This window comes from Streptomyces sp. NPDC101110 (genome assembly GCF_044759525.1).
Taxonomy (GTDB): domain Bacteria; phylum Actinomycetota; class Actinomycetes; order Streptomycetales; family Streptomycetaceae; genus Streptomyces.
The window spans coordinates 113,017-168,141 of the sequence record NZ_JBIVZM010000010.1 but is presented as its reverse complement, the minus strand read 5'-3'; the positions used below and the strand labels follow the sequence as shown (position 1 = coordinate 168,141).

The window sequence follows — 55,125 nt, the reverse complement described above, 5'->3', positions numbered from 1 at the left end:
CGCCAGCTCCGTCCGTGTCGCTCGAGCATTTCGTCCGCCTCGACGGGCCCCCAGGTACCGGCCGGGTACTGGGCGGGCTTGCCGTTCTTGTCCCAGTACTCCTCGATCGGGTCGAGGATCTTCCAGGACAGCTCGACCTCCTCGGTGCGCGGGAAGAGGTTCGAGTCACCGAGCAGAACGTCCAGGATCAGACGCTCGTACGCCTCCGGGCTGGACTCGGTGAAGGACTCGCCGTAGGCGAAGTCCATCGACACGTCCCGGATCTCCATCGACGTGCCCGGCACCTTCGAGCCGAAGCGGACGGTGACGCCCTCGTCCGGCTGGACGCGGATGACGATCGCGTTGGAGCCGAGCTCCTCGGTGGCGGTCGAGTCGAAGGGGGAGTGCGGGGCCCGCTGGAAGACGACCGCGATCTCCGTCACCCGGCGGCCCAGCCGCTTGCCGGTGCGCAGGTAGAAGGGGACGCCCGCCCAGCGGCGGTTGTCGATCTCCAGCTTGATCGCGGCGTACGTGTCGGTCTTCGAGGAGGCGTCGATACCGTCCTCGTCGAGATAGCCGATCACCTTCGCGCCGCCCTGCCAGCCGGCCGCGTACTGGGCGCGCACGGTGTCGCGGCCCAGGTCCTGCGGCAGCCGTACGGCGCCGAGCACCTTCGTCTTCTCCGCGGCCAGCGCGTCCGCGTCGAAGGAGGCGGGCTCCTCCATCGCGGTCAGCGCCATCAGCTGGAGCAGGTGGTTCTGGATGACGTCACGGGCGGCACCGATGCCGTCGTAGTACCCGGCCCGGCCGCCGATGCCGATGTCCTCGGCCATGGTGATCTGCACATGGTCCACGAAGGACCGGTTCCAGATCGGCTCGAACATCGTGTTCGCGAAGCGCAGCGCCAGGATGTTCTGGACGGTCTCCTTGCCCAGGTAGTGGTCGATACGGAAGACCTGGTCCGGGGCGAAGACCTCGTGGACGACCTTGTTGAGCTCCTCGGCCGACTCCAGATTGTGGCCGAACGGCTTCTCGATGACCGCGCGCCGCCAGGAACCGCTCGACTGGTCGGCCAGCTGGTGCTTCTTCAGCTGCTGGATGACCACGGGGAAGGCCGACGGCGGGACCGACAGGTAGAAGGCGAAGTTGCCGCCCGTGCCCTGCGCCTTGTCCAGCTCGTCGATCGTGGAGCGCAGCCGCTCGAACGCGTCGTCGTCGTCGAACGTGCCCTGCACGAAGCGCATGCCCTGAATGAGCTGCTGCCAGACCTCCTCGCGGAAGGGTGTGCGGGCGTGCTCCTTCACCGCGTCGTGGACCTCCTGGGCGAAGTCCTCGTGCGCCCACTCACGACGGGCGAAGCCCACCAGGGAGAAGCCCGGCGGCAGCAGACCCCGGTTGGCGAGGTCGTACACGGCGGGCATGAGCTTCTTGCGGGACAGGTCGCCCGTGACGCCGAAGATGACCAGGCCCGACGGCCCCGCGATACGCGGGAGCCGTCGGTCCGCGGGGTCACGCAGCGGGTTGCTGCTCGACACCTGTTCAGCCCTCCGAAGGCGCGAGGCGCTGAAGCTCGGCCTCGGTCGACTTCAGCAGGTCGTTCCAGGACGCCTCGAACTTCTCGACGCCCTCTTCCTCCAGCAGCTGGACCACGTCGTCGTACTTGATCCCGAGCTTCTCGACCGCGTCGAGGTCGGCGCGGGCCTGCTCGTACGTGCCGGCGACGGCGTTGCCGCGGATCTCGCCCTGCTCCTCGGTGGCGAACAGGGTCGCCTCGGGCATGGTGTTCACCGTGTTGGGCGCGACCAGCTCGTCGACGTACAGGGTGGGCTTGTACGCCTTGTCCTTGACGCCGGTGGATGCCCACAGCGGACGCTGCTTGTTGGCGCCGGCCTTCTCCAGGGCGCTCCAGCGGTCGGAGGAGAAGACCTCCTCGTACGCCTGGTAGGCCAGCCGGGCGTTGGCCACGCCGGCCTTGCCGCGCGCCGCCTTGGCCTCGTCGGTGCCCAGGGCGTCGATCCGCTTGTCGATCTCGGTGTCCACGCGGGACACGAAGAACGAGGCCACGGAGTGGATCTGCGACAGGTCCAGGCCACGCTCCTTGGCCTTCTCCAGACCGGTCAGGAACGCGTCCATCACCAGGCGGTAGCGCTCCAGCGAGAAGATCAGCGTGACGTTGACGCTGATGCCCAGGCCGATGGTCTCGGCGATGGCCGGGATGCCCGCCTCGGTCGCCGGGATCTTGATGAGGGTGTTGGGCCGGTCCACCAGCCAGGCGAGCTGCTTGGCCTCGGCGACCGTGGCCCGCGTGTTGTGCGCCAGGCGCGGGTCGACCTCGATCGAGACCCGGCCGTCCTGGCCGCCGGTGGCGTCGAACACCGGGCGCAGGATGTCGGCGGCGTCACGGACGTCCGCCGTCGTGATCATGCGGATGGCCTCTTCGACGGTGACCTTGCGGGCGGCGAGGTCGGTCAGCTGCGTGTCGTAGCCGTCGCCCTGCGAGATCGCCTTCTGGAAGATCGAGGGGTTGGTGGTGACGCCCACGACGTGCTGCTGGTCGATCAGCTCGGCGAGGTTGCCGGACGTGATCCGCTTGCGCGACAGGTCGTCCAGCCAGATCGCCACGCCTTCCTCGGAGAGGCGCTTGAGTGCGTCTGTCATGGAAATTCCATCTCCTACGTGTCGTATATGAGCGTCAGCGCTGAGCTGCGGCGATCGATTCCCGCGCGGCGGCGGCCACGTTCTCGGGAGTGAAACCGAACTCGCGGAAGAGCACCTTGCCGTCGGCCGAAGCACCGAAGTGCTCCAGGGAAACGATGCGGCCGGCGTCCCCCACGTACTTGTGCCAGGTGAGCCCGATCCCGGCCTCCACCGCGACACGGGCCCGTACGGACGGCGGCAGGACGCTGTCCCGGTACCCCTGGTCCTGCTGCTCGAACCACTCCACCGACGGCATGGACACGACGCGCGTGGGCACGCCGGCGCCCTGGAGCTGCTCGCGCGCCTCGACGGCGACGTGCACCTCGGAGCCGGTGGCGATCAGGATGACCTCGGGCTCGCCGCCCTCGGCCTCGAACAGGACGTAACCGCCCTTCGCGGCGTCCTCGTTGGGCGCGTACGTCGGCACACCCTGACGCGTCAGCGCCAGACCGTGCGGCTGCCCCTTGCCGAACTCCTTCGTCCAGCGCGCGAGGATCTCGCGCCAGGCGATCGCGGTCTCGTTGGCGTCCGCCGGGCGCACCAGGTTCAGGCCCGGGATCGCGCGCAGCGACGCGAGGTGCTCGACCGGCTGGTGCGTCGGGCCGTCCTCACCGAGGCCGATGGAGTCGTGCGTCCACACGTACGTCACCGGCAGGTGCATCAGCGCCGACAGCCGCACCGCGTTGCGCATGTAGTCGGAGAACACCAGGAAGGTTCCGCCGTAGATCCGGGTGTTGCCGTGCAGCGCGATGCCGTTCATCTCGGCGGCCATCGCGTGCTCGCGGATGCCGAAGTGGATCGTGCGGCCGTAGGGGTCCGCCTCCGGCAGCGGGTTGTCCGCCGGGAGGAAGGAGCTGGTCTTGTCGATCGTGGTGTTGTTGGAACCGGCCAGGTCGGCCGAGCCGCCCCACAGCTCGGGGATGACCCCGCCGAGGGCCTGCAGCACCTTGCCGGACGCGGCGCGCGTGGCGACACCCTTGCCGACCTCGAAGACCGGGATCTTCTCCTCCCAGCCCTGGGGCAGCTCACCCTTGGCGATCCGGTCGTACTCCGCGGCGCGCTCGGGGTTGTTGTCCCGCCACTGCTGGTACGCCTTCTCCCACACCGCGCGGGCCGCCTGGCCCCGCTCCAGCGCCTTGCGGGTGTGCGTGATGACCTCGTCGGAGACCTCGAAGGTCTGCTCCGGGTCGAAGCCGAGCACGCGCTTGGTCGCGGCCACCTCGTCGTCACCCAGCGCCGAGCCGTGTGCCGCCTCGGTGTTCTGCGCGTTCGGGGCGGGCCAGGCGATGATCGAGCGCATCGCGATGAACGACGGCCGGTCGGTGACCGCCTTGGCCGCCTCGATCGCGTCGTAGAGCGCGTTCGGGTCCAGGTCGCCGTCCGGCTTCGGCGCCACCCGCTGCACGTGCCAGCCGTACGCCTCGTACCGCTTCACGGTGTCCTCGGAGACGGCCGTCTCCGTGTCGCCCTCGATCGAGATGTGGTTGTCGTCCCACAGCAGGATGAGGTTGCCGAGCTTCTGGTGGCCCGCCATCGAGGACGCCTCGGCGGAGATGCCCTCCTGGAGGCAGCCGTCACCGGCGATGCAGTAGACGAAGTGGTCGAACGGAGACTCGCCCTCGGCGGCCTCCGGGTCGAACAGGCCGCGCTCGTAGCGGGCGGCCATCGCCATGCCCACCGCGTTGGCGACGCCCTGGCCGAGCGGCCCGGTCGTCGTCTCCACACCGGTCGTGTGCCCGTACTCGGGGTGACCGGGGGTCTTGGAGCCCCAGGTGCGGAAGGACTTCAGGTCGTCCAGCTCCAGGCCGAAGCCGGCCAGGTACAGCTGGGTGTAGAGGGTCAGGGACGAGTGGCCGGCGGACAGCACGAAGCGGTCCCGTCCGACCCAGTCGGCGTCGGCCGGGTCGTGGCGCATCACCTTCTGGAAGAGGGTGTAGGCGGCAGGCGCCAGGCTCATCGCCGTACCCGGATGGCCGTTACCGACCTTCTGTACGGCATCGGCGGCCAGGACACGCGCGGTGTCGACGGACCGCTGGTCCAACTCGGTCCACTCGAGGTCTGTGGTGGTCGGCTTGGTGCTCACCCTGGGTCAGGGCTCCTCTCCACATGTCGGATGCCGGTGTATCGGGGCGCCCACCGGCCGCAGTCGAGCCTACCCCCGTGGGACGTGCGTTTTTTCGAGTCACTCCAGAGTGACGGGGCTGATCCCGATCCGCCTCCTGACTGGGCCGTACCGCATTCGACAGGTGAATACGGAGCCGCTCATCCGGGTGCTCAATCGAGCTTCCGGGCGCCCTTTCGAAGGCGTCCGGCACGACGAGGGTCCGGGTGCTCAATCGAGCTTCCGGGCGCCCTTCCGGAGGCGCTCGACAACACGAGCCGACCCCCGCGAATGTCCGAGTCTGGGCAACGTCTAAAGTGGCGTGGTACGCGCGAGCCTTTACCGGGACTTCACAGCGGTGAGGCTTGCTGGGATGTCTCTGTAGGGGTGTGCGTGACGGCCGTTGAATCCCGTCCAGCGGGGATGACCGGGGCGGACCAGAGCCCGGCCCACCGGCCGCTCGGGGCCCGTGTCATGGCATTCGTGGCTCTCACCAAGCCGCGGATCATCGAGCTGCTGCTGATCACGACGGTGCCGGTGATGTTCCTGGCGCAGCAGGGCGTGCCCGACCTGACACTGGTGCTGCTGACGTGCCTCGGCGGCTACATGTCCGCGGGCGGCGCCAACGCGCTCAACATGTACATCGACCGCGACATCGACGCGCTGATGGACCGCACCTCGCAGCGGCCGCTGGTCACCGGCATGGTCAGCCCGCGCGAGTGCCTGGCCTTCGGCATCACGCTGGCCGTCGCCTCGACGCTGCTGTTCGGCCTCACCGTCAACTGGCTGAGCGCGTGGCTCGCCCTCGGCGCGCTCCTGTTCTACGTCGTCGTCTACACGATGATCCTCAAGCGCCGCACCTCGCAGAACATCGTGTGGGGCGGCATCGCCGGCTGTCTGCCGGTGCTGATCGGCTGGTCCTCGGTCACGAACTCCATGTCCTGGGCGCCCGTCATCCTCTTCATGGTGATGTTCTTCTGGACGCCGCCGCACTACTGGCCGCTGTCCATGAAGGTCAAGGAGGACTACGCGCGCGTGGGTGTGCCCATGCTCCCGGTGGTCGCCTCCAACAAGGTGGTCGCCAAGCAGATCGTGATCTACAGCTGGGTCATGGTCGGCGTCTCGCTCCTGCTCACCCCCCTCGGCTACACCGGCTGGTTCTACACCTCGGTGGCCCTGCTGGCGGGCGGTTTCTGGCTCTGGGAGGCGCACGGCCTGCAGAACCGCGCGAAGGCGGAGGTGACGGGCGCGAAGCTGAAGGAGATGCGCCTGTTCCACTGGTCGATCACCTATGTGTCGCTGCTCTTCGTCGCGGTCGCGGTCGACCCCTTCCTGCGCTGACACACGGACACCGGCGCACGAACACCGACACACGGACGTACGTCACAGAACCCTGCCCTCGCCAGTCGATCTACTGGTGAGTAGCATCCTGGTCATGGCAGACACGCAGCAGGTTGACCCGAAGGCCGAGCGCAAGGTGGCCCGGCTGGCCAAGCAGATCTCCTCCTTCTCCAAGGCCCACGGCGGCGCCGAGGGCCAGGTCGCCTACCTCGGCGAGCGCGGCGCCCGCATCGTCCTGGTCGGCGAGGACGGCAACTGGGGCGACCTGGTCGCCCCCTCCTACGAGATCGCCGAGCAGGCGGTGGACAAGTCGGGCATCACCCGCCACGAGTCCTTCGACGGCGACTTCGCGGCGAAGGTCAAGACGGGCCGCTACGAGTGGAGCCGCATGGCCGGTATCCAGGTGGGCGGCCCCAAGAACGACTGACCTTCCAGGGGCGCGGGGAACTGCGCGAGCGGCCACAGACGGCCCGCACCCGCCGCACGACATCGGGCCCCGCCCCGAGACCGCGACCTCACACCCGGTTCACCCGTTAGGACCCTTGAGAGCAAACAGGGTCCACACCGGGAGGCCCGGATGATCGAAACGCCGTCACTGGTGGACCAGTACTGCCACGGAGTGCTCCGCACGGAGCTGGGCCTCGGCACCTTCGAGGCCCACCTCGGCCACACCGAGGGCCCACCCGCCCCCGGCACCACCCTCTTCGACACCCAGACCGGCTTCGCCGTGCGGCGTTGGTGCCCGCCCCTGCTCGGCCTCGAACCTCACTGCGCACCCGCCCGCTACCTGGCCCGACGCCGGGAACTGGGCGTGCAGGAGTCGGGCCGCCGCCTCCTGCGCGGCAGCGGCATCACCACGTACCTGGTCGACACCGGCCTGCCCGGAGACCTGACGCAGCCCGGCGAACTGGCCGGCGCGGGTGCCGCGCAGGCCCGCGAGATCGTGCGCCTGGAACTCCTCGCCGAGCAGGTCGCAGACACCTCCGGAAGCGTCGAGTCCTTCCTCGCGAACCTCGCCGAGTCGGTGCACGCGGCCGCCGCCCATGCCGTCGCCTTCACCTCGGTCGCCGGCGTACGGCACGGCCTCGCGCTGGCTCCGGAGCCGCCCGGGCCGGGGGAGGTGCGCGGCGCGGCCGGCCGCTGGCTCGCCGGGCGCGGCGTCGGCGGTGAGCTGAGCGACCCGGTGCTGTTACGGCATCTGCTGTGGAGCGCGGTCGCCTCGGGGCTGCCGCTCCAGCTGCACGCGGGGCTGGGCGCACCGGGGCCGCGTATCGACCGTACGGACCCGGTGCTGCTGACGGACTTCGTACGGGCCACCGCCGGTCTCGGCACGGACCTGGTCCTGCTGCACGGCTACCCGGACCACCGGCAGGCCGCCCATCTCGCCGGTGTCTTCCCGCACGTCCACGTGGACTGCGGTGCCGCCCTGGTCCGCACGGGTGCCGGGGCCGCGACCGTCCTCGCGGAGATCCTGGAACTGGCCCCCTTCGGCAAGATCCTCTTCTCCACCGGCGCGCGAGGGCTGCCCGAACTGCACGTGGTGGGCGCCCGCCTGTTCCGCGAGGCCCTGGGCCGGGTGCTGGGCACCTGGGTCGCCGAGGGCTCCTGGTCACTGGCCGACGCGCAGCGGGTGGCGGGCATGCTGGCGTCGGGGAACGCGCATCGGGTGTACGGACTCGACCAGGGCCTGTCGTGCGCCGATGTGCGTGCCATGCCCCGCGACGTCGGCATGATCCAAGCGACAGGCCCTGGCTAGGCCTTGGTCAGGGTCGACTCGGCGCTGGGGCCGGGCAGGCCGGCCACGGCCTCCGGCCGTTCCCGCAGCGACAGCACCACGCGCAGCACCCAGATCCACATCACGGCCGATCCCAGCATGTGCGCACCGACCAGGATCTCGGGCAGGTCCGTGAAGTACTGGACGTACCCGATGACGCCCTGCGCGAGCAGGATCAGGAACAGCTCCCGGGTGCGGTGCAGCGGGTTCCTCGGCGCGTCGACCGCCTTCAGGACGAACCAGAGGGCGAAGGTCAGCGTCACCACGATCCAGGCCAGCACGGCGTGCAGCTTGCTGACCGTCTCCCAGTCGACCGGCATCCGTTCGACCTCGCTGGAGTCGCCCGCGTGCGGGCCCGCGCCGGTGACGACCGTGCCGACCAGGATGAGCAGGACGGCCGCCGCGACCAGGAACCACACCAGCTGCTGCACGGCCTTGCCGACCAGCGGGCGCGGCGCGGCGTCGCCCTCCCGCGCGCGCTGCCACATCACCGTGGCCACCGCGATGAGCGCGGACGTCGCCACGAAGTGGGCCGCCACCGTGTACGGGTTGAGACCGACCAGCACCACGATGCCGCCGAGGATCGCGTTGCTCATCACGATCCAGAACTGCGCCCAGCCAAGCCGCACGAGACCCCGCCGGTACGGCTTCTGCGAGCGCGCGGCGATGATCGCCCAGCCGACGGCGGCACACAGCACGTACGTCAGCATGCGGTTGCCGAACTCGATCGCGCCGTGGAAGCCCATCGCGCTCGTGGCGGTGAGCGAGTCGTCGGTGCACTTGGGCCAGGTCGGGCAGCCCAGGCCCGAGCCGGTCAGCCGTACGGCGCCGCCGGTGACGACGATGATCACCGACATCAGCAGTGCGGAAAGGGCCGCGCGCCGGACCGTCCGGGGTTCCGGGGTCCAGCGCTCGGCGATGAAGGCGAGCGGGTTGCGCAGGGCGGCCTTGGCGTCGGCGCGGGTCACGTGTGGCACGCGAACCATCGTAGGCCGCCGCTTGTGCATGCGTTCACGAGGGTCCGTCACATGGCGCCGTCCCTACTCCCAGCGGAAGAACTTCCCGGCCGCCGCCAGGCCCAGGACCGCCCACACGGCCAGGATCCCCAGGTCGCCCCAGGGCATCCCGGCCCCGTGCTGGAGCACGTCCCGCAGACCGTCGGACAACGCCGAGATCGGCAGCAGGCCCAGCACGTCCTGCGCGCCGGAGGGGAACCTGTCGAGCGGCACGACGACCCCGCCGCCCACCAGGAGCAGCAGGAACACCAGGTTGGCCGCAGCCAGCGTCGCCTCGGCCTTCAGCGTCCCGGCCATCAGCAGGCCCAGGCCCGAGAAGGCCGCCGTGCCGAAAACCAGGAGCAGCAGGACGGCGACCGGGTTGCCCTGCGGGGACCAGCCGAGGGCGAAGGCGATCACCGTGAGCAGGATCACCTGGAGCACCTCGGTGACCAGGACCGACACCGTCTTCGCCGTCATCAGGCCCCAGCGGGGCAGGGGAGAGGAGGCGAGCCGCTTCAGCACGCCGTAGCGGCGCTCGAAGCCGGTGGCGATGGCCTGGCCGGTGAACGCGGTCGACAGCACCGCGAGCGCGAGGATGCCGGGCGCCAGGAAGTCGACCGCCTTCCCGGCGCCGGTGTCGACGATGTCCACGGTGCTGAACAGCACCAGCAGCAAGGTCGGGATGACGACGGTCAGCAGCAGCTGCTCGCCGTTGCGCAGCAGCATCTTCGTCTCGAGTGCGGCCTGCGCCGCGATCATGCGGGGGAGGGGCGCCGCGCCGGGCTTCGGCGTGTACGTCCCGGTGCCGGTGGCGGTCACGAGCGCAGCTCCTTGCCGGTGAGCTCCAAGAAGACGTCCTCCAGGGTGTGCCGCTCGACGGAGATCTTCTCCGGCATCACGCCGTGCTGGGCACACCAGGAGGTGACCGTCGCGAGCAGCTGGGGGTCGACCTTGCCGGCGACCCGGTAGGAGCCGGGCGTCAGCTCGGCGGCCGAGCAGTCGGCGGGCAGGGCCTTCAGCAGCGAGCCCACGTCGAGGCCCGGCCGGCCCGTGAAGCGGAGTGTGTTCTCGGCGCCGCCGCGGCACAGCTCCTCGGGGGAGCCCTGGGCGATGACCCGGCCGGAGTCGATGATCGCCACGTCGTCCGCGAGCTGCTCGGCCTCGTCCATGTAATGGGTGGTGAGCACCACCGAGACACCGTCGGCGCGCAGGTCCCGCACGAGGTCCCAGGTGGCGTGGCGGGCCTGCGGGTCGAGTCCGGCGGTCGGCTCGTCGAGGAAGACCAGTTCCGGCCGCCCGACCACGGCCATGGCCAGCGCCAGCCGCTGCTGCTGCCCGCCGGACAGCCGCCGGTACGTCGTACGGCCGCAGGAGCCGAGGCCCAGGCGCTCGATCAGCGCGTCCACGTCCAGGGGGTGCGCGTGCAGTTTCGCCACGTGGCGCAGCATCTCGTCGGCCCGGGAGCCCGAGTAGACGCCGCCGGACTGGAGCATCACGCCGATGCGGGGCCGCAGCTCCCCGGACTGTCTCACCGGGTCGAGGCCCAGAACGCGCACCGTGCCGGAGTCCGGCTTCCGGTACCCCTCGCAGGTCTCGACCGTGGTCGTCTTGCCCGCCCCGTTGGGGCCGAGCACGGCGGTCACGCCCGTCCGGGCCACCAGGTCGAGCCCGTCCACCGCGGTCTTCGTGCCGTACCGCTTCACCAGGGCCTGGACCTGGATCACGGGCTCACTTCGCATGGGTCCAGAGTCTAGGTAGGCCGGCCGGGGCTCAGACCGGCGGGTGGAGGAATTCCTCATCACGGGGCCGGTGGACCGCCAGCCACCGCTCGGCGTAGGCCACCGCGTCCGCCACCGGGAACAGCCGCACCTCGGCGGCACCGGCCTTTCCGCGGACGACGGGGCGGTCCCGTTCGAAGTCGTAGCCCAGCTCGTCGAAACGGTCCGAGCTGATGGACACCTCGGTCACGGTCTCCCAACCCTCCGGCCCCGGCCGGCCGACGGCGACGCGCGGGGACGGAATCCGGTACTCGGCGAGGTGGAAGCTCGTGCAGGAGGCGTAGCCGGCGCCGAGCAGCAGTACCCGGGCACCCATCGCCTCCAGTCTCGCCAGCGGGCTGCGCTCACCGAGCCTGCAGTCGGGCGCGTGCCCGTCGAGGACCTCCGCCGCGCGGGGACCGAGCGCCGCGAAGGAGGTCTGCGGATGCGCGCTGCGCAGCGCGCCGGGCCAGGTGCGCACGGTCTCCGGGACGGCGCCGACCCCGCGGCTGGGCGTGATCCGCGGGTCGTAGGCGGGCATGGTGGCGCGGATGGCCGCCCACCACTCCCGGGGCACGGGCGGGTTGCTCCACAGGGCGGGGTCGGACAGGTCGCCGGTCTGGGTGGGGACCACGAGCGTGCCCTCGGGACCGAGCGCGTCGAGCAGTCCCTGCACGACCGCGACGGCGCCGCCGTTGACCCAGCCGAGGGCGCTGAGGGAGGAGTGCACGAGGAGGGTCTCGCCCGGGCGCACGCCCAGCTCTTCGAGCTGTGCCCGAAGCGTCTCGCGGGTGACAAGAGGGCCGGTCGGAGGGGGTGTGGGCATGGTTGTGGAGTGTCCCCGATACGACTGCCGCCTGCCACCCGTTTGATCGATCAGAGATCATTTCCGCAGGTCAGCTTAGGTTTACCTAAGTGACGTAGGGCACCGTCGGGTGCCGCAGGCGCGCTTGCCCGCTCCGGAAGAATTACGCAACAATGGCGTTGTGAAAAACGTCGGCGAGGCACCCCACGAGGAGCTGGCGACCGGTGAGCGGTCCACCCGCAACCGTGTCGCCAGGTCCATCCTGGACCACGGCCCCTCGACCGTCGCCGAGCTCGCCGAGCGGCTGGGCCTCACCCAGGCGGCCGTGCGCCGGCACCTCGACGCCCTCACGGGCGACGGTGTCGTGGAAGCGCGCGAGCAGCGCGTGTACGGCGCGCGGACCCGCGGCCGGCCGGCCAAGGTGTTCGCCCTGACCGACTGCGGCCGGGACGCCTTCGACCAGTCGTACGACACGCTCGCCGCGGACGCCCTGCGCTGGATCGCCGACCGCGAGGGCGGCAACGAGGCGATCGCCGCGTTCGCCCGCGCCAGGATCGCCGCGCAGGCCGGTGCCTACCGCCGGGCGGTCGAGGGCGCCACGCCCGAGAAGCGGACCGAAGCGCTGGCCAAGGCCCTGAGTGCCGACGGGTACGCTGCTACGGCGCGCAGCGCGCCCCACCCGCAGCAGGGTGAGCAGCTCTGCCAGCACCACTGCCCGGTCGCGCACGTCGCCGAGCAGTTCCCGCAACTGTGCGAGGCGGAGACGGAATTTTTCGCCGAGCTGCTCGGTACACACGTACAGCGGCTCGCCACCATCGCGCACGGCGACGGCGTCTGCACGACGTTCATCCCCAAGATTTCCCACAACGCATCTGCAAGCACGGCCGGGAGGAACCCCGCATGACTCTCCCCACGGAGACTGCCCACCCCGAGCTGGAGGGCCTGGGCAAGTACGAGTACGGCTGGGCCGACTCCGACACGGCCGGCGCCTCTGCCAAGCGCGGCATCAACGAGGACGTCGTCCGGGACATCTCCGACAAGAAGAGCGAGCCGGAGTGGATGACCAAGCTCCGCCTCAAGGGCCTGCGCCTGTTCGAGAAGAAGCCCATGCCGAACTGGGGCTCGGACCTCTCCGGCATCGACTTCGACAACATCAAGTACTTCGTGCGCTCCACGGAGAAGCAGGCGGAGTCCTGGGAGGACCTGCCCGAGGACATCAAGAACACGTACGACAAGCTCGGCATCCCCGAGGCGGAGAAGCAGCGCCTCGTCGCCGGTGTCGCCGCGCAGTACGAGTCCGAGGTCGTCTACCACCAGATCCGCGAGGATCTGGAGGAGCAGGGCGTCATCTTCCTCGACACCGACACCGCGCTGAAGGAGCACCCGGAGCTCTTCAAGGAGTACTTCGGGACCGTCATCCCCGCCGGTGACAACAAGTTCGCGGCCCTGAACACCGCCGTGTGGTCGGGCGGCTCCTTCATCTACGTGCCGAAGGGCGTGCACGTGGAGATCCCGCTCCAGGCCTACTTCCGCATCAACACGGAGAACATGGGCCAGTTCGAGCGGACCCTGATCATCGTCGACGAGGGTGCCTACGTGCACTACGTCGAGGGCTGCACCGCCCCGATCTACAAGTCGGACTCGCTGCACTCCGCGGTCGTCGAGATCATCGTCAAGAAGAACGCCCGCTGCCGCTACACGACCATCCAGAACTGGTCGAACAACGTCTACAACCTGGTCACCAAGCGCGCCGTCGCCTACGAGGGCGCGACCATGGAGTGGATCGACGGCAACATCGGCTCCAAGGTGACGATGAAGTACCCGGCCGTCTACCTGATGGGCGAGCACGCCAAGGGCGAGACCCTGTCCATCGCCTTCGCGGGCGAGGGCCAGCACCAGGACGCCGGCGCGAAGATGGTCCACATGGCGCCGAACACGTCGTCCAACATCGTCTCGAAGTCCGTCGCGCGCGGCGGTGGCCGCACCTCCTACCGCGGTCTGATCGAGATCGGCGAGGGCGCCCCGGGCTCCAAGTCCAACGTGCTGTGCGACGCGCTCCTGGTCGACACCATCTCCCGCTCGGACACCTACCCCTACGTGGACGTCCGCGAGGACGACGTGTCCATGGGCCACGAGGCGACCGTCTCCAAGGTCTCCGAGGACCAGCTCTTCTACCTGATGAGCCGCGGCCTGAGCGAGGACGAGGCCATGGCGATGATCGTGCGCGGCTTCGTCGAGCCCATCGCCAAGGAGCTCCCCATGGAGTACGCGCTGGAGCTCAACCGGCTGATCGAGCTGCAGATGGAAGGTGCGGTCGGTTAATCCCACCGCAGTCCATCAAGCCCCTTACGGAACGGAAAGCGAGCACTACGACAGCCATGGCTGAGGCCCAGAACATCCCCGTGGGATCCACCACCGCGGGCTCGATCGCGGTCGCCGCGGAGTCGACCGTCGCCACGCGCATGAGCGCGCCCCCCTCCTTCGACGTCGCGGACTTCCCCGTCCCGCACGGCCGTGAGGAGGAGTGGCGGTTCACCCCGCTGGAGCGCCTGCGCGGTCTGCACGACGGCACCGCCGTCGCGAACGGCAACGGCGTGAAGGTCGACGTCCAGGCCCCCGAGGGCGTCACCGTCGAGGCCGTCGGCCGCGACGACGCGCGACTCGGCAAGGCCGGCACCCCGGTGGACCGCGTCGCCGCCCAGGCCTACTCGGCGTTCGAGAAGGCCTCGGTCGTGACCGTCCCCAAGGAGACCGTCCTCACCGAGCCCATCCGCATCTCGGTGCACGGCGAGGGCGGCACCCGCTTCGGTCACCAGGTGATCGAGCTGGGCGCCTTCGCCGAGGCCGTCGTGGTCATCGACCACACCGGTGACGCGGTGCTCGCCGCCAACGTCGACTACGTCCTGGGCGACGGAGCCAAGCTCACCGTCGTCTCCGTCCAGGACTGGGACGAGAAGGCCGTCCACGTCGCCCAGCACAACGCACTCGTCGGCCGCGACGCCTCCTTCAAGTCGGTCGTCGTCACCTTCGGCGGCGACGTGGTCCGGCTTCACCCGCGCGTGCAGTACGCCGGCCCCGGCGGCGAGGCCGAACTGTTCGGCCTGTACTTCACCGACCAGGGCCAGCACCAGGAGCACCGCCTCCTGGTCGACCACAACGCCCCGCACTGCAAGTCCAACGTCGTCTACAAGGGCGCGCTCCAGGGCGACGACGCGCACGCCGTGTGGATCGGTGACGTGCTCATCGAGGCCAAGGCCGAGGGCACCGACACCTACGAGATGAACCGCAACCTCGTCCTCACCGACGGTGCCCGGGTCGACTCCGTGCCGAACCTGGAGATCGAGACCGGCGAGATCGTCGGCGCCGGCCACGCCTCGGCGACCGGCCGCTTCGACGACGAGCAGCTCTTCTACCTCATGGCCCGCGGCATCCCGGAGCACGAGGCCCGGCGCCTCGTGGTCCGCGGCTTCTTCGCCGAGCTGGTCCAGCAGATCGGCCTCCCCGACATCGAGGAGCGTCTGATCGCCAGGATCGAGGAGGAGCTGGAGGCGGCGGTCGCATGACCTTCGTACGCGCCTGTGGACTGGGCGAGCTGGAGGCGGACACCCCGAAACGGGTGGAACTCGACGGCACGCCCCTGTCCATCGTGCAGACCGAGGGCGAGGTGTTCGCGATCCACGACATCTGCTCGCACGCGAACGTCTCCCTCGCGGAAGGCGAGGTCGACGACTGCCACATCGAGTGCTGGCTGCACGGCTCGCGCTTCGACCTCCGCTCCGGCAAGCCCGACGCCCTCCCGGCGACGCGTCCCGTCCCCGTATACCCCGTAAAGATCGAAGGGGACGACGTGCTCGTCTCCCTCACCCAGGAGTCCTGAGGCACCCATGGCAACGCTTGAAATCCGAGACCTGCACGTCACCGTCGAGGCCGACAACGCCACGAAGGAGATCCTCAAGGGCGTCGACCTCACCGTGAAGCAGGGCGAGACGCACGCCATCATGGGCCCCAACGGCTCCGGCAAGTCGACCCTCGCCTACTCCCTCGCGGGTCACCCGAAGTACACGATCACCGGCGGCACCGTCACCCTCGACGGCGAGGACGTCCTGGAGATGTCCGTCGACGAGCGCGCCCGCGCCGGCCTGTTCCTCGCCATGCAGTACCCGGTCGAGGTCCCGGGTGTCTCCGTGTCGAACTTCCTGCGCACCTCCGCCACCGCCGTCCGCGGCGAGGCCCCCAAGCTGCGCACCTGGGTGAAGGAGGTCAAGGAGGCCATGGAGCGCCTCAACATGGACCCCTCCTTCGCCGAGCGCAACGTCAACGAGGGCTTCTCCGGCGGTGAGAAGAAGCGCCACGAGATCCTCCAGCTGGAGCTCCTCAAGCCCAAGATGGCGATCCTCGACGAGACCGACTCCGGCCTCGACGTCGACGCCCTGCGCGTCGTCTCCGAGGGCGTCAACCGCGTCCGCGAGACGGGCGAGGTCGGCACCCTGCTGATCACCCACTACACGCGCATCCTCCGCTACATCAAGCCCGACCACGTGCACGTCTTCTCCGGCGGCCGGATCGTCGAGTCCGGCGGCGCCGAGCTCGCCGACAAGCTGGAGAACGAGGGCTACGAGGCGTATGCGAAGCTCGACGGAGTCGACACGAAGGGTGGCGCATCCGCGTGACACAGCTGCCGGGCCTCCTCGACACCGAGGCGATCCGCAAGGACTTCCCCATCCTGGACCGCCAGGTCCACGACGGTCAGAAGCTCGTGTACCTGGACAACGCGGCGACCAGCCAGAAGCCGCGCCAGGTGCTGGACGCCCTGAGCGAGTACTACGAGCGCTACAACGCCAACGTCCACCGCGGTGTGCATGTGCTCGCCGAGGAGGCCACGGCGCTGTACGAGGGCGCGCGCGACAAGGTCGCGGAGTTCGTCAACGCGCCCAGCCGTGACGAGGTGATCTTCACCAAGAACGCCTCGGAGTCGCTCAACCTCGTGGCGAACATGCTGGGCTGGGCCGACGAGCCCTACCGCGTGGACTCCGAGACCGAGATCGTCATCACGGAGATGGAGCACCACTCCAACATCGTGCCGTGGCAGCTGCTCGCGCAGCGCACGGGCGCGAAGCTGAAGTGGTTCGGCCTCACCGACGACGGCCGCCTCGACCTGTCGAACATCGACCAGATCATCACCGAGAAGACGAAGATCGTCTCCTTCGTGCTGGTCTCCAACATCCTCGGCACCCAGAACCCGGTCGAGGCGATCGTGCGCCGCGCCCAGGAGGTCGGTGCGCTGGTGTGTGTCGACGCCTCCCAGGCCGCGCCGCACATGCCGCTGGACGTGCAGGCCCTGCAGGCCGACTTCGTGGCCTTCACCGGCCACAAGATGTGCGGCCCGACCGGCATCGGCGTCCTCTGGGGCCGCCAGGAGCTGCTGGAGGACCTGCCCCCGTTCCTCGGCGGCGGCGAGATGATCGAGACGGTGTCGATGCACTCCTCGACCTACGCCCCGGCGCCCCACAAGTTCGAGGCGGGAACGCCCCCGATCGCCCAGGCGGTCGGGCTCGGCGCGGCGATCGACTACCTCAACTCGATCGGCATGGACAAGATCCTCGCCCACGAGCACGCACTCACCGAGTACGCGGTCAAGCGGCTGCTGGAGGTCCCCGACCTGCGCATCATCGGCCCCACCACGGCCGAGGAGCGCGGCGCGGCGATCTCCTTCACCCTCGGGGACATCCACCCGCACGACGTGGGCCAGGTCCTCGACGAGCAGGGCATCGCGGTCCGGGTCGGCCACCACTGCGCGCGGCCGGTCTGCCTGCGCTACGGAATTCCTGCGACCACGCGAGCGTCGTTCTATCTGTACTCCACGCCGGCCGAGATCGACGCACTGGTCGACGGCTTGGAGCACGTACGGAACTTCTTCGGCTGAGGGGCGTGCTAGACGGTGAAACTGGACTCCATGTACCAGGAAGTCATCCTGGACCACTACAAGAACCCGCACGGGCGGGGCTTGCGGGATGGCGACGCCGAGGTGCACCACGTCAACCCGACGTGCGGTGACGAGATCACGCTGCGCGTGAAGTACGACGGCACCACGATCGAGGACGTCTCGTACGAGGGCCAGGGCTGTTCGATCAGCCAGGCGAGCGCGTCCGTACTGAACGACCTCCTCGTCGGCAAGGACCTCTCCGACGCGCGGAGGATCCAGGAGACCTTCCTGGAGCTGATGCAGTCCAAGGGGAAGCTCGAACCCGACGACGCGATGGAGGAGATCCTGGAGGACGCGGTCGCGTTCGCCGGGGTGTCCAAGTACCCGGCCCGGGTGAAGTGCGCCCTGCTGAGCTGGATGGCCTGGAAGGACGCGACGGCCCAGGTGCTGGGCGGAGCCGACGCCGAGAAGGAGACGACGGCATGAGCGAGACCGTTGAGATGAAGCCGGCCTCGGAGGAAGAGGTCCGTGAGGCGCTGTACGACGTGGTCGACCCCGAGCTGGGCATCGACGTCGTCAACCTCGGCCTGATCTACGGCATCCACATCGACGACGCGAACATCGCGACGCTCGACATGACCCTGACGTCGGCGGCCTGCCCGCTGACGGACGTCATCGAGGACCAGGCGAAGTCCGCCACGGACGGCCTCGTGAGCGAACTGCGCATCAACTGGGTCTGGATGCCCCCGTGGGGCCCCGACAAGATCACTGACGACGGCCGCGAGCAGCTGCGGGCGCTCGGGTTCAACGTCTGAGACCCGCTGGACGCGACTGAGGGCGGCACCCTGTCCGGGTGCCGCCCTCACGCATGCTCAGCCCAGCCCGGACACGATCTGGAACGACGCGTCCGAGTAGTACTGGTGACCGTTCTCGAAGGGGTCGAGGCGGAGCTGGAAGTTGCGGTGGCGCAGGAAGCGGCCCGGGTAGTTGACCGACTCCAGCGTGAGCGTTCCCGAGCGGGACCAGACCCGGGGGCAGAAGGTGGCGTCCTGGCGGAACAGGGACGAGCCGTCGTTGCCGTCGGCGACCAGGACGAAGCTGCGGTGGCGGAGGTAGCGGCCGTCCGCGGTGGTGAAGGAGTAGCAGGAGGGGTCGGCGAGGCCGGCTACGCGCTGGAAGGTGGCGTCCTCGCGCTGCTCGGAGCCCGAGCCGATCCGGTCGAGGCGCACATAGCCGTCGCGCACCCGCCAGTAGCGGTCGGGGAAGTTGACCGCGCGTATGGATATGCCGGGGGCGGCGGGGGGCTTGGGGCGCTTCGGCGGGGCCGTGGAACCCTTCGGCGGCTTCGGGGCCTTCGACTGGGGCTTCGTCGCGCTCGGTGAGGCCGTGGGAGTGCTGGTGGTGGGCGTGGGGGACGGCTCGGCGCGGTCCGCGCCGGGCTTCGCGGTGCCGCCCTTGGAGGGGGTCGCGAAGGAGATCAGGCCGCCCGGGGCCGAACTGCTCAGCGTGTTCGGCTCGGCCGCCCGGTGGTCCGGCTCCTTGGACTCGCTGTTCATCACGGTGACGGCCGTGACGCAGGCGGTGATCGTGGCCAGGGCCAGCGCACCCGCCAGCCAGAGGCGTCGGGTGCCCGGTGCCCGCGTGGTGTCCGGTGCCCAGCCGCTCTCCCAGGGATGGCCCTGAGGCGGCCGGGACTTGTCTGCTGCCATGCGCTGTTCCTCCGGCGGGGCACCCTTGACGGCGGCGCAGTTGTGGTGACCCGGTGTTTGATCGGTGACACCGTAGTGGACGTCCGGGGCGCCTGTGACGCGTTTGATGAGAGCGGTTTCTCTCCGTTGCGAGAGCGGTTTCCCGTCGTGATCAAGGCGCCGTTGTGTACGGGTGTACAGATGGTGTGTACGCTCGTACATATGGGATATCTGCTGCTGGCCGGGGCCATTGCCGCCGAAGTCGGTGCGACCACCGCCATGAAGTACAGCGACGGCTTCAGCAGGCTCGGCCCGTCGCTGCTGACCGTCCTCGGATACGTCGTCTCCTTCGCGTTGCTCGCACAGACCCTCAGGACCGTCTCGGTCGGCACGGCGTACGCGATCTGGGCCGGGGTCGGCACCGCCGCCATCGCCACGATCGGGTTCGCGTTCCTGGGGGAGGGGATGACCCTGGCCAAGGCCGCCGGGATCGCGCTGATCATCGCCGGGGTCGTGGTGCTGAATCTGGGCGGAGCCCACTGATGGCCCGGCGGCACGACCCCGAGCGGCGGCAGCGGATCATCGACGCGGCGATCCGGGTCGTCGGGGCGAAGGGGATCGCCGGGCTGAGCCACCGCAGCGCCGCGGCCGAGGCCGACGTGCCGCTCGGTTCGACGACCTACCACTTCAAGACCCTCGACGAGCTGCTGGTCGCCGCGCTGCGGCAGGCCAACGAGGGCTTCGCCAAGGTCGTCGCCTCACGCGGGGGTCTGGAGGACCCCGGTACCGATCTCGCCTCCGAACTCGCCGCGTTGATGGGGGAGTGGCTCGCGGGCGACCGCACGGGGGTGGAGCTGGAGTACGAGCTGTACCTGGCCGCCCTGCGCCGTCCCGCGCTGCGGCCCGTCGCCGCCGAGTGGGCCGCGGGCGTCGCCGAGGTGCTGTCGCGGCGCACGGATCCGGTGACGGCCCGGGCGCTGGTGGCGGTCGTCGACGGAATCTGCCTGCAGGTGCTGCTGACGGGGGTGCCGTACGACGAGGAGTATGCGCGGGAGGTGTTGCGGCGGGTGCTGGCGGAAGCCGGTGGGTGATGCCGGCGGGTGGGGTGCGGAACGGCGTCCGGGACGGCCTCCGGCGGGGTGCCGGGGAGAGGGTCTGGAGTGGGGCAGGAGGCTCTGGAGTGGGGCTCCGAGGCGCTCCGCTGGGCTTCGGCGAACGTGTCCCGTGGGGTTGCGGCTCAGGCGTCCCGTGGGGTTGCGGCGGAGGTGTCCCGGGGGGTCGGCTCGGCATCGTCCGGCGCGTCGGCGGTGTCCCGCTGTCCGGGGCGGTGAAGGTGTCCCGTGGGGTTGCGGCGGAGGTGTCCCAGGGGGGTCGGCTCGGCATCGTCCGGCGCGTCGGCGGTGTCCCGCTGTCCGGGGCGGTGAAGGTGTCCCGTGGGGTTGCGGCGGAGGTGTCCCGGGGGGTCGGCTCGGCATCGTCCGGCCCGCCGGCTGTGTCCCGCTGCCCGGGGCCGGGCCTGTGGCGTCCGTGCTGCTGAGGCGTGTCGTCGCCGGGCCGATACCGCCCGTCCCGTGAGATGCCTCTGTACCGGTTCGCATCGACCGGTGTCCGCCGGTTAGGTTGCCCTCATGACCGACACGACTGCTCCTCGCACGACCGGCGCCGTGGCCGCCGGCCTCGCCACGATCGCCGCCGACGGCACCGTTCTCGACACCTGGTTCCCCGCGCCCGAGCTGGCCGACCAGCCCGGCCCGTCCGGCACCGAGCGGCTGTCCGCCGAGCGTGCCGCGGAGCTGCTCGGCGGTGGTGCGACCGCGGCGATCGGCCCCGACGCCCGCCGCGGCGTCGAGGTGGTCGCGGTCCGCACGGTCATCGCCTCGCTCGACGAGAAGCCGATCGACGCGCACGACGCCTACCTGCGCCTGCACCTCCTCTCCCACCGCCTGGTCAAGCCGCACGGCCAGAGCCTGGAGGGCATCTTCGGGTTCCTCGCCAACGTCGCCTGGACCTCGCTCGGCCCGGTCGCCGTCGACGACCTCGAGAAGGTGCGGCTGAACGCCCGCGCCGAGGGCCTGCACCTCCAGGTGACCTCCGTCGACAAGTTCCCCCGCATGACGGACTACGTGGCTCCCAAGGGTGTCCGGATCGCCGACGCCGACCGGGTCCGCCTCGGCGCCCACCTCGCCGAGGGCACCACCGTCATGCACGAGGGCTTCGTCAACTTCAACGCCGGCACCCTCGGCACGTCGATGGTCGAGGGCCGCATCTCCGCCGGTGTCGTGATCGGCGACGGCTCGGACATCGGCGGCGGCGCATCCACGATGGGCACCCTCTCCGGCGGCGGCAACGTCATCATCTCCGTCGGCGAGCGCTGCCTGATCGGCGCCGAGGCGGGCGTGGGCATCGCCCTCGGCGACGAGTGCGTCGTCGAGGCCGGCCTCTACGTCACCGCCGGCACCCGCGTCACCATGCCCGACGGCCAGATCATCAAGGCCCGGGAGCTGTCCGGCGCCTCCAACATCCTCTTCCGCCGCAACTCGGTCACCGGCACGGTCGAGGCCCGTCCGAACAACGCGGTGTGGGGCGGACTGAACGAGATCCTGCACAGCCACAACTGAAGCAACGCCCCACGCCGCGACCGGCTGTTCCGGCGTGATCCCGTATGGATGACTCGGCGTTACCTCGCGGTGGTTTCGGCAGATGAACGGGTGGACGCAGTGTCCGATCATTCGCCGAACCGACGAAACGAGGACCGGGGCATGAGGAACGTGCGGGGTCGTGCCAGGGCGCGCTTGCTGGTGGGAGCCGTCGTGGCGCTGGGGACGTGCTGGCTGCCGGTGGGGGCCGCGCACGCCGACGAGACCAACACCGGCTCCCACAACGGTCACCGGGTCGGTCTGGTCAACGTCAACACCGGACAGATCGACGACCCGGCGGAGGACGTGCTGGAGCACACGCTGCTGTTCGGGGACGGATACGCCTGGAACTGAACGGGCAGCGCAGACGGGACGGCCCGTGCCGCAGAGGACTGCGGTGCGGGCCGTCCCGCTTTTGTCGTCCCCGGGTGGCATAGCGGGGCGCCCCCGCACGCGTCACAAGGGGTACGGGGGGCGCGCACCGGGCCCGCCCCCGGGGGAGAGCGAAGGTGACGATGGATGCCCAAGCGCAGGAGAGTTTCCGGGAGTTCGTGGCGAACCGGTCGTCCGCGCTGCTGAAGACCGCCGTCCTGCTCAGCGGCGGCGACCGCCACGCGGGTGAAGGCCTGCTCCAGAACGCGCTGATCAAGGCGGCGGGCCGCTGGCACCGCATCGACGAACCCGAGGCGTACGTACGGCAGGTCCTCTACCGGCAGCAGGTCAGCCGCTGGCGGCTGAAGTGGCCGAGGCGCGAACTCAGCGTCGCCGCACCCCCGGAGACCGGCAGCGCCCCGGACGCCTCCGGTGCCGCCGAACTCCGATTGGTGATGCGCGGCGCGCTGGCCCGGCTGACCGCCCGGCAGCGCACCGTGCTCGTGCTCCGCTACTTCGAGGACCTGCCCGAGGGCGAGGTGGCCCGCGTCCTGGGCTGCTCCGTCGGCACAGTACGGTCCGCCACCCACCGTTCCCTCGCCCGGCTGCGCGCCCTCGCACCCGAACTGGCCGCCCTCGGCCCGGCCGCCGCCGAGCAGCGGCCTTCCCGTGACTACTCGCCCGTGGAGGTGCGTCAGTGAACGTCGACGAACTCGTGCGTGACGCCCTGCGCGACCAGGCCGACGGACAGCCGCCCGCGGCCCCCGGCTTCGCCGACCGGGTGCTGGCCGTGCGCCGGCGCCGGCGCAGCCGCCGGCTCGCGACCGCGGCAGCCGCGGCCGTCGCCGTGGTGGCCGTCGCCGTGGCCGTGCCGATGCTCGACTCGGGCAAGCAGGACGTACGCCCCGCGGGCGGGGGAGAGCAGACCGGGATCACGGCCCACCCCGATCAGTCGCCGCCGCGCGACCTGATCGCGGCCGGGCGGGTCGCACTGGCCGCCTACTACACCACCAGGAACGTCGAGCAGTCCGCCGACCGGGCCGTCGCGGAGCGGACGTACTGGCTGCTGAACCCCGCCACGAAGAAGTACGTGAAGGACGACCGGTGGTCCTACGTCGCGGTCGCCCCCGGGCTGCGGACCGCCGCCGTCCTGGAGCGGGACCTGCCCGTGCCGCGGATCGGGTTGCTCGATCTGGCGAGCGGCCAGGTCAAGCGGTGGATCCCCGTCGACCGGCCGGTGGCCGCAGTGGAGTTCTCCTCCGACGGCAGGAAACTCGTCGCGACGGCGTACAGCAAGAACCCCGACCGCCGGGTGAAGATCGACGGGTCGGAGGACTGGGACGCCCCGTTCACGGAGTCGTACCGGAGCGGCTTCCACGTCATCGACGTGGCCTCCGGGAGCAGTTCCTGGGCCGCGGTGGAGTTCGGCGGGGGCGCGCACGACCCCGACGCGTTCCTCAACTCCCGCCAGGACTTCGGGTTCACCCATGACGGCCGGCACGCCTGGTCCGGGATGCCCACCGAACCGGGCAAGAAGTTCTACGACTTCACCGGCAGGGAAGTCCCCGCGCCCGCCCTGGAGAAGTACCGGGACTGGTTCGTGGACGCCGGGGTGTCGCCGGACGGGCAGCTCGTCGCCGGTCAGTTCGCGGGACGGAAGTGGAAGACGTCGTCCTTCGTCCTCGACGCCCGTACCGGGAAGCAGCGCGAGGTGCGCGGGCAGCAGCTGCTGGCCTGGGCGGACGGGAACTCGCTCGTCGCCTGGGACGTCGGGCAGGACGGCAACGAGTACCACCAGCGGCTGGTCCTGGTGACCATCGGCGGCCGGAAGACCACCCCGCTCAGCGATTTCCGGTCGCCCAAGGACAACACCAAGGGGCGGTGGGAGCCGGTGTTCGCGCAGCGGTGATCATGTGCCGACCAGGGCGGCGTGGAGCGTGAGCAGTTCGTCGGCCCTCCCGCGGCCGGCCGGCTGAAGGGGGCTGCGGACCGGGCCCGCCGGGAGGCCCAGGGCGTTCAAGAGCGACTTCGCCGTGACGGTGCCCGGCAGGCCCGCCGACATGACCGCCTCGATGAGAGGGGTGGCCTGCTGCTGGAGGCGGGCCGCCCGGGCCGTGTCGCCCGCGTCGAACGCGTCCAGCACCGCTCGCAGCCGGTCCGGGACCACGTTCGCCACCGTGCTGACGTAGCCCGTGCCGCCCACGGCGTACAGCGCGAGGTTGTGTTCGTCGCAGCCCGCGTAGTACGCCAGGTCCGTGCGGGACAGCACCTTCTGGGCGCCCAGGAAGTCCTGGGAGCAGTCCTTGACCGCGATGATCCCGGGGTGCTCGGCGAGGCGGAGGAGCGTCTCCGGTTCGATGCGGGTGCCGGTGCGGGCGGGGATGTCGTAGAGCATGAGCGGGAGGCCGCAGGCGTCCGCGGTCTGGCGGAAGTGGGCCTCGATCGCCTCCTGCGGGGGCGTGCTGTAGTACGGCGCCACCACCAGCAGACCGTCCGCACCCGCCTTTTCGGCCTCCCGGGCCAGTTCGGCGGTGTGCCGGGTGTCGGGGGTGCCGACGCCGGTGATGACCTTCGCCCGGTCGCCCACCGCCTCGCGTACGGCTCGGACGAGGTCGGACTTCTCGGTGTCCGAGGTGGTGGGGGACTCGCCCGTGGTGCCGGAGAGGACCAGGCCGTCGCAGCCGTGTGCCACGAGGTGGTGGGCGAGGCGCTGGGCGCCGTCGAGGTCCAGGGCGCCGGAGGGGGTGAAGGGGGTGATCATGGCGCAGAGGGTGCGGCCGAGGGGTGGGGCGGGGTGGTGGGGTGCCGGGTTGTGCGGTGCGGGCGGTTGTGTGGTCATGGGAGTAGTGTCGGCGCCGTATTCATGTAGCTCTACTTAAAATTGCTACCAGCTATTGATAAGCAGTGCTTCATCGTGAGGGGGTGTTAGGGCTCGGGTGCCGCGTTCGCGGCGGGGGCGATCGGGTACTCGGGTGTTCCTGACGTCGAGAGGAGGCACCGTGACGGGGACCATCGATCATCGGGCCGTGCACGACGAGCGCCGTTCCGTGGGCGAACTCGTCGGGCAGGCCACGGAGCAGCTCTCCACGCTCATGCGGCAGGAAGTGGCTCTCGCCAAGGAGGAGCTCGCGGAGAAGGGGCGGCGTGCGGGGCGCGGCGGCGGGTTGCTCGGGGCGGCGGGCGCCGTCGCGTACGCCGGGCTGCTGGTGCTGTCCGGTGCGGGTGTCGCCGCGCTCTCGCTGGTCCTGCCGGTGTGGGCCGCGGCGCTGATCGTGACGGGAGTGCTGTTCGTGATCGCGGCCGTGCTGGCGGCGACCGGGCGGGCGCAGTTGCGGAAGGCCGCTCCGCCCACACCCGAGCGGGCTCTCGGCAGTGTCAGGGCGGACGTGGAGGAGATCAAGGAGAGGGCGCACCGATGACGGACGCGATGGGTGGGGCGAAGGGGCCCGATGAGCTGCGGCGGCAGATCGAGCGGACCCGTACGGAACTGGGCAACACGGTGGAGGAGTTGGCCGGGAAGGCGGACGTGAAGGGGCGTGCGCGGGCGCGGGCCGCTGATCTGCGGGACAAGGCCGGGGCGATGACGGTGCAGTTGCGCAGCAGCGCGGCGCAGGCGGGCCACACCGTGCAGGACAGGGCGGCGCATGCGGGGCCTCGGCCGGTGCGGACGGTTGTGCAGGCCGGGATGCGGCATCCCAAGCCGGTGCTGGTGGCCGGGGCGGCGGGGGCCGCGGTGGCGGTCGGGGTGCTGCGATGGAGGCACACGCACGGGCATCACTGAGTCCGGCTCCGGTTCTGGTTCCGGTTCTGGTTCGCGTTCCGGTGTGGTGGGGCGCGTGTGCCTTGCCCGGCGGTGGGTGGGGGTGCGCGTCTTCGCGTGACGCCGGGTGGTGGGTCGGGGCCGCATCGGGGGGCGTCCGTCCGCGGAACGGCGCGATGGGCCCCATACCGACTGACTGGCGTTGACGCGCCAACCGCTGCGGGCGGACACCCCCCCGACACGTCCCCTTCCGTACGACGGCGGGTGCGTGGGGCGGGCCACCAGTCCCGCTCCGCTGCGGGCATGCGTGCCGACGGGGCTGTGGACACATCGGTCGCTTGACCTCAAGCTTGGTCGAGGTTGGAAAGTGGGGTGTGTTCGCGACCGGCGCTACGACTGGAGTGTTCATGAGCCGTCGAACCGAGCAGCACCCCGATCCCACCGACCCCCGCGTCGGTGCCCCCCTCTTCAGTACCTGGCGAGTGGGTTCTCCCGAGCGGCAGCGGCAGACGGTCGAGGCCATCGGGCGGGCCTGGGAGCGGCGGCCCTGGCCCGCCGGGGACCTGCTGGGGTATCACGTGTACGCGGGGCGGGACGGATCCACCCTGATGCACTACTCGCAGTGGACCGGCGAGCAGGCGTACGAGTCCTTCGTCGGTACGCACCGGCAGGAGCGGATCGACGAGATCGACACGGCCGTGCCGGACATCGAGCGGGTAGGGCTCGGGCGGTACCGGCGCTACCGGAGCAGGGAACGCGCCGTCGGGGACACGCGGGTGCCGGGTCTGATCGTGACCGTGCGGATCGACTTCGAGGACGGAGCGCAGGAGCGCCGGGAGGAGTGGGTCGACCTGGTGGTCAAGGCACTGGGCGACGATCCGGTGGGGCACGCCGGGCTGATGTCCGCGCACTTCCACCTCAGCACGGACGGCGGGCACGTGCTGAACTACGCGGAGTGGGAGAGCGCCGAGGCCTACGAGGCCGCGATGGCCGCGCCGTCGACGGACTCCTGGGAGCGGGTGCGGGCGTATCCGGGGCTGCGGAAGGTCACCGGCACCCGGTACGAGCACGCTCTGGGGCTGGTTCCGGAGTGATCGCCACGCGTGGGCCCGGCCGGAGGGAAGCCCGGCCGGGCCCACGGGGTGTCACGGGCGGAAACGCAGGACCTGCGGGTCGTGGTCGCTGATCTGGTCGTTGAACTCCGCGTTGACGTGCACGCTGTCGTACTCGAAGTCGCAGTCACGACGGATCGACGGGCTGATCAGGATCTGGTCGAGGACCTGGCTGTTGCCCTGGTACACGTACGAGTAACGCTCGCTGCGCGGGAGCGACTTGATCGCCGACCAGAGTTCGCCGCGGCCCTCCAGGAGCTTCGCGGTCTCGGAGAACTCGAAGTCGTTGATGTCGCCCAGCGCGACGACGTCCGCGTTCTTCTGCGTGTCGAGGATGTCCTTGACGAAGGCGTTCACCAGGGTGGCCTGCTGGTGGCGCTGCGTCTCGGAGCTGCGGGACGGCGGCTGGTACTGGGAGGTCAGCCCCTGGTCGCCGCCCTTGGAGTTGAAGTGGTTGGCGATCACGAAGACCGTGCGGCCGCGGAAGACGAACTCGCCGGCCAGCGGCTTGCGGCTGTTCTTCCAGGCCTCGTCGGCGGGGGCGATGCGGCCGGGGCTGAGCGTCAGGTGGGCCTTGCCGCGGATCTTCGTCACGCCGGTGGCCGTCGTGGCGTCGCCGCCCGCCCGGTCCGCGAAGGAGACGCGCTCGGGGTTGAAGAGGAACGCCTGGCGGATGTTGCCGCCCGGCTCGCCGCCGTCGGTGTTGTTCGCCGGGTCGATCGCGCGCCAGTCGTACTTCGGGCCGCCGGCCGCGACGATCGCGTCGATCAGCCTGGTGAGGGTCTGGTCGGCGGCGACCGTACCGTCGTTCGTCGCGCCGTTGTTGTCCTGGATCTCCTCCAGGGACACGACGTCCGGCGACTTCAGGTTGTTCACGATCGCGGCGGCGTGCGCGGCGAACGTGTCGTCGGACGGGTCGAGGTTCTCGACATTGTAGGTGGCGACGGCGAGTTCGGAGGAGCGCTGCCTGCGGGTCGTCTCGCGCTCCAGGCCCGCGCTCTTCAGCGTGCCGAGTTCGCTCGCGACCAGGGTGTAGCCGCCGAACTGGTTGTAGTCCAGGGGGCCCGCGGTGGTGCCCGTGAGGGTGTCGCCCACGTTCGCCTTGGGGAAGTCCGCCGTCGCGCCGAGGGACTGGATCTGGAGGCGGCCCGTGTTCTGGTCGTCGTAGGAGCCGTAGACCGTGCCGCCGTGGCGGTTGCGGTTCTCGTGCGGCTTCACCGTCACCCACAGCTCGGTGTACGGGTCGGTGGCGCCGACGACGCGGGTGTCGGTGACCCGGACGGACATGCCCTCCAGTGCCTCGTAGTGGTCCAGGGCGTACTTGGCGGGCTGGAGCGGCAGCGCGTTGACGGAGCCGCCCGCTGCGGTGTCACCGTCGGGCGCGTAGGCGGCGGGGACCGAGCGGGAGGTGATCGCCGTGGCGGCGGGGAGCGCGTTGCCGCTGGAGACGACCGTGGTCGTCGGCTTGGTGATCTCCGTCACCGACTGGTTGCCGGAGGTCGCTCCGCCGGGGACGTACTCCGTGACGGTGCCGCTGACCGTGACGGCGTCACCGACGGCGACCCCCTTCGGCACGGAGCCGGTGAAGACGAGGACGCCCTCGCTGGTCGCCGGGTCGGCGTCCGGGGCCGAATCCTGGATCCAGAAGCCGCGGGACGAGCCGTAGGTCCGGATGCCGGTGACGATTCCGGCCACGTCCGTGACCTGCTTCCCGGCGTACGGGGACATCCGGGTGTTGCCCTGGATGTCGTGGATGCGGACCGACTCCGCGTGCGCGGGGCTGGTGAGAACGATCGTGGATGCCGCGGAACACGCGGCGGCGACGGTGAGCGCGGCGAGACGCGCGGACGACTTGCTCGGCAACGGGTTTCCCTCCGGGGACGTGACAGGGCGCCGGGACGAGGGCGGAGACGTGTGGAAAGGCTGGACGGTCGCTACCTGTGGGGCGGATGCGGTGACGCGCGTAGACGGGTCTGGACGGGTGGGCCTGGTGGGGCGACCCGGTGAACAACTGTCCGCCGACTTCTACGCGCGTCAATCTCCAGCCTGTGCATGTCACTTGTCAAGGTTTCGGCCATGTACCGCGGTCGACGGGGAGATGAAGTGGGCGGCATGGGTGGAAATCCGTCTAGGCTGAGCGGTTGAGTCACATGAGGCGCGCAAGGAGAACCAGCCGATGTCAGACAGCTCCCCCCTGCCGCCGGTCCGGCTGCACAACGAAGCGGAGCTGGCGCGCGACGCGCTGTCCACGCCGTTGCTGTCCCGGGCCGCCCGGCTCGCCCGCTGGGCCGGGCCGGACACCCGCGTCGACGCCGGCGGAGGGCTCGTGGACGAGCAACTGCCCGCGGCCGCACAGACGCTCGGGCTGAGCGGGGAGGACGCCGCCGCCGACGCCAGCGAGGCATGGCGGGTCGCCGTCGACGCCGGGCTCGTCGAGGTCGTCGACGAGCAGGAGGGCACGGTGACCGCCGGTGCGGACCTGGCCGCGCTCACCGGCGGTTCGCCGCAGGACGTGCTCGCCGTGTGGCTCGCCGCGCTGGAGACCGTGCTCGCCGACGCGAGCGTCCCCGACCTCGACGGGCTCGTGGACGAGGACGGCGAGGTCGATCTCTCCGCCCTCGACTGGGACCCCGAGGGTGAGGCCGAGTTCCTCGACGGCGTACTCGGCAACCTCTATCTGCTGACCGCCGGCGAGGACGCCGCCGACGCCGCCCCGGTGCCGCTGCCGGCGCTGGCCGCCTCGGTGATCGTGCCCAGCGACATGGGCGAGCCCACCAACGACGTCCTGGAGCAGGTGTCCGACGCGATGATGCGGTTGGACGACCAGTTCCGGATGCTGGAGCCCGTGGGCTTCGTCGAGTACCAGCCCGTGGACGAGGCGCTCATGGCCGACGCCGACGAGGAGCCCGCGGCGCCCGTCGACGACACCGACGTCTCCCGGTACGGCATGGTCCGGCTCACCCCGCTCGGGCTGTACGGCATGCGCGCGCGGCTGCTGGAGGCCGGGTTCGAGGCGCCGGCCGTCGGGGACCTCGCGGACAAGGGGGCAGACGCGCTGCTCGACGGCACGGCGGAGTTCCCGCCGGGTGCGGCGCAGGCCGAGACCGAGCAGTGGCTCCGGCGGCGGGAATCCCTGGCCGCGGCCAGGGAGTTGCTCGCGGCCGCGCGGGGTGCCGACGCCGGGGCACCGCTGCGGCGGCTGCGGTGCCAGCAGGCCCTGTCCCTGGTCGGCGCTTCCGCCGAGCCCGCCTTGCGGGAGGTGCTCGACGACCCCGAGCTGGGCGGGCTCGCGCGGGTGTGGCTGACCGAGCACGGTGCGGCGGACGTGCCCGCGCCGTCCGAGGCGATGGTGTACTGGCTGACCATCGACACGGTGGCCGCGCAGCTGGCCGCGGAAGGGAACTCCGAGGAGCTGCGGGCGCTGGTGGAAGGGCTCGCGCGGCAGCACGGTGGTTTCTTCGACGCCGTGTGGCGAGTCGATCACCCGGCCACGGCCGATGTGCTGGAGGCCATGGGGCGGTTGCATCCCGACAAGAAGGTGGCGAAGGAAGCGCGGAAGGCCGCGTTCAAGGCCCGGTCGCAGCAAGGGGGCTGAGCCTTCCGGCGAGTGCGGCGCCGTTGTGGGTTGGCGCGCAGTTCCCCGCGCCCCCAGGGTGTTGTTCAACTGGTGTTCACGGATGAGCGGGACGGTTTCGCCGAACGAGGTCCGCCACCTCCCACGGCATACTCACCGTCTCAGGAGACACACCATGTCGCTCACCCGCAGGGACTTCGCCAGAAACTCCGCGATCACCGGGGCCGGTGTCGCACTGGCGGGCAGTGTCGGCGCCCTCGCCACCGCGCCGAACGCCCTCGCCTCCGACGACACCGTCAGCGCGGGTGACGGGGCGACGGACGCACGGCACGGAGTCGGCTACGGACCGCTCGTCGCGGACCCCGAGGGCATCCTCGCCCTGCCCGCCGGCTTCACGTACGAGATCGTGACCTACAGCGGCAGGACCAAGCTGGAGTCCGGCGAGTTCACGCCCTCCAACCATGACGGCACCGCCACCTTCGACGGCCCCCGCGGCGCCACCCTGCTCGTCAACAACCACGAGCTGAAGGGCCCGCGCGCCAACTGGAAGTACCCGGTTCCGCTCACCGAGGGACTCGTCTACGACCCGGCCGCCGCCGGTGGCTGCACGGTCGTGGAGGTACGCCCCGGCGGACACGTCGCCGAGTGGGTGGGCATCGCCGGAACCTCCACCAACTGCGCAGGCGGCCGCACGCCCTGGGGCACCTGGCTCACCTGCGAGGAGAACTCCGACAAGGCCGGCGTCAACGGCATGACCAAGGACCACGGTTATGTGTTCGAGGTCGATCCGTGCGACCGGAGGGCCAATCGCAGCCCCAAGCCGCTGAAGTTCTTCGGCCGCTACGACCACGAGGCCGTCGTCATCGACCCCAAGCGCGGCCACGCCTACCTCACCGAGGACGCCTCCGGCCCCAACGGCCTGTTCTTCCGCTGGACCCCGCCCGAGGGCTTCACCTACGGCCCCGGGAAGTTCCGCAAGCTCGCCGACGACGCCGGCGTCCTCCAGGCGCCCAAGTGCTTCGACTCGGGCGGCAAGTTCGTCGACGACCTGTCCCGCGCCACGAAGACCGGCACCGTCTACGGCGTCGACTGGGTGGACGTCCCCGACCGCGACGCCCGCACCACGCCCGTGCGCAAGCAGTTCAAGGACGACGAGGTCACCCGCGCCCGCAAGCTGGAGGGCATGTGGTGGGGCGACGGTGGCGCCTACATCGTGTCCTCGTACGCCCGGGAGGAGAGCCCGGTCCAGCACGACGGCCAGGTCTGGTTCTATGACCCCAAGCGCCGCACGCTGACGCTCAAGGTCCTCCTCGGCGTGAACCCCGACCCGGCGAAGGACGGCGCGTTCGACGGCCCCGACAACATCACCGTCTCGCCGTACGGCGGCCTGGTCATCGCCGAGGACGGGGAAGGCGTGCAGCACCTGTTCGGCGCCACCGACAGCGGCCGCACGTACCCGATCGCCCGCAACGAGCTGAACATCGGCACCGAAGAGGAGCCGGAATACAGCGAGTTCACCGGCGTCACCTTCTCTCCCGACGGCCGGACCCTCTACGCCAACATCCAGACGCCCGGCATCATGCTCGCCATCACCGGCCCCTGGAAGCGCCAGAAGCGGTCATAAATTCGGTCGCGATTCCAGAGTTGCGCCTCCTACAGTGAGATCACAACGTCACGCACCTCCCGGTGCGATGGCAGCGGCTACTTCTCTTCCAAAGAATCCGACGCCGCCGCCGACTTGATCTCGGGAGGCGCGGCATGTGGTGGGTGCCCGGTGCGAAGGCAACGGCTACTTCCTGGATCGGACGGTTGCGGGTTCGAGTCCCGTCAGCGACTTCGGGTCGCTGTAGCTCAATGGGTAGAGCATCTGAATAAGTCCGTCGCCGACTTCTGTTCTCGGGCACCCACCTCTTTTCCCGCATGCAGCGCCTTCTCCGAAACACGAATGAATTCGGGGGAATTCACCATGGCGCGATTCAATTCCAAGGCGGCCCGTGCGCGTCCCGTCTCGCGCGTGACGTCCACCGGGCGTGTGCTGCGCACCTACGAGGGCGGCCGCGGCCGCGAGCGGGACGCCCGCTCCGAGCTTTTCCTGCTCGCCGTCTCCAACCTCGTCTCCCAGCAGACGTTCTACGAGACCGGCGCCGACCGCGACGACCGGTTCCAGCGGCTCGTGCGCGAACTCGCCGTCACCGATCCGGAGTGGACGGCCGGCCTGCTCGGCTGGCTGCGCGGAGCGGGCAACCTGCGCACGGCCTCGGTCGTCGGCGCCGCCGAGTACGTCAAGGCCCGCCTCGACGCGGGCGCGACCGACGGCCCGTCCAACCGGCAGGTCGTCGCCTCCGTCCTCCAGCGGCCCGACGAGCCGGGGGAACTGCTCGCGTACTGGACCGCGACGTACGGCCGCGGCGTGCCGAAGCCGGTCAAGCGCGGTGTCGCGGACGCCGTGCGCCGCCTGTACCACGGCAAGGCGCTGCTGAAGTACGACACCGCCTCCAAGGGCTACCGCTTCGGCGACATCCTCAACCTCGTGCACGCGGCGCCCGACCCGGACAAGCCGTGGCAGGGCGAGCTGTTCCGGTACGCCCTCGACCGCCGGCACCACCCGGAGACCGCCGTGCCGCCCGCGTCCGACCACGTCCTCACCGCGCACCGCGAGCTGATGGCGCTGCCCGTCGAGGAGCGGCGCGCGGTCCTGACCGCCGACGGCGGCGCCGAGCGGCTGGCCGCGGCCGGGATGACCTGGGAGGCGCTGGCGGGCTGGCTGCAGGGTCCGATGGACAAGGCGGCCTGGGAGGCCGTCATCCCCTCCATGGGCACCATGGCGCTCGTGCGCAACCTGCGGAACTTCGACGAGGCCGGGGTCTCGGACGAGGTGGCCGAGCGGGTCGCCGCGCGGATCGGGGACCCGGCGGAGGTCGCGCGCTCGCGGCAGTTCCCCTTCCGCTACCTCGCCGCCTACCGGCACGCGCCGTCGCTGCGCTGGTCGTACGCGCTGGAGCGGGCACTCGGCCACTCGCTGGCCAACGTGCCCGCTCTGACCGGCCGGACGCTGGTGCTCGTGGACCGCTCCGGCTCGATGTTCTGGTCGCGGCTGTCCGACCGCTCGGAACTGAACCGGGCCGACGCGGCGGCGATCTTCGGCACCGCGCTGGCGCTGCGGGCGGAGCGCGCGGACCTGGTCGAGTTCGGCTCGACGAGCGAGCGCGTGAAGTTCCGCCGGGGCGAGTCGGTGCTGAAGATCCTCGACCGCTTCGGCGACCTGGGCGGCACCGACACCACGGAGGCGGTGCGCCGGCACTACAAGAAGCACGACCGGGTGCTGATCGTCACCGACGAGCAGTACACACACCACCACCGGGGCGACCCGACCGAGCAGGTACCGGCCGACGTGCCGGTCTACACCTGGAACCTCGCCGGGTACCGGGCGGGCCACGGCCCGTCGGGAACCGGCAACCGGCACACGTTCGGTGGGCTCTCGGACGCGGCGTTCCGGATGGTCCCGCTGATCGAGGCCTCCCGGGACGCCGACTGGCCCTGGGCGGCCTGAGAGACCGTGGCCCGCACCGCGTGGGGAGTGCGGGCCACGGCTCGGTGCGCGCATCTTGTTGAGCGGTGTACTGACATCTAACATTTCAGTTCATGGAAGCCATCCGGCCCGTGCCCCGCACCCTGCTCAGGGACCGGGCGTACGCGGCGATCCGGGACGCCATCGTCGCCGGGGAGATCGAGCCCGGCGCGGTGGTGCGGGACGCCGACCTCGCGGGGCGGCTCGGGCTGTCCCGGGCGCCGGTGCGGGAGGCGTTCTCCCGTCTGGTGGACGAGGGGCTGCTGGAGAGCAAGCCGCAGAGCTACACCCGGGTGACCCCGCTGGTCGCGGCCGACGTCCGGGACGCCGCCGCCGTGGTCGGAGCCCTGCACGAACTGGCGACGAGGACGGCCGTTCCCCGGCTGGGTGCCGCCGACGTCACGGCGATGCGCGCCGCCAACGGACGGTTCGCCGCCGCCGTCGCCACCGGAGACGTGGATGCGGCGCTGCGGGCCGATGACGAGCTGCACGACGTCCTCGTCCGGGTGAGCGGCAACCGCGCGGCAGCCGCGACCGTCGCCCGCTACACCCCGCTCATCCGCCGCCTCGAGCGCAGGCGCTTCGGCGAGGGCGGCAGCTGCCGATCCGCGGGGCTGCACGAGCGCCTGATCGAGGCCTGCGCGGCCGGTGACGTGGACGGGGCGGTCAGCGTCACGGCGGAGATCTGGCGGGGGCTCGAAGAGCTCGCCGACTGAGGCCGGGCCACGCGCCCGGCCCCGACCCGACCCTGGGAGGACCCGTGCCCCTTTCCGCCTACCGGCGTTACCCCCTGCTCTTCGGGCCCTCGCCCGTCCACCGTCTGGAGCGGCTCACCGAGCACCTCGGTGGGGCCTCCCTCTGGGCCAAGCGCGAGGACTGCAACTCCGGCGTCGCGTACGGCGGGAACAAGACCCGCAAGCTGGAGTACCTGGTCGCCGACGCGCTCGCCCAGGGCTGCGACACCCTCGTGTCGATCGGTGGCGTGCAGTCCAACCACACCCGCCAGGTCGCGGCCGTCGCCGCCCGGGCCGGACTCAAGTGCGTCCTCGTGCAGGAGAGTTGGGTGGACTGGCCCGACGCCGTGTACGACAAGGTCGGCAACATCCTCATCAGCAGGCTCGCCGGGGCCGATGTGCGGCTGGTGAAGGCCGGATTCGGCATCGGCTTCAAGGAGAGCTGGGAGCAGGCGCTCAGGGAGGTCGAGGAGGGCGGCGGGAAGCCGTACGCCATTCCGGCCGGCGCCTCCGACCATCCCCTTGGCGGGCTGGGTTTCGCCGCCTGGGCGCATGAGGTGGTGCAGCAGGAACGGGAGCTGGGCGCCTTCTTCGACACCGTCGTGGTGTGCTCGGTGACCGGGTCGACCCAGGCCGGCATGGTCGCCGGGTTCGCCGCGCTGGAGGAGGCGGGCGGGCGGCCCCGGCGGGTGCTCGGCATCGACGCCTCGGCGAAACCGGCCGCCACCCGGGCCCAGATCGCCCGGATCGCCCACCGCACCGGCGGGCTCATCGGCCTGAAGCGCGAGCTGACCGAGTCCGACGTCGAACTCGACGAGCGGTACCACGCGGGCGTCTACGGCGTCCCCGACGAGACGACGCTCGCGGCGATGCGGCTCGCGGCCCGGACGGAGGGGATGGTGACCGACCCCGTCTACGAGGGCAAGTCCATGGCCGGGCTGATCGACCTGGTGTCGAACGGTGAGATCGGCCGCGATTCCACGGTGCTCTACGCGCACCTCGGCGGTCAGCCGGCGCTGAACGCGTACAGCGCGTTGTTCTGACTGCCGGGCCGGGCGGAGCCGGGTCGGTGTGGGCCGGTGCCGGAATCGCCGGTACGGGAATCATCGGGTGGGGCGCCGGGTTGTGCGGGACAACCGACGGCCTGGAGGTGCCCAATGTCCGACGAGCCCGCTGTCCGTGAACTCCGTCTGGTCGTGACCGCCGAGGACTACGACGCCGCGCTGCACTTCTACCGGGACGTGCTCGGGCTGCCCGAGCAGGGCGCGTTCGCCTCGGAGGACGGGCGGGTCACGATCCTCGACGCCGGGCGGGCCACGCTGGAGCTGACCGATCCGAACCACGCCGCGTTCATCGACGACGTGGAGGTGGGGCGGCGGGTGGCCGGGCACATCCGGGTCGCCTTCCAGGTGGACGACTCCGTCGCCACGACGGCGAAGCTGGCCGCCGCGGGAGCGGAGGTCGTGGCCGAGCCGACCCGGACCCCCTGGAACTCCCTGAACTCCCGCCTCGAAGCCCCGGGCGCACTGCAACTGACGCTGTTCACCGAGCTCGGCGGCTGACGGGTGTGAGCGTTCGGCGGGCGGGGTGCGCGTCTTCGCGTGACGTCGAGCCGGGGGTCTCCGCGTCGGGAGGGGTCCGTCCCCGGAACGGCGGGCTCGACCCGAGTGCCGGCTGACGGTTCGTCGTCGCGGCGGCCATTGCGGGCGGACACCCCCGGACACGTCCCGTTCGCGCCGTACCGGGCCCGGGCGCGCTCCGCCCCGCGGGGCGCCGGCCCCGCGCCGGATACAGTGCTGGACGTGCGGACGGACAATCAGCATGTGGAGCCGGGCGCCGAGCGGCCCGACGGTGTCCGGCGCCGGGCCACGATCCACGACGTCGCCCGCCTGGCCGGGGTGTCACGGCAGACGGTCTCCCGGGCGGTCAACGACAAGGGTGAGATCGACCCCGGCACCAAGGAGCGGGTCCTGGAGGCGGCGCGGATCCTCGACTACCGGCCGAGCCGGTTCGCGCGCGGGCTCGTGCAGAAGGGCGCCGTGACGGCCGGCCTGGTCATCCCGGACCTGCGCAACCCCTTCTTCCCCGAAGTGGCCGCCGGGGTGCTGGAGGCGGCCGAGCAGCGCGGCTGGCAGGTCGTGGTGTGGGACTCCCGGATCGACGAGGCCCGGGAGCGGGCGGCGCTCGACGTGCTCTCCCACCAGGCGGACGCGGTCGTGGGCTACTTCAGGGACCCGGACGACGTGCTCACCCGGCATCTCGGGGGCGTGCCGCTGGTGTTGCTGGAGCGCGGCCCGCAGCAGACCCGGTTCGCGGCCGTCGGCATCGACGCCGGTGCGGGCGTCGAACAGGGCATGAACCATCTGTTCCACGCAGGTCACCGCAGGATCGGCATGCTGGACGGCGTGCACCGCCCCGGACCCCGCAGGCAGGCCTTCCTGGAGCAGGCCAGGCGGCTCGGTCTGCCGGTCGACGAGGACTGGGTCGTGATATGCCCCGAGCACAGCGTCGCGGGCGGCGAGGCCGGCATGGAACGGCTGCTGGCCCGGCGGCCCGAGGTCACCGCGGTCTTCGGCTTCAACGACCTGATCGCGATCGGGGCGATGCGCACCGCCCGCCGACGGGGCCGCGGCGTTCCGGACGACCTGGCCGTGCTCGGCTTCGACGGTCTCTCCTTGGGCGAGCTGGTCGAACCCGCCCTGACCACCCTGCACATCGACAAGCGGCAGCTGGGACGACTGGCCGTGGAACAGGTGGCCCGGCTGCGCGCGGGTGAGGAGCCACTGCGGGGCGCTGAGGCGTGGGTGACACCCGAACTCGTGGTGCGCGACTCCGCCTGAGCACAAGGGGGCGACGCGTGCTCGTTGGCCCTGCGGCACATCTGCCGCGTCCCTGCCGCGCCCCTTCCTCGACCCTGCGGGACCCGGCGGCGGGGGTGAGGAAGATGCAGGGGACGGGGGCCGGTCGGTCGTCTCGGTAGAGTGCGGAGAGAATCCCCGGTCGGTGAGGAGTGGTCGCGTGGCGCAGGTCAGGCCCATGCGGGCGGATGCCCGGCGCAACCACGAGCGGCTGCTGAGGGTGGCCGTCGAGGCGTTCGCCGAGCACGGGGAAGGCGCCTCGCTCGACGACATCGCCAAGCGCGCCGGGGTCGGCTCAGGCACGCTGTACCGGCACTTCCCGACCCGGCAGGCGCTGCTGGAGGCCGCTTGTCTGGACCGCGTGGAGGCGATCGCGGCCCGGGCCGGGGTGCTCGCGGACGAACTGCCGCCGGGCCAGGCGCTGCGGGAGTGGCTGTACGAACTGGGCGTCGGGATGATCCGGATGCGGGGACTGAAGGCGCTGCTGGGCCCGGCCGTCACCGACTCGGGATCCCTGGTGAACCCGGCCTGCGGCGACTCCGTCAAGGCGGCGGCGGGGCGGCTGGTCGGGGCGGCGCAGGCCGAGGGCACGCTGCGGGCGGACGTCGAGGCGATCGACGTGTTGCGGCTGGCGCACGGGGTGGCGACGGCGTCGGAACTCGCTGACGGGGAGGACCGGCACGTCCGGCGCTATCTGACGCTGCTGCTGGAGGGGCTGGGAGCGGCGCCGGCGACCCGGTGAGCCGGACGCCCCCTGGTACGGGGGCGTCCCCGGGGCCGCTCCGGTGTCCTACAGGGCCTGGGCCGCCGGCTTGACCATCCCCCTGACCGTGCGGGACTTCACGAAGTCGCCCATGGCCGTCATCTCCCACTCGCCGGAGAACTGGCGGATGAGCTTGGCCATCAGGACGCCGGTCTGGGGCTCGGCGGAGGTGAGGTCGAAGCGGACCAGCTCCTCGCCCGTCGTGCCGTCCAGGAGGCGGCAGTAGGCCTTGGCGACCTCCGTGAACTTCTGGCCGGAGAAGGAGTTGACCGTGAAGACCAGGCCGGTGACCTCCTGGGGCAGGCGGCCGAGGTCGACCATGATGGTCTCGTCGTCCCCGCCGCCCTCGCCCGTGAGGTTGTCGCCGGAGTGGCGGATGGCGCCGCCCACGATCTGGAGCTTGCCGAAGTAGCAGCTGTCGATGTGGTTGCGCTGCGGTCCGTAGGCGATGACCGAGGCGTCCAGGTCGATGTCCTTGCCGCGGTACGCCGGCTCCCAGCCGAGACCCATCCTGACCTGGGAGAGCAGCGGGCGGCCGCCCTTGATCAGGGAGACCGTCTGGTTTTTCTGGAGGCTGACGCGGCCCTTGTCGAGGTTGATCTTCCCGGCGCCGGGCGCGGGCGGGGGAGGTGTGGCCGGGGCCGGGGGCGCGGCGGGGGCGGAGACGGGCGGGGCGGGCGGCTGCGCGGGGGCGGGCGGGGACACCGGCTGGGGCGGGGCGGCGGCCGGCTCCTCCACGGTGACTCCGAAGTCCGTGGCGATGCCCGCGAGGCCGTTGGCGTATCCCTGGCCGACGGCCCGGGCCTTCCACTGGCCGCCTCGCTGGTAGACCTCCACGATCACCAGGGCCGTCTCGCTGCCGAGCTGTGGCGGTGTGAACGTGGCCAGGACGGAGCCGTCGTCCGCGTTGCGGATCGTGGCCGTCGGCTCGATGCCCTGGAAGGTCTGGCCCGCGGCGTCCGGGCTCGCCGTGACGACGATCTTCTCGATGCCGGCGGGGAGGGCCGTCGTGTCGACCGTGATCGCGTCGGGGGCGCTGCCGCCGCCCGAGCGGTACGTCACGCCCGGGCCCGACGGCTGGTTGTAGAAGATGAAGTCGTCGTCGGAGCGCACCTTGCCGTCGGCGGTGAGCAGCAGGCCCGATACGTCGAGCCGCACCGGGGCGGCGACGTCCACCGTCACGCGGGCGGCGGACAGGGGGATGTTCGAGCCGGGGGTCATAGCTGTCATGCCGGGTGAACGAGCGAGGCGACTTTGCCGTTCCCTTACCCTGCGGCCAATCGGGTCAGCGGCGGTTGCGCGGGTGGTTGCGGGCGGTTCGCTCGTTGCCGCGCTTGTAGTTGCCGGTCCAGCGGGCCATGACGAGCTGAGGGTCGGAGGTCTCGACCTCGGCGAGGAACCGCGCGGCCCGGGGGCCGTTCAGGGTGGTGGCGGGGCGGCCGTGGTGGCTGATGCGGATCGTTCCGCCGGTGTGCTGCTCGTAGGTGAAGCCATGAGGTCTCGGCATGCCGTGAGGGTACGGGGCGGGAGGCAGGCGCCCCAGCGAATTTCGCCTGCCCCCGCCCACGGCGGTCCCGTCCCCGCTACGGCACGACGACGATCTTCCGGCCCACTCCTGCCGCGAACTGCTCCAGTGCCTGCGGGTACCGCTCCAGCGGTATGCGGTCGCTGATGAAGACCTGCGGGTCGAGGACGCCGCCCGCGAACAGCTCCGCCGCCCGCTCGAAGCTGTGCAGCACCGCCATCGAGCCGGTGATGGTGATCTCCTGGTTGTAGATGCGGTACGGGTCGATCGTCACGCGGGTCGCGTAGTCGGCCACGCCGAACTGCAGGAAGGTGCCCGCCTTGGCCACCCGGTCCAGGCCGTCCTGGATCGCCGCAGCGTTGCCCGTGGCGTCGACGACCAGGTCCCAGCCCTGCGGGCGGTCCAGTTCGTCGGGGTTCGCCGCCGACGCCGAGACGCCGAGGCGGCGGGCCGTCTCCAGGCGGGCCGGGTTCACGTCGACGACGTCCACGCTCGCCGCCCCGGTGCGCTTGGCCAGCTCCAGCATCATCAGGCCCATGGTGCCGGAACCGTAGATCAGCACGTGCGCGCCGAGGCGGGAGCGGAGCACGTCGTAGCCGCGCACCGCGCAGGAGAGCGGCTCGACGAGCGCCGCGTCCTCGGTGCGGACGTGGTCGGGGAGCTTCACGCAGTTCGCCACCGGGGCGACGGCGTACTGCGCGGCGCCTCCGGCCGTCGTCACGCCGATCGCCGCCCAGCGTTCGCAGAGGTTGTTGTGGCCGGTGCGGCAGTAGCGGCACTCGTAGCAGTACAGGGACGGGTCGACCGCGACCCGGTCGCCCACCGAGAGTTCCGTGACCCGGGTGCCCACCCCGACCACCTCGCCGGCGAACTCGTGGCCGGGCACGATCGGCAGCTTCGGGGCGAACTCGCCCTGGAGGATGTGCAGATCGGTTCCGCACAGGCCGCAGGCCGCGACCTCGACCACGACCTCGCGCGGGCCGGGCGTCGGGTCGGGGACCTCGGCGACGACGGCCTTGCCCACGGACTCGATGACGGCGGCCTTCATTTCACGGCTCCCAACGACAGGCCCTGGACCAGCTTGTCCTGGGCGGCGAACCCCGCGGCGAGCACCGGCAGGGAGATGACGAGCGACGCGGCGCACACCTTCGCCAGGAACAGGCCCTGGCTGGTGATGAAGCCGGTCAGGAAGACGGGGGCGGTCTCGGCGACCACGCCCGTGAGCACCCGGGCGAACAGCAGCTCGTTCCAGCTGAAGATGAAGCAGATCAGGGCGGTCGCGGCGATACCCGGGAGGGAGATCGGGGCGACCACGCGCGCGAGGATCGTGGGCAGCCGGGCCCCGTCCACCTTCGCCGCCTCGATCACCGCCACCGGGATCTCGGCGAGGAAGGACTGCATCATCCACACCGCGATCGGCAGGTTCATGGAGGTGTAGAGGACGACCAGCAGCCAGATGTTGTCGAGCATCCCGGCGTTCTTGGCGAAGAGGTAGATCGGGAGCAGGCCCGCCACGACCGGCAGCATCTTGGTGGACAGGAAGAAGAACAGCACGTCCGTCCATTTGCGGACCCGGTTGATCGACAGCGCGTAGGCCGCCGGGAAGGCCAGCAGCAGGACCAGCAGGGTCGAGGCCACGGACGCGACGGTGGAGTTGATCAGGGCCGGCCAGGGGCTCGCACCGCCGCCCGCGCCGAAGAACTCCCGGTAGCCGTCCAGCGTGAGGGCGGCCGCGAAGGAGGGCGGATTGGTCGCGGCGTCGGACTCCGAGTGGAACGACGTCAGCGCCATCCACGCGATGGGCAGGAAGAACACGAGCCCGGCCAGCCAGGCCAGCAGGCCCAGGCCGTTACGGCGTACGACGCTCATGCGCGGGACACCTCCTCGCGGAACAGGGACGACACCACGCGCAGGGCGAAGGTCGCGATGACGATCGAGCCGATGACCACCAGGACACCCGCGGCCGATGCGAGGCCGTTCTCGTGGGCCTGGTAGAAGCTCTGGTAGACGGTGTAGGGGAGGTTGGCGGTGCCGAGGCCGCCGGACGTGATCGTGAAGACCGCGTCGAAGTTCTGGACGATGTAGATCGAGCCCAGCAGGGCGCCCAGTTCGAGGTAGCGGCGCAGGTGCGGCAGCGTCAGATGGACGAAGATCTGCCAGTCGTTCGCGCCGTCGACCCGGGCTGCCTCGACCTGCTCGTGGTCGCGGCTCTGCAGCCCGGCGAGCAGGATCAGCATCATGAACGGTGTCCACTGCCAGACGAGGGACGCCTCGACGGCGAGCAGCGGTGTGTTGGAGATCCAGTCGGGCTGTGGACCGCCCACATAGTGCAACAACCCATTGAGCAGGCCGTATTCAGGGTTGTAGAGCACATGCTTCCAGAGCAGGGCCGCGGCGACCGGCACCACCAGGAAGGGCGCGATCAGCAGGGTGCGGACGATGCCGCGGCCGCGGAACCTCCGGTCCAGCAGCAGGGCGAGGACGAGTCCGAGGACCAGGCTGGCCAGGACCACCGCCACGGTGAGGAGCACCGTCGTCCACACCGAGTGACGCAGGTCCGGATCGGTGAGGACCTCCTGGTAGTTGTCGATCCCGGTGAAGTGCCGGGCGTCGGGGTAGAGGGCGTTCCAGTCGAAGAAGGAGATCACCAGCGTGGCCACGAAGGGCAGCTGGGTGACGACGATCATGAAGATCAGGGCGGGCAGCAGCGGGGCCCGGGTGGCCCAGGCACGCAGCCGGGCGGAGGGCCGGCGAACCGGGTTGCGTATCTCGGGGGAGGCCACGGGGGCCGTTGTCGTGGCGGTCATCGTCCCTCGTACTCCTCGGAGATCTTCTCGGCGAGCGCCTGGGACTTCGTCAGGGCCGACTCCACGGACTGGCGTCCGGCGATGGCCGCGCTGATCTCCTGGGAGACCTTGGTGCCGAGGTCGGTGAACTCGGGGATGCCGACGAACTGGATGCCGGGCGCGGGGCGCGGCTGTACGCCGGGATCGTCGGGCCGGGCCCCTTCGATGGCCTCCTTGGTCATCTCCTGGAAGGCGGCGGCCTCTTTTCGGTAGTCGGCGTTGGCGTAGGTCGACGCCCGTTTGCCGGCCGGGACGTTCGACCAGCCGACCCGGTCGCCGACCAACTGCTCGTAGCCCTTGCCGGACGCCCAGGAGACGAACTTCCAGGCGTTGCCCGGGTTGCGGGAGGCCTTCTGGATGCCCCAGGCCCAGGTGTAGAGCCAGCCGGAGGACTTCGTCCTCTCGACGGGGGCGGGCGCGTAACCCACCTTGCCCTTCACAGGGGAGTTCGCCGCCTCCAGGGATCCGGCCGCGGAGGTGGCGTCGTACCACATGGCGACCTTGCCCTGGGTCATGTTGTTCAGGCACTCGGCGAAGCCGGACTGAGCGGCGCCGGACTCGCCGTGCTCACGGACCAGGTCGACATAGAACTTCGTCGCCTTTTCGAAGGCCGGGGAGTCGAGCTGTGCCTTCCAGTCCTTGTCGAACCAGGTGCCGCCGAAGGTGTTCACGACCGTGGTGAGCGGGGCCATCACCTCGCCCCAGCCGGGCAGGCCGCGCAGGCAGATGCCCTTCATGCCCGGTTCGGCGCCGTCCGTCTTCGCCGCGAGGTCCGCCACCTGCTGCCAGGTGGGGCGCGCGGGCATCGTCAGGCCCTTCTCCTCGAACACGTCCTTGCGGTACATCAGGAACGACGACTCGCCGTAGAAGGGCTGGCCGTAGAGCTTGCCGTCGTCGCCGCTGAGGGACTGGCGCATCGGTTTGAGGATGTCCCGCTCGTCGTACGCCGGGTCCTTGGCGACGTAGGAGTTCATCTCGCGCAGCCAGCCGTTGCGGGCGTAGATCGGTATCTCGTAGTTGGACAGGGTGGCGACGTCGTACTGGCCGGCCTGGTTGGCGAAGTCCTGGCTGATCTTGTCGCGGACGTCGTTCTCGGGCAGGACCGTGAAGTTGACCTTGATGCCCGTCTCCCGGGTGAAGTGGGCGCGGGTCAGCTTCTGCAGCTCGACCATCTGGGGGTTGTTGACCATGAGGACGTTGATGGCGTCGCCGCCGGATCCGGCCCCGCCCGCGCCGACCCAGCAGCCGGAGAGCAGCGGGGCGAGCAGCGTCCCTGCGGCGGCCAGGGCGAGCGGGGCTCGCGGTGGCCGTCGTCGGCTCTGGGTTCGCATGGATCGCTCCTGGAATGTATGGGGAGATAAGGGGCGCAACAGGGCGCGGCTGCGCCCCGTGGTGACAGAGGAGGGGTGGGTCAGACGCGGATGACCTGAGGTCCGAGCAGTGAGTAGCGGTGAGCCTCGGAGGCCGGGAGCAGGGTGCTCGTCACGATCGTCTCCAGCGCGCCGACCTCGGCGAACCGGCAGAAACTGACGGCTCCGAACTTGGTGTGCACGCCTGCGAAGACCACGCGCCGGGCGGCCCGGATGGCCTGTGCCTTGACCTCGCTGACGGCCGGGTCGGGGGTGGTGAGGCCGTGTTCGCGGGAGATGCCGTTGGCGCCGATGAACGCCAGGTCGACGACGAAGCCGGACAGCATCTTCGTCGTCCAGTGGTCGACGGTGGCGAGGGTGCCGCGCCGCACCCGGCCGCCGAGCAGCAGTACGCAGACGTGCTCGGCCTCGGCGAGGGCGCCCGCGACCGGCAGGGAGGCGGTGACCACCGTCAGCGGCCGGTCCCGGGGGAGTGCTTCGGCGATGAGCTGCGGGGTGTAGCCCTCGTCGACGAAGACGGTCTCGGCGTCACCGAGGAGTTCGGCCGCGGCGGCCGCGACGCGCCTCTTCTCGGGGACGTGGCTGGTGGCGCGGAAGGCGAGCGTCGTCTCGAAGCCGGCACTCTCCACGGGATAGGCGCCGCCGTGGGTGCGGCGGAGCAGGCCGTGGTCCTCCAGGACGCGCAGGTCCCTGCGTACGGTCTCCTTGGCGACGCCCAGCTCGGTGGCGAGCGTGGTGACGTCGACGGAGCCGGTGGTGCGGGCGGTCCGTACGATTTCCCGCTGGCGTTCTTCCGCGGTCATGTTCATGGCCGTCACCGCCTTCCTGCCGTGCTGCCCGTTCGGGCCCTCGGTCGGGCCTTGGGGAAGTTCTACAGGGGGTGTTCCGTGGTGGCCAGGTCTGTTGCGGGCGTGATCCTGCCCGGATGTGCCCGTTCGGTCGTGTGGACGCGCGGCGTCCCGCGGGGTGGCCGCGGCCGTCTGCGGGTGCGTTGTGGCTGGTCGCGCAGTTCCCCGCGCCCCGGGGCGTGGCGCTGTCGCGCCCACGGCCGGGGCACGGCTCGCGCCCGGATACGCCTGCGGGCGGGCCCGTTCGCTGCCCGCCCGCCGCCGTGGGGACTCTTTCCGGTCAGTACGGCCAGATCGGCGGGTCCGTCACGAACTGGCCGCCGAGGCAGGCGTGCGCCTCGTTGCCGTCCTGCAGTTCGCCCTGCTCGGCGATGAGCTTCTCGGCGTAGGGCTCGGAGTCGTCCTGCGGTTCGTAGCCGAGCGCCCGGGCGGTGCCGAGGTCCCACCACAGGCGGGTGTTGGCGGAGGAGCCGTGGACGACGGTGTGGCCGACGTGCTCGGCGGTCAGGGCCGCGTGGAAGAGGCGGGCGCCGTCGGCGGGGCTCATCCACACCGAGAGCATGCGCACACTGGTCGGCTCGGGGAAGCAGGAGCCGATGCGCACCGAGACCGTCTCCAGGCCGTGCCTGTCCCAGTAGAGCTGCGCGAGGTCCTCGCCGAAGCACTTGGACAGGCCGTAGAAGGTGTCCGGGCGGCGCGGGGTGTCGACCGGGATGAGGGGGTCGTCGCCCCGGGGGCGCGGGGTGTAGCCGACGGCGTGGTTGGAGGAGGCGAAGACGATCCGGCCGACGCCCTCCTCGCGGGCGGCCTCGTACAGGTGGTAGGTGCCCTCGATGTTGGCCTTGAGGATCTTCTCGAAGGGCGCCTCGAGGGAGATGCCCGCGAGGTGGAGGATCGCGTCGACGCCCCGGACCGCCTCGCGCACGGCGTCCCGGTCGGCCAGGTCGGCGGTGATCGCCTCGGGCTCGCCCTCGATCGGGCGCAAATCCAGCAGGCGCAGGTCGTAGCCGTAGGCCGGGAGCAGGTCCCGCATCAGGGTGCCGAGGCCGCCGGCGGCTCCGGTGAGCAGGACGGTGCGGGGAGCGGGCATCCTCGGGTCTCCTTGATCGCCAACCGTGCTGATCGCAAAGCATGCTGATCACCAGCGTGCACATGAGCGCACAGCATTCATATGCGTGGACACGCTAAGGAGGCGGGGCGGAACCCGTCAAGTATGGCGCGGAGTGGGTGAATCCGCAGGTGCGTCGCGGGTGCGCACGCTTGACCGGCGCCGAGAGGGCGCCTTAGCGTGGTGTCGTTCAGAAATATAGACGCCAATCATGAATATGGAACCGGGAGAGCTCGTGACGTCAGCCCCTCTCGCCGCTCGACTCGACATCCCCAGCGGACCGCTGTTCTTCCCGGTCACCGCCTACGGCCCCGACGGCTCCGTGGACCTCGACACCTTCCGCGCGCACGTCCGGCGCGGAGTGGAGGCCGGAGCCGCCGCCGTGTTCGCCTGCTGCGGCACCGGCGAGTTCCACGCGCTGACACCCGAGGAGTTCGAGGCCTGTGTCCGGGCCGCCGTCGAGGCCACCGACGGGCGCGTGCCCGTCGTCGCCGGCGCCGGCTACGGCACCGCCCTCGCCGTGCGCTACGCCCGCCTCGCCGAGGCCGCCGGAGCGGACGGCCTGCTCGCCATGCCGCCCTACCTCGTCGTCGCCGGGCAGGAGGGGCTGCTGCGGCACTACCGCGAGGTGGCCGCCGCGACCGCCCTGCCGGTCATCGTCTACCAGCGCGACAACGCCGTGTTCACCCCCGGGACGGTCGTCGAACTCGCCCGCTCGGACGGGATCATCGGCCTCAAGGACGGGCTCGGCGACCTCGACCTCATGCAGCGCGTCATCAGCGCCGTCCGCACCGAGGCCCCCGGCGACTTCCTCTATTTCAACGGCCTGCCGACCGCCGAACAGACCCAGCTCGCCTACCGCGCCCTCGGCGTCACGCTCTACTCGTCCGCCGTGTTCTGCTTCGCCCCGGAGATCGCCCTCGCCTTCCACCAGGCCCTCAGGTCCGGTGACGACGCCACCGTGGAGAAGCTGCTGGACGGTTTCTACCGCCCGTTCGTCGAGCTGCGCTCCCAGGGCCGCGGCTACGCGGTCGCGCTGGTCAAAGCGGGTGTACGGCTGCGCGGCCTGGACGTCGGGGAGGTGCGGCCTCCGCTGCACGAACCGGACGAGGACCATGTGAAACAGCTCGCCGACGTGATCGAGCGGGGCTACGCGCTGCTGGAGGAGAGCAAGTGAAGCTGCTGGAGGAGACCAAGTGAAGGCGTCGACATTCGTCTACCCCTGGGATGTCAACGGCGACCCGGCGGCACCCGCGCGGATCGCCGCGCTCGGCGTCGCGCAGGTGACGCTCGCCGCCGCCTACCACTCCACGCGCGCCCTCACACCCCGCCACCCGCGCCACCGCATCGTCACCGCCGAGCACGCCGCCGTGCTGTACCCGGCGGACGACCGCTGGGAGGGCCGGGAGCTGCGCCCCTGCCCCGCCGGTGACTGGGCCCCCGGTGACGCCTTCGGCGAGGCCGCCACCGCCCTCGCCGAGGCGGGGCTGGAGGTGCACACCTGGGTCGTCCTCGCGCACAACTCCCGCCTGGGCGCCGAGCACCCCGGCACCTCGGTCGTCAACGCCTACGGCGATCGCTACCCCTGGGCGCCGTGCATCGCGCAGCCCGCCACGCGCGCGTACCTGACCGACCTGGCGGCCGAGGCGGCCGTCCGGCCCGGGGCGCGTGGCACCGAGCTGGAGTCCCTCGGCTGGTACGGCCTGGAGCATCTGCACGCCCACGACAAGACCGGCGGCGTCGGGCTCGGGGAGGCCGGACAGTATCTGATGGCGCTCTGCTTCTGCCCGTCCTGCCGCGAGGGCTACGGCCGGCACGGCCTGGACCCCGACGAGCTGGCGGCCGCCGTACGGGCCGCGCTGGAGCCGGTCTGGCAGGGGGCGGCGCCCTCCGGCGGGGGCTGGCCGGGCATCGAGAAGCTCCTCGGCGAGTCCCTCGCGAACACCACGCGCGCGTACCGCGACGAAACCGCCCGCACCCTCCAGGAGCAGGCCGTGGCGGCGGTCCGGGCGGCCGCTCCCGACGGCTTCCAGGTGCTGCTGCACGCGGATCCGGTGTCGTACCACGTCGGGGCCAACCCGGGGGTCGACCCGGCGCACATCCTGTCCGTGGCGGACGGTGTGGTGGTGCCCTGCGCGGGCGGCACCGGCACACTGACGCCGTTCGCGCGGCAGGACCGCGAGGGCGCCGTCATCGCCGCCAACTTCCCCGTCGTCGCGGGCATGGGCGGCAGCCCCGGGACCCTCGCCGCCGACGCCGACGGGGCACGCCGGCAAGGAGCCGGCGAACTGCGGCTGTATCACGCCGGACTGGCGTCCGACGACGACCTGGGGGCCGTCCGCTCAGCCCTCGCCGGGCTCTGACCCAGCGCGGCAGCCGTCACCAGCAGGGCCACGCCCAGGGCCACCAGCACCAGCCGGTGGCTCACCGGTTCGACCAGGGCCGCTCCGGCGGCCAGCCCGACCACGTTCGGTGCGTACACCAGGGTGTGGGCGGTGGCGGTGACCCGGCCCAGCAGCGCGCCCGGTGTCTCGCGCTGCACGGACGTCAGCGCCGCGATCAGCACCGCGGGCAGCCCCATGCCGATCGCCGCGCCGCACACCAGCGCCACCGGGTCGGACGGCACCGCCCGAAGCGCCGTCGCCAGAGCCAGCAGGGCGATGCCGGATGCCGCGAAGCGCCGCGCCCCCAGCCGGCGCAGGCCGGGACCGCAAAGCAGGCCGACCGCGACGGAACCGGCGCCCTGCACGGCGTACAGCACGCCGGTGTACGCGGGGGAGTGCCCGAGGTCGTCGACGACGGCGTACACCATGGCCCCGTTCAGGCCGGCGCACAGCATCATGACGGCGCCCGCCAGGACCAGGGGGCGCAGCACGGGGTGAGCCCACAGGTGCCGGGCGCCCGCCGTGGTGCGCTGCCGACGGCTGCCGGTGGGGCGCGCATACCGGCTCTCCCGTACCCGCAGCATCGCGCACAGCCCCGCGGCCAGCACGAACGTCGCCGCGTCCAGGAGGGCGACGCCCGCGCCGCCGTACGCCGCGTAGAGGCCCGCGCCCGCCAGCGGGGCCAGGAGCTTCATGCCTTCGTTGGCGGTCATGCGCAGTCCGTTGAAGTCGCCCAGCAGGGACGGCTCGATCGCGCTGGCCACGAGCGCCGACTCGGCCGCGTCGTGGACGACGCCCACCGCGCCGTACACGAACAGCACCGTGTACAGCAGCCACAGGTCGCCCGGGGTGCCGACGCCCAGGAGGGCGAGCAGGAGGGCGGCGAGCAGCAGGTTCGCGCCGATCAGCAGGGGTCTGCGGCGGCAGCGGTCGGCGAGGGTGCCCAGCAGCGGCCCGGCCAGGGTCGGCAGCCACATGGCGAGCATGCACAGCGCGGCCAGGCCGTCCGAGCCGGTCAGGTCCTTCACCCACACGCCGGACGCCGGCCACAGGGCCGAGGTGCCGAAGCCGGAGACCACCACGCCGCAGAGGTAGAGCCCCGCGTCACGGTCGCCCAGGACGCGCACGAGAGGCCGGGTCGTCTTGGTCGTCATACCCGGCCATCGTGGGACTAAGGGCCGTGCCCGCGGATCGGGAGAGTGCCTTATTTGCCGCCGGCACGGGGCAGGCGGGAGGCGGTGATCAGTCCCATTGCGAGGCGAGCATCTCCCCGAGCTTGCCGAGGCTCTGAACCCAGCCCTCCTCGTGGAGAGCCCGCCGCCGCTCGGTGGCGAAGTCACCCTGGTCGAGGATGAGCTGGGACTGTCTGACGTTGGCGTCGTACACCGACAGCGTCACCACCGTCTCCCGGTCCTCGGGATCGGGATCCTCCCAGCGGAAGGTGTACGCCAGGCCCACCGGAGGATCGACGTCGATGTATTCGCCCACCAGGTGGAAGAGCTCGCCTTCCGGGGGCTGCATCGCGATCCGGTAGGCGCCGCCAGGGCGGAGGTCGATCTCCACGCTCGGGGTGCTGAACCCGTCCGGACCCCACCAGCGCGCCACTTCCAGCGGATCGGTCAGCTCTCGGAACACGCGCGTGGGCTCGTCCGCCAGCTCGTACTCCAGATGCAGTCTCAGCTCGCCGTCCTGTGCCATGACGCACCACCTGCCACCGCGGGTGCCTGGAATGACTCCTCTGCACATTTTAGGAAGGCCGGCCGGGGTCCACGATTCCGGAGCGATGAGTTCCGCGGCCCGCGTCGGTCCACCTTCCAGGACCGTACTTCCGAGGAGCAGGCATGACCGACATCACCGGGACGACCCTCGACCTCGGCCCCCAGGCGGAGGTGGTGGCGCAGCTCGTGGCCGGAGTCACCGACGAACAGCTGGCCGATCCGACGCCCTGCCCCGCGTACGAGGTGCGGCATCTGCTCGGCCACCTGGCGGGACTGGCCGTCGCCTTCCGGGACGCCGCCCGCAAGGACCTCGGCGCCACCACCGACACCGGCCCGGGCTCCGCGCTGCCGGAGCTTTCGCCCGGCTGGCGCGAGGAACTGCCCGGGGTCCTCGCCGAACTGGGTGAGGCCTGGCGCGACCCGGCCGCCCGGACCGGCATGACCCGGGCCGGGGGTGTCGACCTGCCCGGCGAGGTCGCCGGGCTCGTCGCCACCGACGAACTGGTCGTGCACGGCTGGGACCTGGCCCGAGCCACCGGGCAGCGGTACACCCCCGACCCGGCCGCACTGCGGGCCTGCCACGACTTCCTCGCCGCCTCCGTCGACGACCCGGGGCGCGACGCAGTCTTCGGCCCGGTCGTCACCGTCGACGCGGACGCGCCCCTGCTGGACCGTGCGATCGGGCTGAGCGGGCGGGACCCGGGGTGGGAGCGCTCCGCGTAGAACGCACCCTCCTGTCCCCCCTTGGCAGAAAGCGATTTCACCTTCCTCTGCCGGAAGCATTGACGAACCCCACGCGCCCTCCTACCGTCATCGCGTCGTACTTCGTACGTCATATATGAGACGCGATACGCGAGATCCGATACGCGATCCATCGAGACGCGAGATCCGAGAGGCGCGCATGACCTCTGTGCCCACGCCGATCCCCTCCCGCACGCAGTACGTGCTGGAGGGGATCAAACACCGCATCCTCACCGGGCAGCTGACGCCCGGGCAGGCGCTGGTCGAGACCGAGCTCGCCGCGCAGTTCGGGGTGTCGAAGACCCCGGTGCGCGAGGCGCTCAAGACCCTCGCCGGTACCGGCCTGGTCGTGATGAGCCAGTACAAGGGCGTCACCGTGCGCCTGGTGGACGCGGACATGGCGCGCGAGGTCTACGACGTACGGCTGCTGCTGGAGCCCGAGGCGCTGCGCCGGGCCGTGCGGCGCGGGGCCTCCCTGGACGTCGCCCGCGACGCGCTGACCCGGGCCGACGCCGCCACCGACACCGCCGAACGCTCTCTCGCCAACCGGGAGTTCCACCGCGCCCTGTACCTGCCGTGCGGCAACCCCCTGCTCGGCCGGATGCTCGACGAGGTCCGTGACCAGGCCGCCCTGGTCTCCGCCGTCGCCTGGGCCGCCTCGCCCTCCTGGGAACGGGAGGCCGGCGAGCACCGGGAGATCCTCCGGCTCGCCCTCGACGGCGACGCCGACGGCGCGGCGCGTGCCCTGCACTCCCACATCGCGTCCTTCGTGCAGCGCGCTTTCCCCGAGGCGGCACTGGAACAGGAAGGTCAGGAATGAGCAGCGTGGCGTTCGAGACCCAACGGGCGGCCCTGGCCGACGTGGTGGCGATCCCGGTGACCCCGTTCGCCGAGGACGGCTCCGTCGCACAGGACACCCACCGGGCCCTGCTGCGCCGCCTCCTCGACGGCAGTATCACCACCCTCACCCCGAACGGCAACACCGGCGAGTTCTACGCCCTGACCCCCGAGGAGCGCCGGCTCGTCACGGAGCTGACGATCGAGGAGGCCGGTGAGCGGGCCGTCGTCCTGGTCGGTGTCGGACACGACGTCCCGACCGCTGTCGCCTCCGCCCGGCACGCCCGGGAGCTCGGCGCCGGGATGGTGATGGTCCACCAGCCCGTGCACCCCTACGTCTCGCAGGCCGGCTGGGTCGACTACCACCGCGCCGTCGCCGAGGCCGTGCCCGAGCTGGGCGTCGTGCCGTACATCCGCAACGCGCAGCTCACCGGCGCCCGGCTCGCCGAACTCGCCGACGTCTGCCCGAACGTCATCGGCGTGAAGTACGCCGTGCCCGACGCGGCCAGGTTCGCCGCGTTCGCCCGGGACGCGGGCCTGGAACGGTTCGTGTGGGTCGCGGGGCTCGCCGAGCCGTACGCCCCGTCCTACTTCTCCGCCGGAGCCACCGGCTTCACCTCGGGGCTGGTGAACGTCGCCCCCGCGGTCTCCCTGAACATGATCGAGGCGCTGCGCTCCGGCGACTACCCGGCCGCGATGAAGGTCTGGGAGCAGATCCGCCGCTTCGAGGAGCTGCGGGCCGCGAACGGCTCCGCCGACAACGTCACCGTCGTCAAGGAGGCCCTCGCCTCCCTCGGACTGTGCCGCCGTGAGGTCCGCCCGCCCAGCCGCACCCTCCGGGACGAGCAGCGCGCCGAGGTCGCCGCGATCGCCGCGGGGTGGTCGATATGACCGGCCGTCTCTCCCCCGAGGAGCTCAGGAGCCACCAGTGGTACGGCGCCGAGGGACAGTTGCGCACCTGGTCGCACAACGCCCGGATGCGCCAGCTCGGTTACGAGGCGGAGGAGTACCGGGGCCGCCCGGTCGTCGCCGTCCTGAACACCTGGTCCGACATCAACCCCTGCCACGTCCATCTGCGTGAGCGGGCCGAGGCGGTCAAGCGGGGGGTGTGGCAGGCCGGCGGTTTCCCGCTGGAGTTCCCGGTCGCCACACTCTCCGAGACGTACCAGAAGCCGACCCCGATGCTCTACCGCAACCTGCTCGCGATGGAGACGGAGGAGTTGCTGCGGTCGTACCCGATCGACGCGGCGGTGCTGCTCGGCGGCTGCGACAAGTCGACGCCCGCGCTGCTCATGGGCGCGGCATCGGCCGACGTACCGTCCCTCTTCGTGCCCGCGGGGCCGATGCTGCCGGGCCACTGGCGCGGGGAGACCCTCGGGTCCGGCACCGACATGTGGAAGTACTGGGACGAGCACCGCGCGGGCAATCTAACCGACTGCGAACTGCGGGAGCTTCAGGGCGGGTTGGCGCGATCGCCCGGTCACTGCATGACCATGGGGACCGCGTCGACGATGACCGCGGCGGCCGAGGCCCTCGGCATGACGCTGCCGGGCGCCTCCTCGGTCCCGGCCGTCGACTCCGGGCACGAGCGGATGGCCGCCGCCTCCGGGCGGCGTGCCGTGGAACTCGCCTGGACCGCGCTCAAGCCGTCCCGGATCCTCACCCGCGAGGCCTTCGAGGACGCCGTCACCACGGTGCTCGGGCTCGGCGGCTCCACCAACGCGGTGATCCACCTGATCGCCATGGCGGGACGGGCCGGAGTCGAACTCACCCTGGACGACTTCGACCGCATCGCCCGCACGGTGCCGGTGCTCGCGAACGTCCGGCCCGGCGGACGGACGTACCTCATGGAGGACTTCCACTTCGCCGGCGGACTGCCCGCCTTCCTCTCCCGGATCACCGATCTGCTGCACCTGGACCGGCCCACCGTCAACGGGACCCTGGGGGAGCAGATCGAGGGCGCCGTCGTCCACGACGACGACGTCATCCGCACCCGCGACAACCCGGTCGCCGCCGAGGGCGGGGTCGCCGTACTGCGCGGCAACCTCTGCCCGGACGGCGCCGTCATCAAGCACATAGCCGCCGATCCCCGCCTGCTCAAGCACACCGGTCCCGCGGTCGTCTTCGACGACTACAAGACCATGCAGCGCACCATCGACGACCCGACGTTGAACATCACGGCCGACAGCGTCCTGGTGCTGCGGGGTGCCGGGCCCCAGGGCGGCCCGGGCATGCCCGAGTACGGCATGCTGCCCATCCCCGACCGTCTGCTGAAGCAGGGCGTGCGGGACATGGTCCGGATCTCCGACGCCCGGATGAGCGGCACGAGTTACGGCGCCTGCGCGCTCCACGTGGCACCGGAGTCGTACGTGGGCGGCCCGCTCGCCCTGGTCCGCACCGGCGACTCGATCACCCTGGACGTAACGGCCCGCACTCTGCAACTCAACGTGAATGAGGAGGAGTTGGAGGCCCGCCGTAAGGAATGGACGCCCCCGCCCACCCGCTACGAGCGAGGGTACGGCGCCCTCTACAACGACCAGGTCACCCAGGCGGACACAGGCTGCGACTTCGAGTTCCTGGCCAGGCAAGGCAAGGTCCCAGGCCCTTACGCAGGGTGACTGAGCCTACCTGAAGGGGCGCGGGGAACTGCGCGACAAACCAGAACGCACCCGCACCCGCCACGCCACCTCAAGTGGCAAGCACGCACATCGAGAAAGCGCTTCCTGCACGACCGTACCCAGATCGGAGACCCTGTCATGGCCCAAGCCGCAGCCGTGGCGAAACCGCCCGCGCCACCCCGGCGGCGCCGGGCCTCCGCCACGCCGCGCAGGCTCCCGTACCTGCTGATCGCGCCGGCCGCCCTGCTCATGCTGGGCTTCATCGCCTACCCGGTCCTCAGCGTCTTCTACTACAGCCTCCAGAACTACAACCCCACCAAGCCGTGGCGGAACGGCTTCGCGGGCTTCGACAACTTCGTCCACGCCTTCACCGAGGACCCCGTCTTCCGGGACACCCTGGTCTTCAGCGCCAAGTGGGTCTTCGTCGAGGTCGGCCTGCAACTCCTCTTCGGTCTCGCGCTGGCGCTGATCGTCAACCAGACCTTCGTGGGCCGGGGCCTCGGCCGCGCCCTGGTCTTCTCCCCGTGGGCCGTCTCCGGCGTGCTGACCTCCGCGATCTGGGTGCTGCTCTACAACTCGCAGACGGGCATCACCCGTTACCTGGCCGACCTGGGCATCGGCTCCTACGGGACGAGCTGGCTGTCGGACACCTCCACCGTGTTCCCGGCGGCGGTCGTGGCCGACCTGTGG

55 protein-coding genes (2 of these 55 cut by a window edge) are annotated in these 55,125 nt (G+C 71.1%); 35 read left to right on the top strand and 20 right to left on the bottom strand.

Annotated features, from left to right (window positions below; translation table 11 throughout):
• The 3 genes in view from zwf to tkt are tightly spaced (at most 34 nt apart) and all read right to left on the bottom strand, a layout consistent with a single transcriptional unit that may run on beyond the window.
• On the bottom strand, positions 1-1,514 hold the 5' portion of the coding sequence (gene zwf, locus ACIQU3_RS23835; protein ID WP_403730037.1) for a glucose-6-phosphate dehydrogenase. 10 nt of this gene lie to the left of the window's left edge; only the first 1,514 of its 1,524 coding nucleotides appear in the window; the start codon lies at positions 1,512-1,514; its stop codon lies off the left edge, out of view.
• Between the two features lie 4 nt (positions 1,515-1,518).
• Positions 1,519-2,637: a transaldolase gene (tal, locus tag ACIQU3_RS23830; protein WP_403730043.1), complete on the bottom strand. Its 1,119-nt coding sequence runs from the start codon at positions 2,635-2,637 to the stop codon at positions 1,519-1,521.
• A gap of 34 nt (positions 2,638-2,671) precedes the next feature.
• The gene (gene tkt, locus ACIQU3_RS23825) at positions 2,672-4,759 is read right to left on the bottom strand and encodes a transketolase (protein ID WP_403730046.1); all 2,088 of its coding nucleotides are present in this window, start codon (positions 4,757-4,759) and stop codon (positions 2,672-2,674) included.
• A 441-nt stretch (positions 4,760-5,200) separates the two neighbouring features.
• Between tkt and ACIQU3_RS23820 the strand changes: the two genes are divergently transcribed.
• From ACIQU3_RS23820 to ACIQU3_RS23810, 3 genes are all read left to right on the top strand, one after another.
• Positions 5,201-6,118: a heme o synthase gene (locus tag ACIQU3_RS23820; RefSeq protein ID WP_202510631.1), complete on the top strand. Its 918-nt coding sequence runs from the start codon at positions 5,201-5,203 to the stop codon at positions 6,116-6,118.
• Between the two features lie 94 nt (positions 6,119-6,212).
• Positions 6,213-6,545, top strand: coding sequence for a hypothetical protein (locus ACIQU3_RS23815; protein WP_403730050.1), 333 nt, complete (start codon positions 6,213-6,215; stop codon positions 6,543-6,545).
• 150 nt (positions 6,546-6,695) lie between these two features.
• Positions 6,696-7,874 carry an amidohydrolase family protein gene (locus tag ACIQU3_RS23810; protein ID WP_403927628.1) on the top strand — a complete coding sequence of 393 codons (1,179 nt, stop codon included), beginning with the start codon at positions 6,696-6,698 and terminating at the stop codon, positions 7,872-7,874.
• Here the strand turns inward: ACIQU3_RS23810 and ACIQU3_RS23805 are convergent.
• Genes ACIQU3_RS23805 through ACIQU3_RS23790 form a run of 4 tightly spaced genes read right to left on the bottom strand, consistent with a single transcriptional unit; the run spans position 7,871 to position 11,473 of the window.
• Positions 7,871-8,878, bottom strand: coding sequence for a heme A synthase (locus ACIQU3_RS23805; RefSeq protein WP_403730056.1), 1,008 nt, complete (start codon positions 8,876-8,878; stop codon positions 7,871-7,873). The genes ACIQU3_RS23810 and ACIQU3_RS23805 overlap by 4 nt on opposite strands.
• A gap of 54 nt (positions 8,879-8,932) precedes the next feature.
• Positions 8,933-9,649, bottom strand: coding sequence for an ABC transporter permease (locus tag ACIQU3_RS23800; RefSeq protein WP_403730497.1), 717 nt, complete (start codon positions 9,647-9,649; stop codon positions 8,933-8,935).
• A 56-nt stretch (positions 9,650-9,705) separates the two neighbouring features.
• Positions 9,706-10,629, bottom strand: a complete 924-nt coding sequence (locus ACIQU3_RS23795; protein WP_403730059.1) for an ABC transporter ATP-binding protein — start codon at positions 10,627-10,629, stop codon at positions 9,706-9,708.
• Positions 10,630-10,660: 31 nt separating this feature from the next.
• Positions 10,661-11,473 (bottom strand): aminoglycoside N(3)-acetyltransferase, encoded by an 813-nt coding sequence (locus ACIQU3_RS23790; RefSeq protein WP_403730062.1) that lies wholly within the window; start codon positions 11,471-11,473, stop codon positions 10,661-10,663.
• 160 nt (positions 11,474-11,633) lie between these two features.
• On the opposite strand from ACIQU3_RS23790, the gene ACIQU3_RS23785 reads away from it, so the two are divergent.
• Genes ACIQU3_RS23785 through ACIQU3_RS23750 form a run of 8 tightly spaced genes read left to right on the top strand, consistent with a single transcriptional unit; the run spans position 11,634 to position 18,190 of the window.
• A complete protein-coding gene (locus tag ACIQU3_RS23785) occupies positions 11,634-12,356 on the top strand; it encodes an ArsR family transcriptional regulator (protein ID WP_366709457.1) in 723 nt (240 codons plus the stop codon).
• Positions 12,353-13,774 (top strand): Fe-S cluster assembly protein SufB, encoded by a 1,422-nt coding sequence (gene sufB, locus ACIQU3_RS23780; protein WP_234850421.1) that lies wholly within the window; start codon positions 12,353-12,355, stop codon positions 13,772-13,774. Before ACIQU3_RS23785 ends, sufB begins: the two co-directional genes overlap by 4 nt.
• Positions 13,775-13,830: 56 nt before the next feature.
• Positions 13,831-15,015 carry a Fe-S cluster assembly protein SufD gene (gene sufD, locus ACIQU3_RS23775; protein WP_403730069.1) on the top strand — a complete coding sequence of 395 codons (1,185 nt, stop codon included), beginning with the start codon at positions 13,831-13,833 and terminating at the stop codon, positions 15,013-15,015.
• Positions 15,012-15,329, top strand: coding sequence for a non-heme iron oxygenase ferredoxin subunit (locus ACIQU3_RS23770; protein WP_403730072.1), 318 nt, complete (start codon positions 15,012-15,014; stop codon positions 15,327-15,329). The genes sufD and ACIQU3_RS23770 overlap by 4 nt, the downstream gene beginning before the upstream one ends.
• Positions 15,330-15,336: 7 nt before the next feature.
• On the top strand, positions 15,337-16,122 hold the full coding sequence (gene sufC, locus ACIQU3_RS23765; protein ID WP_403730077.1) for a Fe-S cluster assembly ATPase SufC: 786 nt from the start codon (positions 15,337-15,339) through the stop codon (positions 16,120-16,122).
• Positions 16,119-17,375, top strand: a complete 1,257-nt coding sequence (locus tag ACIQU3_RS23760) for a cysteine desulfurase (RefSeq protein ID WP_403730082.1) — start codon at positions 16,119-16,121, stop codon at positions 17,373-17,375. The genes sufC and ACIQU3_RS23760 overlap by 4 nt, the downstream gene beginning before the upstream one ends.
• Before the next feature lie 15 nt (positions 17,376-17,390).
• Positions 17,391-17,861: a Fe-S cluster assembly sulfur transfer protein SufU gene (gene sufU, locus ACIQU3_RS23755; protein WP_397865141.1), complete on the top strand. Its 471-nt coding sequence runs from the start codon at positions 17,391-17,393 to the stop codon at positions 17,859-17,861.
• Positions 17,858-18,190 (top strand): metal-sulfur cluster assembly factor, encoded by a 333-nt coding sequence (locus tag ACIQU3_RS23750; protein ID WP_028809645.1) that lies wholly within the window; start codon positions 17,858-17,860, stop codon positions 18,188-18,190. Before sufU ends, ACIQU3_RS23750 begins: the two co-directional genes overlap by 4 nt.
• Positions 18,191-18,247: 57 nt before the next feature.
• Here the strand turns inward: ACIQU3_RS23750 and ACIQU3_RS23745 are convergent, their stop codons facing one another.
• On the bottom strand, positions 18,248-19,084 hold the full coding sequence (locus ACIQU3_RS23745) for an AbfB domain-containing protein (protein ID WP_403927625.1): 837 nt from the start codon (positions 19,082-19,084) through the stop codon (positions 18,248-18,250).
• Between the two features lie 201 nt (positions 19,085-19,285).
• Between ACIQU3_RS23745 and ACIQU3_RS23740 the strand changes: the two genes are divergently transcribed.
• The 6 genes from ACIQU3_RS23740 to ACIQU3_RS23715 all read left to right on the top strand — a co-directional run bounded on the left by ACIQU3_RS23740 (position 19,286) and on the right by ACIQU3_RS23715 (position 23,980).
• A complete protein-coding gene (locus ACIQU3_RS23740; protein ID WP_366709452.1) occupies positions 19,286-19,606 on the top strand; it encodes a multidrug efflux SMR transporter in 321 nt (106 codons plus the stop codon).
• Positions 19,606-20,154 (top strand): TetR/AcrR family transcriptional regulator, encoded by a 549-nt coding sequence (locus ACIQU3_RS23735; RefSeq protein ID WP_403927622.1) that lies wholly within the window; start codon positions 19,606-19,608, stop codon positions 20,152-20,154. The genes ACIQU3_RS23740 and ACIQU3_RS23735 overlap by 1 nt, the downstream gene beginning before the upstream one ends.
• Positions 20,155-20,691: 537 nt before the next feature.
• A complete protein-coding gene (gene dapD / locus ACIQU3_RS23730; protein WP_403927620.1) occupies positions 20,692-21,681 on the top strand; it encodes a 2,3,4,5-tetrahydropyridine-2,6-dicarboxylate N-succinyltransferase in 990 nt (329 codons plus the stop codon).
• 141 nt (positions 21,682-21,822) lie between these two features.
• Complete coding sequence (locus ACIQU3_RS23725; RefSeq protein ID WP_403730093.1) at positions 21,823-22,053, top strand: hypothetical protein; 231 nt, start codon at positions 21,823-21,825, stop codon at positions 22,051-22,053.
• Positions 22,054-22,214: 161 nt separating this feature from the next.
• On the top strand, positions 22,215-22,772 hold the full coding sequence (locus ACIQU3_RS23720) for a SigE family RNA polymerase sigma factor (RefSeq protein ID WP_403927617.1): 558 nt from the start codon (positions 22,215-22,217) through the stop codon (positions 22,770-22,772).
• Positions 22,769-23,980, top strand: a complete 1,212-nt coding sequence (locus tag ACIQU3_RS23715; RefSeq protein ID WP_403927614.1) for a WD40 repeat domain-containing protein — start codon at positions 22,769-22,771, stop codon at positions 23,978-23,980. Before ACIQU3_RS23720 ends, ACIQU3_RS23715 begins: the two co-directional genes overlap by 4 nt.
• On the opposite strand, the gene dapA is transcribed toward ACIQU3_RS23715, so the two are convergent.
• Positions 23,981-24,910, bottom strand: a complete 930-nt coding sequence (gene dapA / locus ACIQU3_RS23710; protein ID WP_403927612.1) for a 4-hydroxy-tetrahydrodipicolinate synthase — start codon at positions 24,908-24,910, stop codon at positions 23,981-23,983.
• Between the two features lie 160 nt (positions 24,911-25,070).
• On the opposite strand from dapA, the gene ACIQU3_RS23705 reads away from it, so the two are divergent.
• The 3 genes from ACIQU3_RS23705 to ACIQU3_RS23695 all read left to right on the top strand — a co-directional run bounded on the left by ACIQU3_RS23705 (position 25,071) and on the right by ACIQU3_RS23695 (position 26,925).
• The gene (locus ACIQU3_RS23705) at positions 25,071-25,490 is read left to right on the top strand and encodes a phage holin family protein (RefSeq protein ID WP_351645002.1); all 420 of its coding nucleotides are present in this window, start codon (positions 25,071-25,073) and stop codon (positions 25,488-25,490) included.
• Positions 25,487-25,852 carry a DUF3618 domain-containing protein gene (locus tag ACIQU3_RS23700; RefSeq protein ID WP_403730112.1) on the top strand — a complete coding sequence of 122 codons (366 nt, stop codon included), beginning with the start codon at positions 25,487-25,489 and terminating at the stop codon, positions 25,850-25,852. The genes ACIQU3_RS23705 and ACIQU3_RS23700 overlap by 4 nt, the downstream gene beginning before the upstream one ends.
• 386 nt (positions 25,853-26,238) lie before the next feature.
• Entirely contained in the window at positions 26,239-26,925 is a 687-nt protein-coding gene (locus ACIQU3_RS23695) for an antibiotic biosynthesis monooxygenase (protein ID WP_403927608.1), read from the top strand.
• A 51-nt stretch (positions 26,926-26,976) separates the two neighbouring features.
• Here the strand turns inward: ACIQU3_RS23695 and ACIQU3_RS23690 are convergent, their stop codons facing one another.
• Positions 26,977-28,806, bottom strand: coding sequence for an endonuclease/exonuclease/phosphatase family protein (locus ACIQU3_RS23690; protein WP_403927605.1), 1,830 nt, complete (start codon positions 28,804-28,806; stop codon positions 26,977-26,979).
• Positions 28,807-29,119: 313 nt separating this feature from the next.
• Here ACIQU3_RS23690 and ACIQU3_RS23685 point away from each other — a divergent pair, with 313 nt between their 5' ends.
• From ACIQU3_RS23685 to ACIQU3_RS23650, 8 genes are all read left to right on the top strand, one after another.
• Complete coding sequence (locus ACIQU3_RS23685; protein ID WP_403730121.1) at positions 29,120-30,538, top strand: hypothetical protein; 1,419 nt, start codon at positions 29,120-29,122, stop codon at positions 30,536-30,538.
• A gap of 154 nt (positions 30,539-30,692) precedes the next feature.
• The gene (locus tag ACIQU3_RS23680; RefSeq protein WP_403927602.1) at positions 30,693-32,141 is read left to right on the top strand and encodes an alkaline phosphatase PhoX; all 1,449 of its coding nucleotides are present in this window, start codon (positions 30,693-30,695) and stop codon (positions 32,139-32,141) included.
• A 342-nt stretch (positions 32,142-32,483) separates the two neighbouring features.
• The gene (locus ACIQU3_RS23675) at positions 32,484-34,067 is read left to right on the top strand and encodes a TROVE domain-containing protein (RefSeq protein ID WP_403730127.1); all 1,584 of its coding nucleotides are present in this window, start codon (positions 32,484-32,486) and stop codon (positions 34,065-34,067) included.
• 92 nt (positions 34,068-34,159) lie between these two features.
• Positions 34,160-34,801 carry a GntR family transcriptional regulator gene (locus ACIQU3_RS23670; RefSeq protein ID WP_403730130.1) on the top strand — a complete coding sequence of 214 codons (642 nt, stop codon included), beginning with the start codon at positions 34,160-34,162 and terminating at the stop codon, positions 34,799-34,801.
• Positions 34,802-34,845: 44 nt separating this feature from the next.
• A complete protein-coding gene (locus tag ACIQU3_RS23665; RefSeq protein ID WP_403927599.1) occupies positions 34,846-35,862 on the top strand; it encodes a 1-aminocyclopropane-1-carboxylate deaminase in 1,017 nt (338 codons plus the stop codon).
• Positions 35,863-35,976: 114 nt separating this feature from the next.
• The gene (locus ACIQU3_RS23660; protein WP_403730137.1) at positions 35,977-36,381 is read left to right on the top strand and encodes a VOC family protein; all 405 of its coding nucleotides are present in this window, start codon (positions 35,977-35,979) and stop codon (positions 36,379-36,381) included.
• A 240-nt stretch (positions 36,382-36,621) separates the two neighbouring features.
• Positions 36,622-37,659, top strand: coding sequence for a LacI family DNA-binding transcriptional regulator (locus ACIQU3_RS23655; protein ID WP_403730140.1), 1,038 nt, complete (start codon positions 36,622-36,624; stop codon positions 37,657-37,659).
• A 178-nt stretch (positions 37,660-37,837) separates the two neighbouring features.
• Positions 37,838-38,419: a TetR/AcrR family transcriptional regulator gene (locus ACIQU3_RS23650; RefSeq protein ID WP_403730143.1), complete on the top strand. Its 582-nt coding sequence runs from the start codon at positions 37,838-37,840 to the stop codon at positions 38,417-38,419.
• Between the two features lie 48 nt (positions 38,420-38,467).
• On the opposite strand, the gene ACIQU3_RS23645 is transcribed toward ACIQU3_RS23650, so the two are convergent.
• From ACIQU3_RS23645 to ACIQU3_RS23610, 8 genes are all read right to left on the bottom strand, one after another.
• On the bottom strand, positions 38,468-39,661 hold the full coding sequence (locus ACIQU3_RS23645; RefSeq protein WP_403730500.1) for a TerD family protein: 1,194 nt from the start codon (positions 39,659-39,661) through the stop codon (positions 38,468-38,470).
• A 64-nt stretch (positions 39,662-39,725) separates the two neighbouring features.
• Positions 39,726-39,947, bottom strand: coding sequence for a hypothetical protein (locus tag ACIQU3_RS23640; RefSeq protein ID WP_403730146.1), 222 nt, complete (start codon positions 39,945-39,947; stop codon positions 39,726-39,728).
• Between the two features lie 76 nt (positions 39,948-40,023).
• Positions 40,024-41,013 (bottom strand): zinc-dependent alcohol dehydrogenase family protein, encoded by a 990-nt coding sequence (locus tag ACIQU3_RS23635; RefSeq protein ID WP_403927596.1) that lies wholly within the window; start codon positions 41,011-41,013, stop codon positions 40,024-40,026.
• Positions 41,010-41,834 carry a carbohydrate ABC transporter permease gene (locus tag ACIQU3_RS23630; RefSeq protein ID WP_403730153.1) on the bottom strand — a complete coding sequence of 275 codons (825 nt, stop codon included), beginning with the start codon at positions 41,832-41,834 and terminating at the stop codon, positions 41,010-41,012. Before ACIQU3_RS23630 ends, ACIQU3_RS23635 begins: the two co-directional genes overlap by 4 nt.
• Positions 41,831-42,772 carry a carbohydrate ABC transporter permease gene (locus ACIQU3_RS23625; RefSeq protein ID WP_403730156.1) on the bottom strand — a complete coding sequence of 314 codons (942 nt, stop codon included), beginning with the start codon at positions 42,770-42,772 and terminating at the stop codon, positions 41,831-41,833. Before ACIQU3_RS23625 ends, ACIQU3_RS23630 begins: the two co-directional genes overlap by 4 nt.
• On the bottom strand, positions 42,769-44,142 hold the full coding sequence (locus ACIQU3_RS23620; RefSeq protein WP_403927593.1) for an ABC transporter substrate-binding protein: 1,374 nt from the start codon (positions 44,140-44,142) through the stop codon (positions 42,769-42,771). Before ACIQU3_RS23620 ends, ACIQU3_RS23625 begins: the two co-directional genes overlap by 4 nt.
• A gap of 80 nt (positions 44,143-44,222) precedes the next feature.
• Entirely contained in the window at positions 44,223-44,990 is a 768-nt protein-coding gene (locus tag ACIQU3_RS23615; RefSeq protein ID WP_403927590.1) for a DeoR/GlpR family DNA-binding transcription regulator, read from the bottom strand.
• 319 nt (positions 44,991-45,309) lie between these two features.
• A complete protein-coding gene (locus tag ACIQU3_RS23610; protein ID WP_403730164.1) occupies positions 45,310-46,119 on the bottom strand; it encodes an NAD-dependent epimerase/dehydratase family protein in 810 nt (269 codons plus the stop codon).
• 253 nt (positions 46,120-46,372) lie between these two features.
• Here ACIQU3_RS23610 and ACIQU3_RS23605 point away from each other — a divergent pair, with 253 nt between their 5' ends.
• Positions 46,373-47,314: a 5-dehydro-4-deoxyglucarate dehydratase gene (locus ACIQU3_RS23605; RefSeq protein WP_403730167.1), complete on the top strand. Its 942-nt coding sequence runs from the start codon at positions 46,373-46,375 to the stop codon at positions 47,312-47,314.
• 19 nt (positions 47,315-47,333) lie between these two features.
• The gene (locus ACIQU3_RS23600; RefSeq protein ID WP_403730170.1) at positions 47,334-48,500 is read left to right on the top strand and encodes a hypothetical protein; all 1,167 of its coding nucleotides are present in this window, start codon (positions 47,334-47,336) and stop codon (positions 48,498-48,500) included.
• On the opposite strand, the gene ACIQU3_RS23595 is transcribed toward ACIQU3_RS23600, so the two are convergent.
• Positions 48,437-49,675, bottom strand: coding sequence for an MFS transporter (locus ACIQU3_RS23595; protein WP_403730173.1), 1,239 nt, complete (start codon positions 49,673-49,675; stop codon positions 48,437-48,439). The two genes, ACIQU3_RS23600 and ACIQU3_RS23595, sit on opposite strands and share 64 nt — an antisense overlap.
• Before the next feature lie 88 nt (positions 49,676-49,763).
• Positions 49,764-50,219, bottom strand: coding sequence for an SRPBCC domain-containing protein (locus tag ACIQU3_RS23590; protein ID WP_403927588.1), 456 nt, complete (start codon positions 50,217-50,219; stop codon positions 49,764-49,766).
• Between the two features lie 143 nt (positions 50,220-50,362).
• Between ACIQU3_RS23590 and ACIQU3_RS23585 the strand changes: the two genes are divergently transcribed.
• From ACIQU3_RS23585 to ACIQU3_RS23565, 5 genes are all read left to right on the top strand, one after another.
• Positions 50,363-50,962, top strand: coding sequence for a TIGR03086 family metal-binding protein (locus ACIQU3_RS23585; protein WP_403730179.1), 600 nt, complete (start codon positions 50,363-50,365; stop codon positions 50,960-50,962).
• A 178-nt stretch (positions 50,963-51,140) separates the two neighbouring features.
• A complete protein-coding gene (locus tag ACIQU3_RS23580) occupies positions 51,141-51,800 on the top strand; it encodes a GntR family transcriptional regulator (protein ID WP_403927585.1) in 660 nt (219 codons plus the stop codon).
• Complete coding sequence (locus ACIQU3_RS23575; protein ID WP_403927583.1) at positions 51,797-52,708, top strand: dihydrodipicolinate synthase family protein; 912 nt, start codon at positions 51,797-51,799, stop codon at positions 52,706-52,708. Before ACIQU3_RS23580 ends, ACIQU3_RS23575 begins: the two co-directional genes overlap by 4 nt.
• A complete protein-coding gene (gene araD, locus ACIQU3_RS23570; RefSeq protein ID WP_403927580.1) occupies positions 52,705-54,435 on the top strand; it encodes an L-arabinonate dehydratase in 1,731 nt (576 codons plus the stop codon). Before ACIQU3_RS23575 ends, araD begins: the two co-directional genes overlap by 4 nt.
• Positions 54,436-54,573: 138 nt before the next feature.
• Positions 54,574-55,125, top strand: partial view of a carbohydrate ABC transporter permease gene (locus tag ACIQU3_RS23565; protein ID WP_403730194.1) — the 5' portion only. 384 nt of this gene lie beyond the right edge of the window; 552 of the gene's 936 nt are visible here — the first part of the coding sequence; the start codon lies at positions 54,574-54,576; its stop codon lies beyond the right edge, outside the window.

Bases quoted from the DNA above. Each gene is read 5' to 3' on its own strand.
- ACIQU3_RS23685 (WP_403730121.1), top strand. From the start codon at position 29,120: ATGTCAGACAGCTCCCCCCTGCCGCCGGTCCGGCTGCACAACGAAGCG.
- sufC (WP_403730077.1), top strand. From the start codon at position 15,337: ATGGCAACGCTTGAAATCCGAGACCTGCACGTCACCGTCGAGGCCGAC.
- ACIQU3_RS23770 (WP_403730072.1), top strand. From the start codon at position 15,012: ATGACCTTCGTACGCGCCTGTGGACTGGGCGAGCTGGAGGCGGACACC.
- ACIQU3_RS23620 (WP_403927593.1), bottom strand. From the start codon at position 44,142: ATGCGAACCCAGAGCCGACGACGGCCACCGCGAGCCCCGCTCGCCCTG.
- ACIQU3_RS23590 (WP_403927588.1), bottom strand. From the start codon at position 50,219: ATGGCACAGGACGGCGAGCTGAGACTGCATCTGGAGTACGAGCTGGCG.
- ACIQU3_RS23700 (WP_403730112.1), top strand. From the start codon at position 25,487: ATGACGGACGCGATGGGTGGGGCGAAGGGGCCCGATGAGCTGCGGCGG.
- ACIQU3_RS23695 (WP_403927608.1), top strand. From the start codon at position 26,239: ATGAGCCGTCGAACCGAGCAGCACCCCGATCCCACCGACCCCCGCGTC.
- ACIQU3_RS23735 (WP_403927622.1), top strand. From the start codon at position 19,606: ATGGCCCGGCGGCACGACCCCGAGCGGCGGCAGCGGATCATCGACGCG.
- ACIQU3_RS23585 (WP_403730179.1), top strand. From the start codon at position 50,363: ATGACCGACATCACCGGGACGACCCTCGACCTCGGCCCCCAGGCGGAG.
- ACIQU3_RS23790 (WP_403730062.1), bottom strand. From the start codon at position 11,473: ATGCCCACACCCCCTCCGACCGGCCCTCTTGTCACCCGCGAGACGCTT.
- ACIQU3_RS23640 (WP_403730146.1), bottom strand. From the start codon at position 39,947: ATGCCGAGACCTCATGGCTTCACCTACGAGCAGCACACCGGCGGAACG.
- ACIQU3_RS23810 (WP_403927628.1), top strand. From the start codon at position 6,696: ATGATCGAAACGCCGTCACTGGTGGACCAGTACTGCCACGGAGTGCTC.
- ACIQU3_RS23800 (WP_403730497.1), bottom strand. From the start codon at position 9,649: ATGATCGCGGCGCAGGCCGCACTCGAGACGAAGATGCTGCTGCGCAAC.
- ACIQU3_RS23645 (WP_403730500.1), bottom strand. From the start codon at position 39,661: ATGACCCCCGGCTCGAACATCCCCCTGTCCGCCGCCCGCGTGACGGTG.
- ACIQU3_RS23595 (WP_403730173.1), bottom strand. From the start codon at position 49,675: ATGACGACCAAGACGACCCGGCCTCTCGTGCGCGTCCTGGGCGACCGT.
- ACIQU3_RS23750 (WP_028809645.1), top strand. From the start codon at position 17,858: ATGAGCGAGACCGTTGAGATGAAGCCGGCCTCGGAGGAAGAGGTCCGT.
- ACIQU3_RS23625 (WP_403730156.1), bottom strand. From the start codon at position 42,772: ATGACCGCCACGACAACGGCCCCCGTGGCCTCCCCCGAGATACGCAAC.
- ACIQU3_RS23630 (WP_403730153.1), bottom strand. From the start codon at position 41,834: ATGAGCGTCGTACGCCGTAACGGCCTGGGCCTGCTGGCCTGGCTGGCC.
- tal (WP_403730043.1), bottom strand. From the start codon at position 2,637: ATGACAGACGCACTCAAGCGCCTCTCCGAGGAAGGCGTGGCGATCTGG.
- ACIQU3_RS23580 (WP_403927585.1), top strand. From the start codon at position 51,141: ATGACCTCTGTGCCCACGCCGATCCCCTCCCGCACGCAGTACGTGCTG.
- ACIQU3_RS23670 (WP_403730130.1), top strand. From the start codon at position 34,160: ATGGAAGCCATCCGGCCCGTGCCCCGCACCCTGCTCAGGGACCGGGCG.
- ACIQU3_RS23635 (WP_403927596.1), bottom strand. From the start codon at position 41,013: ATGAAGGCCGCCGTCATCGAGTCCGTGGGCAAGGCCGTCGTCGCCGAG.
- ACIQU3_RS23615 (WP_403927590.1), bottom strand. From the start codon at position 44,990: ATGAACATGACCGCGGAAGAACGCCAGCGGGAAATCGTACGGACCGCC.
- sufD (WP_403730069.1), top strand. From the start codon at position 13,831: ATGGCTGAGGCCCAGAACATCCCCGTGGGATCCACCACCGCGGGCTCG.
- ACIQU3_RS23660 (WP_403730137.1), top strand. From the start codon at position 35,977: ATGTCCGACGAGCCCGCTGTCCGTGAACTCCGTCTGGTCGTGACCGCC.
- araD (WP_403927580.1), top strand. From the start codon at position 52,705: ATGACCGGCCGTCTCTCCCCCGAGGAGCTCAGGAGCCACCAGTGGTAC.
- ACIQU3_RS23740 (WP_366709452.1), top strand. From the start codon at position 19,286: ATGGGATATCTGCTGCTGGCCGGGGCCATTGCCGCCGAAGTCGGTGCG.
- ACIQU3_RS23820 (WP_202510631.1), top strand. From the start codon at position 5,201: ATGACCGGGGCGGACCAGAGCCCGGCCCACCGGCCGCTCGGGGCCCGT.
- ACIQU3_RS23675 (WP_403730127.1), top strand. From the start codon at position 32,484: ATGGCGCGATTCAATTCCAAGGCGGCCCGTGCGCGTCCCGTCTCGCGC.
- sufB (WP_234850421.1), top strand. From the start codon at position 12,353: ATGACTCTCCCCACGGAGACTGCCCACCCCGAGCTGGAGGGCCTGGGC.
- dapD (WP_403927620.1), top strand. From the start codon at position 20,692: ATGACCGACACGACTGCTCCTCGCACGACCGGCGCCGTGGCCGCCGGC.
- ACIQU3_RS23680 (WP_403927602.1), top strand. From the start codon at position 30,693: ATGTCGCTCACCCGCAGGGACTTCGCCAGAAACTCCGCGATCACCGGG.
- ACIQU3_RS23795 (WP_403730059.1), bottom strand. From the start codon at position 10,629: ATGCGAAGTGAGCCCGTGATCCAGGTCCAGGCCCTGGTGAAGCGGTAC.
- ACIQU3_RS23725 (WP_403730093.1), top strand. From the start codon at position 21,823: ATGAGGAACGTGCGGGGTCGTGCCAGGGCGCGCTTGCTGGTGGGAGCC.
- ACIQU3_RS23720 (WP_403927617.1), top strand. From the start codon at position 22,215: ATGGATGCCCAAGCGCAGGAGAGTTTCCGGGAGTTCGTGGCGAACCGG.
- ACIQU3_RS23745 (WP_403927625.1), bottom strand. From the start codon at position 19,084: ATGGCAGCAGACAAGTCCCGGCCGCCTCAGGGCCATCCCTGGGAGAGC.
- dapA (WP_403927612.1), bottom strand. From the start codon at position 24,910: ATGACCACACAACCGCCCGCACCGCACAACCCGGCACCCCACCACCCC.
- ACIQU3_RS23575 (WP_403927583.1), top strand. From the start codon at position 51,797: ATGAGCAGCGTGGCGTTCGAGACCCAACGGGCGGCCCTGGCCGACGTG.
- ACIQU3_RS23805 (WP_403730056.1), bottom strand. From the start codon at position 8,878: ATGGTTCGCGTGCCACACGTGACCCGCGCCGACGCCAAGGCCGCCCTG.
- ACIQU3_RS23610 (WP_403730164.1), bottom strand. From the start codon at position 46,119: ATGCCCGCTCCCCGCACCGTCCTGCTCACCGGAGCCGCCGGCGGCCTC.
- ACIQU3_RS23815 (WP_403730050.1), top strand. From the start codon at position 6,213: ATGGCAGACACGCAGCAGGTTGACCCGAAGGCCGAGCGCAAGGTGGCC.